This is a genomic window from Dermacoccus sp. SAI-028 (assembly GCF_004346775.1).
Lineage (GTDB): Bacteria > Actinomycetota > Actinomycetes > Actinomycetales > Dermatophilaceae > Dermacoccus > Dermacoccus nishinomiyaensis.
In genome coordinates this window covers 745,157-800,927 of record NZ_SMFS01000001.1, presented here as the reverse complement: position 1 = coordinate 800,927, position 55,771 = coordinate 745,157, and the positions used below count along the sequence as shown (strand labels likewise).

The following is a 55,771-nucleotide window of genomic DNA, read 5'->3' as shown; positions in this document are numbered from 1 at the left end:
GGCGCTGCTCGCCGGCACGGCCGGGGTGCTCGCCCTGGCGACCGACAAGACGAGCGCCATGGTGGGCGTCTTCATCTCCGTCACGACGGTGCCCGCCGCCGGAAACCTCGCCCTCGGCCTCGCCATCTTCGACGCGGCCGAGATCACCGGATCCGCCGCGCAGCTCGGGATGAACCTGGCCGGAATGATCATCGCGGGCGTGCTGACGCTCGTCGTGCAACGCCTCGTCTGGCGCCACCTCAGCGACGCCATGCGCCACCGTTCCTCCGAACGGTGGCTACGCGCGCAACTCGGGCCGAGCCCGACCTCACCCGCCGCGGTCGCCACACGGGAGCACTGACCCCGCCACCGCACGGTGGTGACAGGCACCGACCTGGCACCTCCACCGCACACGCAGCGCACCGACAAACCGCGCCGTTCCGGGGTTGTCGGCGGCAGATGCTTGAGTTTCACCCGTGCAGACAACAGCCATCTTCGTGACGTTCGTCGCCGGCCTCGCCCTCGGAGCCCTCGCCATGTGGGTCGCCCTGCGACGCACGGCCGTGACCCCGACGGACGACGTCGCACAGCTCGCCGCGGCGCAGGCCGAGCGCGACGTGCTGCGTGAACGCATCGTCGACCTCGAGGCGACGGTGAGCGACGACGCGCAGACGGCCGCCCTTCTGGGGCCCCTGCGTGACGCCCTGAGCCGCGTCGAGCGCCAGGTCGCGACGCTGGAACGCGACCGTGTCGAGCAGTTCAGCTCTGTCGACGTCGCCCTGCGCCGCGTCACTGCCACGACGGACGAGCTGCGGCGCGAGACCTCATCGCTGGCCGGTTCGCTCAACGCCTCGAGCGTGCGCGGGCAGTGGGGCGAATCGCAGTTGCGGCGCATCCTCGAGCTGTCGGGCATGCTGCGTCGCTGCGACTTCGACGAGCAGTGGCGCGGGCGCAACGACACCGGTGACGACGTGCGCCCCGACGTCGTCGTCCATCTGCCGGGCGAGCGTTCGCTCGTCATCGATGCCAAGGCGCCGCTGAGTGCGTTCCTCGCGGCGCAGGAGGCGGACCTCGACGAACGCGCCCGCAGCGCCGCGTTGGGGCGCCACGCCAAGCAGCTGCGCTCGCACGTCGACACGCTCGCCTCGAAGCGTTACTGGACGGCACTGCCGCAGGCGCCCGCGTTCGTCATCTGCTTCGTGCCGGGCGACGCCATTCTCGCGTCCGCGCTCAATGCCGACCCCGGTTTGCTCGAGGAGGCGATGGAGCGTCACGTCGTGCTCGCCTCGCCGAGCACCCTCATCGCGACGATGCGCAGCGTCAGCGCGATGTGGCAGCAGGCGACGCTCGAGGAGAACGCGCGTGAGCTGCTGACGCTCGGCCGCGAGCTCTACGACCGCATCGGAGTGCTCGCCAAGCACACCCACGATCTCGGCGGCTCGTTGCGACGCAGCGTCGAGGCGTACAACCTGTTCGTCGGCTCGCTCGAGAGCCGCGTGCTCGTCACCGCGCGCCGGATGCACGACCTCGACGTCTCCGCCACCCCGCCGCGTGGCGTCGCGCCCCTCGACGTGACGCCGCGCCCACTCACCCACGAGGCGCTGCTCGAGCCCGTGCTCGCCGAACCCGCGCCGGGCAACCCCTCGGACGAGCGGGGCTGACGGTGCGCGGCCGGGCATGCTGGATGGGATGTCGAAGGCCCCCGCTCCGACACGGAGCGAGGGCCCGGCGCCCGCACGCGTCAGCGTGGCGGCATGTCTCAGTGAAGCGAGTCGGCGCCCTGAACGACCTGCTCGCCGCCGCGCATCGAGTCGGACATGCCGCGCGCCTTGAGGTCACGGCGCAGTTCGTTGGGCAGCGCGAACAGCAGGCTCTCCTCGGCGGCGACGATCGGCTTGACGTCCTCATAGCCGCGGGCGGCGAGGTAGTCGAGCACGCCCCGCACGAGGATCTCCGGCACCGATGCCCCCGAGGTCACACCGACGGTCGTGACCCCGTCGAGCCATGCCTCGTCGAGCTCATCGGCGTAGTCCACGAGGTGCCCGGCGCGCGAACCGTGCTCCAGCGCCACCTCGACGAGACGGACCGAGTTCGACGAGTTGCGCGAGCCGACGACGATCATGAGGTCGCACTCGGGCGCCATCTGCTTGACGGCGAGCTGACGGTTCTGCGTCGCATAGCAGATGTCGTCGCTCGGCGGATCCTGCAGGTGCGGAAACTTCTCGCGCAACCGGCGCACCGTCTCCATCGTCTCGTCGACGCTCAGCGTCGTCTGCGACAACCACACGACGCGCTCCGGGTCGCGCACCTCGACGTTGACGACATCGTCGGGCCCGTCGACGAGCGTGATGTGCTCGGGCGCCTCACCCGCAGTGCCGACGACCTCCTCGTGCCCCTCGTGCCCGATGAGCAGGATGTCGTAGTCCTGGCTCGCGAAGCGCGTGGCCTCGCGGTGCACCTTCGTGACGAGCGGGCATGTGGCGTCGATCGTCTTGAGGCTCAACGCCTTCGCCTCCTCGTGAACGACGGGAGCGACCCCGTGCGCAGAGAAGATGACGGTCGCGCCCTCAGGCACCTGGTCGGTCTCGTCGACGAAGATCGCGCCGCGTTTCTCGAGCGTCGTCACGACATGCTTGTTGTGGACGATCTCCTTGCGCACGTACACCGGCGGGCCGTAGAGGTCGAGAGCCTTCTCGACGGTGATGACGGCCCGATCCACGCCCGCGCAGTATCCGCGCGGCGCGGCCAGGAGAACTCGCTTCGTCTGGGTATCCACGCCCACCATCGTAACGACCACGGCCTCCGAGGCCGAGCGAGTGGGAGCGGCATCACGCGTCGTGGGGTCGCGAACGCGAGCGCCGCAGACTGTTCGCTCCCGCAGAGCGCACCTCACCGCCGCATTCGTCCTTCGCACCCGAGCGTGGCGCCTCGCCCCCGTAGAGTTGCCCCGTGACGAGCACACCCCCAGGCACGGGCACGCCGGCGGGCCTTCCGGCCCTCGCGGGCGACACGACCGCCGAGCAGCCGTGGCCGGTGCGCGTGCTCAGCATGAAGATCGCGCAGTACGTCGATCGCATGTCGCCGCTGTGGGTCGAGGGGCAGATCGTGCAACTCAACATCCGCGCCCGCACGGCGTATTTGACGCTGCGGGACGCCGACGTCGACATGTCCCTCTCCCTCACCGTTCCGACGAACACGCTCAACGCGATGGGCCCCGCGGTTCGTGAAGGGGCGCGCGTCGTCGTGCACGCCAAACCGACGTTCTGGACGAAGCGCGGCAGCCTCATGATGGAGGGCCGCACGATGCGGCCCGTCGGCGAGGGCGAACTGCTCCTGCGCCTCGAACAGCTCAAGCGCACGCTCGCCGCAGAGGGCCTGTTCGCCCCCGACCGCAAACGGCCGCTGCCGTTCCTGCCCCGCGTCATCGGGCTCATCACCGGGCGTGAGGGCGCAGCCGAGAACGACGTCGTCGAGAACGCGCGACGCCGCTGGCCGGCCGCCCACTTCGAGATCCGCCACGTTCCCGTCCAGGGCCCCGACTGCGTCACCGCCGTCAGCGGCGCCCTGCGCGAACTCGACGGTCTCGACCACGTCGACGTCATCGTCATCGCGCGCGGCGGCGGCTCCTTCGAGGACCTGCTCGGGTTCAGCAACGAGACGCTCGTGCGGGCCGTCAGCGCCGCGCGCACTCCCGTCGTCAGCGCCATCGGGCACGACGTCGACACGCCGCTGCTCGATCACGTCGCCGACCGACGCGCCTCGACCCCGACGGACGCCGCCAAGCTCGTCGTACCGGATCTGGCCGCCGAACAGGCCGCCCTCGCGCAACACCGCACGCGGCTCAGCCAAGGCCTGCGCGGCCGCTTCGCCGCCGAACGGCGCCACCTCAACTCCCTCGTCGGGCGGCCCGTGCTGCGCGAACCGGGCACCCTCGTCACCCAGCAACGCGACGAGGTCGACCGCCTCACGAACCGCAGCGCCTACGCGATGCGGCAACGTCTCACCCGCGCGCGCGACCAGATCGCTCACGGGCGCGCCCAGGTGATCGCCCTGTCCCCGCAGAAGACCCTCGATCGCGGGTACGCCGTCGTCCAGCACGCCGATGGCTCCCTCGTCATGGCTCGCGACGACGTCAGCGTCGACGACATCCTCAAGGTGACCGTGTCGCAGGGCAACTTCGCCGTCACGCCCTACAGCGGCAAACCGCGGACGCGCCGAGCGGGGACGCCTGCGACAACGAAGGCGCGCACGGCTGCATCGTCTAAGAAAGCGACGCAGGGAAGCGCGTCCGATGCCCCGAAGGCCAAGAAGAAGAATGCACCGGCGACGGCTGACGATGCGACGCCCACCACCCGATCCGAGACCACCGAGGACGACGCATGAGCGACACGCACGAGGCACCCGCGAACGAGGCGTCCGAGGACGTCATGAACCACGACTCGACCGATGCCGCCCAGGCCGGCACCCCTGGCACCGTGCCCGCGAGCGCGACCGATGCCACAAACGCCGACATCGCGAGCATGGGTTACGAACAGGCTCGCGACGAGCTCGCCCAGATCGTCACGACGCTCGAAGGTGGTCGCGCGCCGCTCGAGGAGAGCATGCGGCTGTGGGAGCGCGGCGAGGCCCTCGCCGATCACTGCACGCGGTGGCTCGACGGGGCACAGTCGCGCATCGAAGAAGCCGTCGCGCGCCGAGAGAACGGCAGCGAACGAGCCTGACGCGCCGCGCGCCGGGCACTACGCGCGCCCGGCCTGAGCGCGTCCGAGTTCAGCGTTCCCGACGCTCGCGTTCGCTCACTTCGCGATCTGGCTGTACGGCTTGGCCGCCGTGGCGATCTGCTGCAACTGGGCCCACGAGCCCTTGCCGGTGACGACGGTGTCGAGCCCGGCGAGCGGCTGCGAGCGCACGAGCCCCTTCTGGCCCGACTGCATCTCGACCTTGCGCCAGCTCACGCCCCCGAGGTCGACGCTGCCGGCATCAGAGCCGGATGCAACGTCCTTGATCCACGCCGCGCCGCCGTCCTTGCGCTGCTGGATCGAGACGTAGTCCTCACCGTCACCCTGATAGCCCGCGCGCCAACGCTCCGCGTGATCCTTGTCGCCCGGCACGATCGCGACGTTGACGGCACGCCACGGCGAACCGAGCCCGTCGGCGACGGCGACGTCCCAGTGCTTCGTCGACGACACCTCGCGCGCGATCTGTGACGCCTGCACGGTGGGCAGTTTCGTGGCCCCCTGACGAGGAATGAGGGCCAAAATCACCAAACAGCCGGCGATACAAGCGATCATGGACAGGACCATGCTCTTGGCGTTTCCCTGCATCCCGCGCCGCTTCGGCGGAGGGGGCGGGGGCATGGCCGGCGCTGACGCAGGCTGTGTCGGCTCGGTGGTCGTGGCCTTCTCGTGCGGGGTACTCACTCCCCCATGTTCGCCGACGCACCCGCGTCAGCGGAAACCGGGGCGGTCCGCCGCCCCGGCCACGCCGCCTCGAGCACCGCGGGAGCCAGCCGCCACACCAGTGCGACATCGAGGAGACACCGACCGTGACATCGAAGCTGCCCACCTACCAGATCCCCGACCGCAACCTGGCGCTCGAACTCGTGCGCGTCACCGAGTCGGCCGCCATGGCCGCCGGCCCCTGGGTCGGTCGCGGTGAGAAGAACCTCGCGGACGGCGCCGCCGTCGAGGCGATGCGCACCCTCATCTCGACGGTGAGCATGAACGGCACCGTCGTCATCGGCGAGGGCGAGAAGGACGAGGCCCCGATGCTGTTCAACGGTGAGCAGGTGGGCGACGGCACGGGCCCTGACGTCGACGTCGCCGTCGACCCGATCGACGGCACGACGCTGACGGCGAAGGGCATGCCGAACGCCGTCTCCGTCCTCGCCGTCAGCGAGCGCGGCTCGATGTACGACCCGAGTGCCGTGTTCTACATGGACAAGCTCGTCACCGGCCCCGAGGCCGCGGACGTCGTCGACATCCGCCTGCCCGTCGCCGAGAACATCCGCCGCATCGCGAAGGCGAAGAACACGACGAACAACGGCGTCACGGTCGTGCTGCTCGATCGCCCGCGCCATGAGCCGCTCGCGCAGGAGATCCGCGACGCCGGCGCGCGCATCAAGTTCATCTCCGACGGCGACGTCGCCGGCGCCATCATGGCTGCCCGCCCCAACACGGGTGTCGACCTGTTGCTCGGCATCGGCGGCACGCCTGAGGGCATCATCACCGCGTGCGCGATCAAGTGCATCGGCGGCGTCATCCAGGGCCGTCTCGCGCCGAAGGACGACGAGGAGAAGCAGCGCGCCCTCGACGCGGGCCACGACGTCAATCGTGTGCTGACGACGAACGACCTCGTCCGCGGCGACAATTGCTTCTTCGTCGCGACGGGCATCACCGACGGTGAACTGCTCAAGGGTGTGCGCTACCGCGAGAACGGCTGCACGACGAGCTCGCTCGTCATGCGCAGCAAGAGCGGTACCGTACGAACCATCGAGGCCGAGCACCGCCTGAGCAAGGTGGCTGAATACGCTTCGGAGCAGTACCAGTAAGTCGGGGCAGCGCATGACGCCGGCCGCGGCGACGAGACGCCAGGAGCCGACGCATGACCCAGCCCAGTACCGCCACCACGCTCGTCATCGGTGAGGCCCTCATCGACGTCGTCCATCCTCGCGACGGCGAGAGCGCGGAACACGTCGGTGGCAGCCCGCTCAACGTCGCGGTCGGGCTGTCGCGCCTCGGCCACCCCGCCGTCCTCGCCACGCACCTCGGCGAGGACGAGCGGGGTCACCGCATCCAGCGCCTGCTCACCGACGAGGGCGTCGAGCTGACGGTCGCGAGCTTCGACCTCGACGCCACGTCGACAGCTCAGGCCCACCTCGATGACGACGGCGCCGCAACGTACGACTTCGCCATCGACTGGCCGGCGGTCACGGGCCTGCCGACGGATGTCGCGCACGTCCACACCGGCTCGATCGGCGCCTCGCTCACCCCGGGCTCCGCGTCGGTCTTCGAGGCTTTGAAGGCCGCTCACGCGTCCGCGACGACGTCGTTCGACCCGAACGTGCGCCCCTCCCTCATGGGCAGCCCCGACGACGAGCGCGAGCGCGTCGAGCAGTTCTGCGGGTACGTCGATGTCATCAAGTCCTCCGACGAGGACGCGCAGTGGCTCTACCCGGGCCGCAGCGTCGAGGAGGTCGCCGAGTTGTGGGCCGGCCTCGGGCCGCGACTCGTCATCATCACCCGCGGCGGTGACGGAGCGCACGTCCGCCTCGCCGAGAGCGGCACCTTCGAGGTGGCCGGGCGCTCCGTCGAGGTCGCCGACACCGTCGGCGCCGGCGACTCGTTCATGTCAGGGCTCATCTCGGGGCTGCTCGACCTCGGGCTGCTCGGCGGTGTCGAGGCCCGTCAGCGCCTCGCGCACGCCCGCGAGGACGACGTGCGCCCCGCCCTCGCGCGCGCCATCGCCACATCCTCGGCGACGGTGACGCGCGCCGGCTCGAACCCGCCCACGCGTGAAGAGATCGCCGGCCTCTGAGCTCGCACCAGGTCTCGACGCTTGCGCCAGTGCACCCGGCGCACAACCACGGCCCGACGGCGACACAGCACAGCCATGCCGAGCACCGTCCTTGCGAGGGCAGCGTCCTTGCAACGCAGCCCCACCGCGCAGTATTCGGATGCCGCACGAACACAGCACGAGGGCCCGCATCGTCACCGATGCGGGCCCTCGACCTCTACTGGAGCGTGACCTCAACCGATGCTCGGGGTGAACCCGAGCATGAGGCTCACATCAAACGCTCAGACGTCCGTTCCTCCGGAGATGGCGCCGCGGGCGTCACGCTCCTTGGCACGCTGCAGCGCGGCCTTGCGCTGCTTCTCCGAGTTCGCCGCGATCTGGGTGGCCTTCTCCTCGTTGCGCGTGTAGTTGTGGCCCGATTCCGGGTCGAACACGTGCATGTGTGCCGGGTCGAACGCGAACTCGACCTCGTCGCCCTCGAAGATCTGCGAGCGAGCGTCGAGGTTGACGACGAGCTGGCTGCGAGCGCCCTCACCGTCGAGGTCCTTCTCGAGCGCGTCGAGGTGCTGCTTCGCGGCCGGGTCCTGCTCGAACGGGATGTAGGCGTACTGCTCGTTGCCGAGCCACTCCGTCTGGTCGACGACGGCCTTGAACGTCGCGCCACCGGAGACCGGGTTGACCTCGGCGTCCTTGATGTACTCGGGGCGGATGCCGACGATGACGATGTCCTTGCCCGCGACGTCACGGGCGAGCTGCTCCGTCATCGGCACGGTCGCGAACGGCAGACGCAGCGTGGTGTCCTCGACCCGTGCGGGCACGAAGTTCATCGGCGGCGAGCCGATGAAGCCCGCGACGAAGAGGTTGGCGGGCTGTTCGTACAGCTCGCGCGGGCTCGCACACTGCTGCAGCACGCCCTTCTTCAGCACGGCGACGCGGTCACCGAGCGTCATGGCCTCGGTCTGGTCGTGCGTGACGTAGATCGTCGTGATGCCGAGGCGACGCTGCATGCGCGCGATCTCCGTCCGCATCTGCCCGCGCAGCTTGGCGTCGAGGTTCGACAGCGGCTCGTCGAACAGGAACGCGTCGGCGTCGCGGACGATCGCGCGGCCCATCGCGACACGCTGACGCTGACCACCGGAGAGGTTGCCGGGCTTGCGCTCGAGGTGCTCGTCGAGTTCGAGCATCTTGCTCGCCTCGCGCACCTTGCGCTGGATCTCGTCATCGCTCACCTTGCCCTTGTTGAGCCGCAGCGGGAACGCGATGTTCTCGAACACCGTCAGGTGCGGGTAGAGGGCGTAGTTCTGGAACACCATCGCGAGGTTGCGGTCGCGCGGTGCGAGGTCGTTGACGCGCTTGCCGTTGATCTCGAGGTCACCGGAGGTGATGTCCTCGAGGCCGACGACCATGCGCAGCAGCGTCGACTTACCGCAGCCGGACGGGCCGACGAGGATCATGAACTCGCCGTCGGCGATGTCGAGGCTGACGTCGTTGACGGCCGGGAATCCGTCGCCGTACTTCTTGACGATGTTCTTGAGCTGGATGCTGGACATGAGGTGTCTCTCCTAAAGAGGCGGGCGTCAGCCCTTGACGGCGCCGGAGGTGAGGCCGGAGACGATCCGACGCTGGAAGATCAGGACGAGGATGATGACGGGGATCGTCACGATGACGGCGGCCGCGGCGATGGCGCCCGTCGGCTGCGTGAACTGGCTGGCGCCGGTGAAGAAGCTCAGCGCGGCGGGCACCGTGCGGGCGTTGCCCGACGTCAGCGAGATGGCGAACACGAAGTCGTTCCACGCCGTGAAGAACGTGATGATGGCCGTCGTGAAGACACCCGGGCCGGCGAGCGGCGCGATGACCTTGCGGAACGCCTGCCACGACGTCGCACCGTCGACCTGGGCGGCCTGCTCCATCTCCCACGGGATCTGCTGGAAGAACGCGGACAGCGTCCAGATCGCCAGCGGCAGCGTCAGCGCGAGGTACGGGATGACGAGGCCGGGGATCGTGTCGAACAGCCCGATCTGACGCCACATGTTGAACAGCGGCGTCACCATCGCGATGACCGGGAAGAACGAGACGGCGAGCGCCATCGTCAGGATCATCTTCTTGCCCGGGAAGTCGAGGCGGGCGATCGCGTAGGCGCAGAACGTCGCGAGGATGACAGAGATCAGCGTGGCGAGCAGCGACACGACGATCGAGTGCCACAGCGCCGGCATGAACAGGTCGGACGCTCCCCCCTTGAGGATCAACTCGTAGTTGTCCCAGCTCGGGTGCGTCGGGAAGAAGTTGCCGAAGCTGTTCTCCTTGCCCGTCGTGTCCGTGAGGGCTGCGTCGCTCTTGAGCGACAGCGCGAAGATCCACACGAGCGGCAGCAGCGTCCAGATCATGACGGGGATGGCGAAACCGAACATCCCCCACTTGGCCTTGTTCGAGACGTTGGTTTCCATCAGTTGTTCCTCCCGGCAGCGAGGTCGACCTTGAAGCCCTTGACGAAGATCGCCGCGATGATGAGCACGCAGAGGAAGAGGATGACAGCGAGGGCAGAGCCCATGCCGATCTCCACGCGATCGATCGCTTCACGGGAGACGAGCATCGAAAGGCTCGTCGTGTCGTTGGCGCCGCCGGTCATGACGTACGGGTTGTCGAAGATGCGGAAGGCGTCGAGCGTGCGGAACAGCAGGGCGACCATGATGGCGGCCTTCATGTTCGGCAGGATCACCTTCGTGAGGCGCTGCCACCAGGTGGCGCCGTCGACCTTGGCGGCCTCCTCCATCGAGGAGTCGACCTGTGCGAGGCCCGTCAGCAGCAGCAGTGACATGAACGGCGTCGTCTTCCAGATCTCCGACAGGCAGATGACGAACAGCGAGCTGCCCCGCTGACCGAACCAGTCGTAGTCGAGCGGGAACGAGCCGAACGTCAGGGTGTGCAGCCAGTGGTTGACGAAGCCGGTGCTGACGTCGAAGCCGAACTTCCACGCGAACGCGGAGACGACCGTGATGATCGCGTACGGCAGCAGGACGACGGTGCGCAGCGTGCGTCGTGGCATGACGATCTTGTTCATGAGCATCGCGATGGCGAAGCCGAGGATCAGCTCGACGACGACCGTGACGATCGTGATGATGAGCGTCGTGCCCATGGCGTTCCAGAACAGCGAGTCCTTGAGCGCGGAGGCGTAGTTCTGGAACCACACGAACTTCTTGCCCGCCGGGTCGGTGAGGCGGTACTTGAAGAACGACAGGTACAGCGCGTTGAGGATCGGGTACAGCGTCACGAGACACATGACGACGAACGCCGGCCCCGCGAGCTTCCACCCGAGGTTGCGCTCGGCGCGTGCGCGATCGGAGAGCGGCGCCTTCTTGCGCTTCGCCCCCGTTGCGACACCGGTGGCCGCACTCTTCTCCATGGATGCAGCGGTACTCACAGCAGGGCCTTCCCCTTCAGGACGTCGAGGATGAACTTCTGGGCCTCGGCCGGAGTGTTCGGCGTCACCTTCGACGGCGGCGAGAACTGCTGCTGCAGAGCCCCGGAGATGTCACCCCAGTAGGGCGAGAGCGGACGCGGCACGGCCTTGTCCAGCGAGGTGCGGATCTGGGCGGCGATCCCGTTCGGGAAGGCCTTCTTGACGTCCGCCGAGTCGTACGAGGCCTTGCGGCTGCTCGGGTTGCCCGAGGCAACCATGTACGCCGTCGTGTTCTTCTCGTTCGTGATGCACTCCGCCGCCTGGTAGGCGAGGTCGGTGTGCTTCGAGTTCTTGCCGACGGCGAGCTGGATACCACCGAACGGAGGCGCGGCGTCGTGCGAGGCGTCGGTGCGCGGGTAGACCGCGGCCGCCACGTCCTCGGCCACCTTCGGCGCGGCCTTCTGGATGGCACCGTAGGAGTAGGGCCAGTTGACGAGGAAACCGCCGCTCGGCGACTGGAACAGCGTCAGCGACGCCGTCTCGTCGGACGAACCGATCGCGGGGCCGCCGACGCCCGACGTCGCGACCTTGTTGATGATCGACGCGGCCTTCTTGCCGGCGTCCGAGTCGAGGCCGAGCTTGATGTTCTCGTACGTCGCACTCGGGTCCTCGACGATCTTGCCGCCGCCGCCCGCGACGAGCGCGTTGATCCACACGGCGTAGCCCTCGTAGAGCTTGCCCTGGACGCCGACGTTCGTCTTCGTCTTCTTCGCGGCGTCGATGACCTGATCCCACGTCACCGGCTTGCTCATGTCGAGACCGGCCTTCTGCGCGACCGACTTCTTGTACCAGAGCAGCTGCGTGTTCGCCCAGAACGGCACGGACGTCAGCTTGCCCTTGTACATCGAGGCGTCGATGGAGCTCTGGACGCGGTCCTCCGTGAAGTTCTTCTGCATCGACTCCGGCACGGGCGCGAGGTAGCCCGCAGCAGCGAACTCGGTGACGAACGCCGGGTCGGTGCTCATGAGGTCCATCGAGCTGTCGCCCGCGGCGAGGCGACGCAGCAGCTGCGTGCGCTGGTCGGAGGCCGAGTTCGGCAGCAGCTCGACCTTGATCTTGTACTTGCCGCCGGAGGCCTTCGTGCAGTTCGCGGCGAGTGTGGCCTGGCCACCCTTGGAGGCGTCGGAGTTGCCGACGTCCGGGTTGATGTACCAGGTCAGCGTGGGCGTGCCGCCCCCGCTGTCGCCACCGCACCCGGCGAGCGCGGTCGTCGCGAGCATCGCCATCGATGCTGCGGCAGCCACTCGCCTGCGTGACTTGGATGTGTTCATGAACACCGCTCCATCCTTGTTAATCGACAACTCATCATCCACGCACGCTGTGATGGACGCCATACTTGCACCGCCAGGGAGACCAAACGGTTATTGAGCCGTTACACGATCGCGCGATCAGGGGTGCTACGTTCGCCCTCCCCGCCTGCGATCTGCGTCCACATCTGCGATTTTCGTCAGCATTCACACCCCACCCGCGCATGCCCTGACGGCGGCGCCGCCGGCTCGTCGGGCCGCAGCCGCGTCGCGCTCCGATAGTCTCCACGCATGGCTGATTTCGCGTACTCCGACCTGCTGCCCACCGGCGAGGACACGACCACCTACCGCAAGCTGACGAGCGACGGGGTGCGCACGCTCGAGGGCCCCGGCGGGCGCACCTTCCTCGAGGTCGACCCCTCGGCCCTGGAGACGTTGTCGGCCACCGCGATGCACGACATCGCGCACTACCTGCGTACGTCTCACCTCGCGCAGCTGCGCAAGATCCTCGACGATCCCGAGGCGAGCAACAACGACAAGTTCGTCGCGCTCGACCTGCTCAAGAACGCGAACATCGCGGCGGCGGGCGTCCTGCCGATGTGTCAGGACACGGGCACGGCGATCGTCATGGGCAAGAAGGGTTCGCAGGTGCTCGTCGCGCGTGACGAGCACGACCCCGCTCCCGACGAGGCGTCGCTCGCGGAGGGCGTCTACGACGCGTACACGAAACTCAATCTGCGCTACAGCCAGATGGCGCCGCTGACGATGTGGGACGAGAAGAACACCGGCTCGAACCTGCCCGCGCAGATCGAGATCTACGCCGACAGCCAGCCGGGCCACGAGACCACCTACAAGTTCCTCTTCATGGCCAAGGGCGGCGGCAGCGCCAACAAGTCGTTCCTGTACCAGGAGACGAAGGCTATCCTCAACCCCAAGCGCATGCTCGAGTTCCTCGACGAGAAGCTGCGCAGCCTCGGCACCGCCGCGTGCCCGCCGTACCACCTCGCCGTCGTCATCGGCGGCACGAGCGCCGAGTTCGCGCTCAAGACCGCGAAGTACGCGAGCGCGAAGTACCTCGACGAGCTGCCGACGTCCGGTGACGCCGCCACCGGCCACGGCTTCCGCGACCCGGAGCTCGAGGAGCAGATCCTCGAACTGACGCGCAACTTCGGCATCGGCGCGCAGTTCGGCGGCAAGTACTTCTGTCACGACGTGCGCGTCGTCCGCCTCCCGCGCCACGGCGCGTCGCTGCCCGTCGCGATCGCCGTCAGCTGCTCGGCCGACCGTCAGGTGCTCGGCAAGATCACGCGCGAGGGCGTGTTCATCGAGCAGCTCGAGACCGACCCGGCGCAGTTCCTGCCCGACGTCACCGAGGCGCACCTCATCGAGAGCGGCGACGAGGCGACCGGCGCGGGCTCGACCGGCAAGGGCGCCGCCGTCGACATCGACCTGAGCCGCCCGATGGACGAGATCCGCGCCGAGCTGAGCAAGCATCCCGTCAAGACTCGCCTTTCGCTGACGGGGACGCTCGTCGTCGCGCGCGACATCGCGCACGCGAAGATCAAGGAGCGCCTCGACGCCGGCGAGGAGATGCCGCAGTACCTCAAGGACCACCCGGTCTACTACGCAGGCCCCGCGAAGACGCCGGAGGGCATGGCGTCCGGTTCGTTCGGGCCGACGACGGCCGGGCGCATGGATTCGTACGTCAAGCAGTTCCAGGCCGCCGGCGGCTCGATGGTGATGCTCGCCAAGGGCAACCGCAGCGCCCAGGTGACGGAGGCCTGCCAGGAGTACGGCGGGTTCTACCTCGGCTCGATCGGCGGCCCGGCCGCGCGTCTCGCCCTCGACTGCATCAAGAAGGTCGAGGTGCTCGAATACCCTGAGCTCGGCATGGAGGCCGTGTGGAAGATCGAGGTCGAGAACTTCCCCGCGTTCATCGTCGTCGACGACAAGGGCAACGACTTCTTCGCCGCCACGGCGAAGCCCACCGCCATGACCATCACCACCCGCCCCGGCCTGAGCTGACGGCGCCGACGTCATCACCAAGGAGCCACCATGAGCAGCACCCTCACGCCGCAGCAGGCCTGGGACACCCTCGTCGAGGGCAACCGACGCTTCGTCTCCGGCACGACGCAGCGCCCGCACAGTGACGGCGAGCGCCGGCGCGAGCTCGTCGCCGGGCAGGCACCCCAGGCCGTCATCTTCGGGTGCGGCGACTCCCGCGTGCCGGCCGAGATGATCTTCGACCAGGGCCTCGGCGATCTGTTCGTCGTGCGCACCGCGGGCCACGTGCTTGACCCCAGCGTGCTCGGCTCGATCGAGTTCGGCACCGAGGTGCTGCGCGCACCGCTCGTCGTCGTGCTCGGGCACAAGAGCTGCGGCGCCATCAACGCGACGCTCGCCGCCGAGGAGACCGGCGACATGCCGCCGGGGTACCTCCACACGATCATCGAGCGCGTCATGCCGTCGATCCTGCACGGACGCAAGCACGGGCTGACGACCGGCGAGCAGTTCGAGGCCGAGCATGCCCGGGCGACGAGCGAGCTCCTCCCCCAGCGCAGTCAGCTGATCCGTGATCGCATCGACGCCGGCCGGCTCGCCGTCGTCGCCGTGCACTACGACATCGGTGAGGGCGAGGCGCACGTCGTCGGCACCCTGGGTGACATCACGGCCTGATCGTCCGCCGCTGTCGCCATGCCGCCACCCCCAGCGGGTGGCGGCACGCCTGATGTCGCGGCACGCACAGGCTGCTGTGCGCCCCTCCCGGGCCACTCGCACACTCCGGGGCCTCGGGAGGGCCCGCAGGGACGTTCGGCCCTGACGCGGCGGGCCGGCTCGGCCTACCGTCAGTGGTGACCCGACGTCTCGTCCGGGAACCCGCCGACGAAATGAGCCGTCATGCCCAAGCCCGCCGTTCGCGTTGCCGTCAGCGGAGCCGCTGGCGCCATCGGTTACAGCCTCCTCTTCCGCATCGCCGCGGGTGAACTGCTCGGCCCCGACCAGCCCGTAGAGCTGCGCCTGCTCGAGGTCGACGAAGCGCTCCGCAAGCTGGAGGGCACCGTCATGGAGCTGCAGGACTGCGCGTTCCCAATGCTCGCAGGCACGGAGACCGGCTCCGACGCGCGCCGCATGTTCGACGGCGTCAGTCACGCGCTGCTCGTCGGCGCGAAGCCGCGCGGGCCGGGCATGGAGCGCGGCGACCTGCTCGAGGTCAACGGCCACATCTTCGGCCCGCAGGGAGAGGCGCTCAACGACGCTGCCGCCGATGAAGTGCAGGTCACCGTCACCGGCAACCCGGCGAACACGAACTGCCTCATCGCGATGCATGCGGCACGTGACATCCCGAACGAACGCTTCAGCGCGCTGACGCGCCTCGACCAGAACCGCGCCGTCGCGCAGCTCGCCGCGAAGACGGGTGCGAGCGTCACCGACATCCACGACGTCATCATCTGGGGCAACCACAGCGCCACGCAGTACCCGGACGTCACGCACGCGACGATCCATGGCCGTGCCGCGCGCCTCGAGGTGGGCGATGACGCCTGGCTCAACGACGTCTTCATCCCGACGGTCGCGAAGCGCGGCGCCGCGATCATCGACGCCCGAGGCGCGTCGTCAGCGGCGAGCGCCGCGAGCGCGACGATCGATCACGCCCGCGACTGGGCTCTCGGCACCGACCGGATCGTCTCCATGGCCGTGCCGTCGGACGGCTCCTACGGCGTGCCCGAGGGGCTCGTGTCGAGCTTCCCCGTCACCGTCACCGAGCGCGCCTGGCGGATCGTTCCCGACCTCACGATCGACGAGTTCAGCCGCGCCCGCATCGACGCAAGCGTCGCCGAGCTCGAGAGCGAGCGCGACGCCGTCCGCGCACTCGGGCTCATCTGAGCCCAACGACTCGCGGCGGCGCGTCAGGAGACCAGGGGGTTCCTGACGCGCCGACGTGCATCCCACGAACAGTAGGGCCCGAGCGACCGGCGCCGTCTGACGTAGCCGGCACGACTGGTGCACCGCAGGACGTCACAGCGTCATGACGAGCTACCGACGAACCTCACCATCCGGTCGAACGCCTCGTCGAGCTCATCGCTCGCGACAGCGAGGCTCATCCGCATGAACCGGTGCCCGTCGACGGGGTCGAAGTCGATCCCGGGGGTGATGGCGACGCCCGTCGCGGCGAGCACGTCGGCGCACCAGCGCACGGAGTCGTCGGTGAGGTGCGCGACGTCGCACCAGGCGTAGAACGCGCCGTCCGGTGGCGCGTAGGTCGTCACCCCGATCTCGGGAAGGCGCCGCTGCACCAACTCACGATTGCGCCGGTACGTCTCGACGTGCCCCTCCAGCTCACCGCGTGCCGCCTCGCCGACGGCCGCGAGCGCCGCATGCTGTGACACGGCCGGCGGGCAGATCGTGAGATTCGAGGCGAGAATGGCGACGCGTCGGCGCAGGTGCGCGGGCACGAGCATCCACCCGACGCGCCAACCCGTCATGGAGAAGAACTTCGACACCGAACCGATGACGGCGCCCTGGCGCGACGTCTGCCACGCGCTCGACGTCGCGCGCCCGAACGAGATGCCGTGGTAGATCTCGTCGCTGACGAGCAGCACGCCGTGCGCGTCGCACCAGCGCGCGATGGCTGCGAGTTCGTCCGCGTCGATGATCGTGCCCGTCGGGTTGGCGGGGCTCGCGACGACGAGCCCCTTCGGCGCGGCGCCGCGCGCGACACGTTCCGCCTCGAGCATCGCGACGGTGGGTTGGTAGCGCACCTCGGCGCCGCACGCGAGCTCCACGACGGACATCCCCAGCGCCCGCAGCGTGTTGCGGTAGGCGGGGTAGCCCGGGCGGGTCATCCACACCTCGTCGCCGCCGTCGAACGCAGCGAGGAACAGCAGCGTGAACGCGCCCGACGACCCGGTCGTGACGATGACGTCGTCAGCACTCACGTCGTCGACGCCGAGGTCGCGGTGATACGCGGCGATCGCCTCACGCAGCGGCCGGATGCCGACCGTCTCGGTGTACCCGAGCGCATCGGCCTCGATCGCCGCGACGGCCGCCTCCCGGGCTGCGCGCGGCGCGCCCGTCGAGGGCTGGCCAGCGCACAGGCTGATGACGTCGCCGTGCGTACGCTGACGTTCCGCTGCCGCGGCGAGCACCTCCATGACGTGGAACGGCTCGACGTCGCTGCGTCCACTCGGCTGGGCGGCTGGCAGGCTCATGCCTGCCACTGTGACACACCCCGCACGCGTGACGGCCGTCGGCGCTGTCCGTCAGCTCCCGTCGACAGCTCGCCGGGCCACCACACGACTGGGAGGCACACGACTGCGCCCAGATGCACCCGGGTGCATCTGGGCGCAGGACGAAAGCGCGCAGCCGGCAGTTCAGTCGATCGACAGCTCGCGCTTGACGACGTCGGCGAGGTGCGTCGCGACGGCCTGCGCGCGTTCGGCGGTGTCGGCCTCGACCATGACGCGCACGACCGGTTCGGTGCCCGACTTGCGCAGCAGGACGCGCCCGGCGCCGGCGAGGTCGCTCTCGGCGGCGCGCACAGCGGCCTGCACGCCGTCGTGCGAATCGACGGCCGACTTGTCGACCCCCTTGACGTTGATGAGCTTCTGCGGCATCCGCTGCATGACGGCGCCGAGCTGGGCGAGCGAGCGCCCACTCGAGGCCACGCGGGCAGCAAGGAGCAGGCCCGTGAGCACGCCGTCACCGGTCGTGCCGTGGTCGAGTGCGATGACGTGCCCCGACTGCTCGCCCCCGAGCGAGTACGACCCGCGGCGCATCTCCTCGAGCACGTAGCGGTCGCCGACACCGGTCTGCTTGACGGCGATGCCCTCGCGCTCCATCGCCTTGATCATGCCGAGGTTGCTCATGACCGTCGCGACGAGCGTGTCCTCGGCGAGCACGCCGCGCTCCTTGAGGTCGAGCGCGAGGATCGCCATGATTTGGTCACCGTCGACCACCTCACCCGTTCCGTCGACGGCGAGGCAGCGGTCCGCGTCACCGTCGAAGGCCACACCGAAGTCGGCTCCATTCGCGACGACCGCTTCCTGCAGCTTCTCCAGGTGCGTCGAGCCGTAGCCGTCGTTGATGTTGAGCCCGTCCGGCGTCGCACCGATGACGACGACGTCCGCGCCCGCGCGGCGGAACACCTCGGGCCCGACGACGGAGGCCGCGCCGTGCGCGCAGTCGACGACGATCTTGAGGCCCTCGAGGCGGTGCGGAAGCGCGCCGAGCAGGTGACCGATGTACTTCTCACCGCCCTCGGCGTAGGGATGCACACGACCGACCGACGCACCCGTCGGACGCTCGTACTCCTCGTGCAGGTGCGCCTCGATCGCGTCCTCGAGCGCGTCGGGCAGCTTGTGGCCGCCGCGGCTGAAGAACTTGATGCCGTTGTCTGGCATAGCGTTGTGCGAGGCCGACAGCATCGCGCCGAGGTCGGCGTTCATCGTCGCCGTCAGGTAGGCGATGGCCGGCGTCGGCAGCACGCCCGCGTCGTAGACGTCGACGCCCGCGCTCGCGAGCCCGGCGACGGTGGCCGCACCGAGGAACTCCCCCGACGCGCGCGGGTCGCGTCCGACGACGGCGACAGGACGCTCGTGATCGGCCGAGACCTCCCCGGCCTCGACGAGTACCCGTGCTGCTGCGACGGACAGCCCGAGTGCGAGCTCTGCCGTGACGTCCTGGTTGGCGACGCCACGCACACCGTCAGTGCCGAACATGCGGCCCATGTGCCCCTCCTGAGGTCTTCGGAATCTCTCTCCACAATACGCGGCGGTACGCGAATCGCTCCGCACCCGGCGCATGGGCCGGATACGGAGCGATTCGAGCAATGCAGCGCGTGGATCAGCGCTTGCTGAACTGCGACGCCTTGCGGGCCTTCTTGAGGCCGGCCTTCTTGCGCTCCGGAACGCGTGCGTCACGCGTGAGGAAGCCGGCCTTCTTGAGGATCGGACGGTTCAGCTCTTCGTCGACGCCGTTCAGCGAACGGGCGACGCCGAGGCGAACGGCACCGGCCTGGCCCGAGGGGCCACCGCCGTGCACGCGCACGAGGACGTCGTACGCACCGTCCAGCTCGAGCACCGTGAGGGGCTCGTTGACGATCTGCTGGTGCACCTTGTTCGGGAAGTACTCCTCGAGGGTGCGGCCGTTGATCTTCCACTCGCCCGTACCGGGGACGATGCGGACGCGGGCGATGGCCTGCTTGCGGCGGCCGGTCGCGGCGCCGGGCGCGGAAGCGGACGGGCGACGAACCTCGCCGTTCTCGCCGACGGGGCCGGTCGACTCGCTCGTGTATTCGGTCAGCTGCGGCTCGTCCGTCTCGAGGACGTCGAGCTCAACGTTCTGGTCTGCCACGGTTCTCCTAAGAATTCAGCAGCGCGCGCGATTACTGCGCGACCTGGGTGATCTCGAACGGCTTGGGCTGCTGCGCGGCGTGCGGGTGCTCGGCACCGCGGTACACCTTGAGCTTGGCGATCTGGGCGCGGCCCAGCTTCGTCTTGGGCAGCATGCCTCGGACGGCCTTCTCGACGGCCTTCTCCGGGTCCTTCGCCATGAGCTCCGTGTAGGAGGTCGAGGTCAGACCGCCGGGGAAGCCCGAGTGACGGTAGGCCTTCTTCTTCTCGAGCTTGGCGCCGGTGAGGGCGACCTTGTCGGCGTTGATGATGATGACGAAGTCACCGGTGTCGATGTGCGGCGCAAACGTGGGCTTGTGCTTGCCACGCAGCAGCGATGCAGTCTGGGACGCGAGGCGACCCAGAACGACGTCGGTGGCGTCGATGACGTGCCAGGTGCGGTCAGCCTGAGCCGACTCCTGGTTGGGGGTGAACGTACGCACGGTCGTTCCCTTCGTTCTGTCGTTGACGATGGGCGGCCACTTCGTGCGCGGTCACCGCCCGGGCGACAGCCCGCATGCGACCAGCTGCGACGAAGCAACAGTCATCCAGTCTACGGCAGATGCACAACCGGTCGAAATCGTGCAGTCATGACGTATCCCCTTGCGCCGCAATGTCTTTCACGGATCGCCACACCCGTCGATCGACGCCCTCCGGGTCGATCGCACAACAATTGTGCAAAATGGGCGCCTCCGTCGTCGCGCCATCGACTCCGGTAGCCTCGGGCCATGAACACGGCCGCGGGCAGCGACCCCTACCGCGTCATCGCCCATCCGATGCGTTCGCGCATCCTCGCGCACCTGCGTCTGCACGGCGGTTCGACGTCTGCCGAACTGGCCCGAGCCCTCGGCACGCACACCGGGGCGACGAGCTACCACGTGCGCGTGCTCGAGAGCGCAGGCCTGGTCGAGGACACCGGGCTCGGCAACGCGAAGACGCGCGTCTGGGCTCTCGTCGACGAATCGGACGACACCGATGACGCGAATCCCAGCGATGCCCTCGAGTTCCTCGACGACGCCGACGCCGAAGACGCGCGCTGGCTTGAGCACGACTTCATCACGCACGTCAGTGAGCGCGCCCACGCCTGGGTCGACGAGCAGGACGCCTGGCCCTACGTGTGGCAGGACGAGTGCCGCGCGTTCGACTCCCCCGTCCTCGTGAGCGAGGAGCAGATGAGCGCTCTGCGCTCCGAGATGGAGGCGCTTCTTGCGCGGTATCGCCGAGCCGGCGCAGGCACCCCAGGTGCGCGACGGGTCGCCGTCACCGTCGTCCCGCTGCCGTTGCCGAACGTCACGTGAGCACCGGCCCAGGCGAGCTCCATGACCGGCCGATGAATTCGAGCGAACGGGCCGAATCCACGCGTCCTGACACTCGCGTCCGGCCACTCCGCTCGTATTCGCCGCGCTGACGTCGAGCCAGCGGTCGCGACGCGGTCAGGTTGCCCCATCGAGGTCAGCCGCCGAACGCATGACGCGCGACGCCGCATCGCGCGCCGCGAACTGATCGGGGCTCGGGTAGCTGACCTCCTCGAGGCACAGCCCGTGCGGCGGCATGACGACGACGCCCGGGTCGCGTCGCCCCGCAGTCAGTACCTGCGCGGGCCAGTCGATCGGGCGACGCCCCTCCCCCACCGGCACGACGCCGCCGATGAGGGCCCGCACCATCGAGTGGCAGAACGCGTCCGCCTCCAACCGCGCGGTGAGCACGCCGTCCGCCTCGCGCGTCCACGCGTAGTCGAGCAGCGTGCGGATCGTCGTCGCACCCTCGCGGGGCTTGCAGTAGGCCGCGAAGTCGTGCAACCCGACGAGCAGGGCCGACGCGGCGTTCATCGCGTCGACGTCCAGGTTTCGCTTGACGACGACGGTGTCGCGCCGGCGAAGCGGGTCGAGGCGCGCCGCATCGTCGAGCAGGCGATAGCTGTAGCGGCGCTTCAGCGCCGAGAAGCGAGCATCGAAACTCGCGGGCTGCTCACTGGCGGCCTTGACGACGACGTCCCCCGCCAGGACGCCGTTGAGGCGCGTGACGAGCGCCTGCGCGGGCGCACGCTCGCTTCGCCCCGGCAGCGCAGCCCACGCGTCGGCGCCGATGTCGCCGTGGCACACCCCACCGCGCGCGTGGACGCCGGCGTCGGTGCGCCCGGCCACCGTCAGCCGGACGTCGTCGCGGCGCAGGACGCGCGTGAGCGCACCCGTCAGTTCTCCCTCGACAGTGCGACGTCCGGGCTGGCGGGCCCACCCCGAGAAGTCGGTGCCGTCGTAGGCGAAGTCGATCCTGAAACGCATGCCGCCCAACCTATCCCGCGAACTCGACCACGGACGCGACGATGCCCGCCTCCCCTGAGGGGGAAGCGGGCATCGTGCGTGACAGGTCGATCAGGCGTCGCCGTCAGCCTTCGAGGCACCGCCGGACGTCTCCGTCGCGGCAGGGGTCTCGGGCGTGACGTCCGCTGCCGGAGCGGCCGCAGCGTCTTCCTTGACCGCGCGCTTCGTGGCGGCCTCGGCCTCCTTGACCGTCGACTGCTTCGCGGAGTAGGCCTCGCGAACCAGTTCGATGACGACCATGGGGGCGTTGTCGCCCTTGCGCGGCGCGATCTTGGTGATGCGCGTGTAGCCGCCGGGACGCTCGGCCATGTCGGGTGCGATCTCCGTGAAGAGACGGTGCACGGCCGACTTGTCCGAGATCTTGCGCATCACGCGTCGACGCGAGGCGAGGTCGCCGCGCTTGCCGAACGAGATGAGGCGCTCGGCGTACGGACGCAGGCGCTTGGCCTTCGCCTCCGTCGTCGTGACGCGGTCGTGGGTGAACAGCTGAGTGGCCATGTTGGCCATGATCAGCCGCTCGTGCGACGGGCTGCCGCCGACGCGGGCGCCCTTCGTGGGGGTAGGCATGTTTTCTCCTTGGTCTACCGGTCAGCTGCGAGAATGCTCAACTCAGCGAGCAGGCTCACCGCTGTACCGAAAAGCTGCTCAGTACTGCTCGTCCTCGGCGAGGTCCGCGCCGTCGGCGTCCTCGTCGTAGCGGTCGGCGATGACGCTGGCGTCGAACCCGGGCGGGCTGTCCTTCAGCTGAAGGCCCATGTCGCGCAGCTTGTCGGCGACCTCGTGGATCGACTTCGAACCGAAGTTGCGAATGTCGAGCAGGTCGGCCTCGCTGCGGGACACGAGTTCACCCACGGTGTGGATGCCCTCGCGCTTGAGGCAGTTGTAGGAGCGGACGGTGAGGTCGAGGTCCTCGATCGGCAGAGCGAGGTCCTCGGCGAGCGCTGCGTCGGTCGGGGACGGACCCATGTCGATGCCCTCGGCCTCGACGTTGAGCTCGCGCGCGAGACCGAACAGCTCGACGAGCGTGGAGCCGGCCGAAGCCATGGCGTCACGCGGGGCCATCGAGTTCTTCGTCTCGACGTCGACGATGAGCTTGTCGAAGTCGGTGCGCTGCTCGACACGCGTGGCCTCGACCTTGTAGGTCACGGCCAGCACCGGCGAGTAGATGGAGTCGACCGGGATGCGGCCGATCTCCTGCTCCGCCGACTTGTTCAGCGCCGCCGAGACGTAGCCGCGGCCGCGCTCGACCGTCAGCTCCATCTCGATGCTGCCCTTGTCGTTCAGCGTCGCGATCTCGAGGTCGGGGTTGTGCACCTCGACACCGGCCGGGGGCGCGATGTCAGCAGCGGTGACGACACCCGCGCCCTGCTTGCGCAGGTACATCACGACGGGCTCGTCGTGCTCCGAGGAGACGACCAGACCCTTGATGTTGAGGATGACCTCGGTGACGTCTTCCTTGACGCCGGGGATCGTCGAGAACTCGTGCTGGACGCCGTCGATGCGGATGCTGGTGACGGCGGCACCCGGGATGCTCGAGAGCAGGGTGCGGCGGAGCGAGTTGCCGAGCGTGTAGCCGAAACCCGGCTCCAGGGGCTCGATGACGAACCGCGAACGGCTCTCGGAAACCACGTCCTCGGAGAGCGTGGGGCGCTGTGCGATGAGCACTCTCGTTGTCCTTTCCTACGGCGACCACTATTTGACGCCGGGTGAACGAGCAGGAATCGAGTCCTGCGCCGGTGCGAGCTCTGTCTCTCGGACCGGCAGGTGGAAGGTGGCGCCTCACGCGGCGCGAAGCGCCACCTTCCGATGCGAAGCTCGGATCAGTTCTTCGAGTAGAGCTCGACGATGAGCTGCTCGGTGAGCTGGCTGTCGATCTGCTCGCGCGTCGGGAGCTGGTGGATCAGCACCTGCAGCGTGCCCGGGACGACGTGCAGCCACGCCGGAACGGGACGCTCGCCGAACGTCTCGCGAGCGAGCTGGATCGGGAACGCCTCGCGCGACTTCTCACGGACCGTGATGATGTCGTACTGCTCGACGCGGTAGGACGGGACGTCGACGCGCACGCCGTTGACCTCGAAGTGACCGTGCGTGACGAGCTGGCGGGCAGCGCGGCGCGTGCGGGCGAGGCCGGCGCGGTAGATGACGTTGTCCAGGCGGGACTCGAGGATGATGAGCAGGTTCTCACCGGTCTTGCCGGGGCGGCGCGCCGCCTCCTTGTAGTACCGGACGAACTGCTTCTCCATGACGCCGTAGGTGAAGCGGGCCTTCTGCTTCTCCTGCAGCTGGTGGAGGTACTCCTTCTCCTGGATTCGACCGCGGCCGTGCTGGCCGGGCGGGAAGGGGCGCATCTCGAAGTTCTTGTCACCACCGACGAGGTCGGTCTTGAGTCGACGCGACTTCTTGGTGATCGGGCCGGTGTAACGGGCCATGTGGGGTGTCTCCTAGTTCGTCTTCGTTCGCGGTGTCTGGGTGATCAGACGCGGCGACGCTTGGGCGGGCGGACGCCGTTGTGCGGCGTGGGCGTGACATCGCTGATCGCGCCGACCTCGAGGCCGGTCGCGGTGAGCGAGCGGATGGCGGTCTCACGACCGGAACCCGGGCCCTTGACGAAGACGTCGACCTTGCGCATGCCGTGGTCCATGGCACGACGCGCAGCGGCCTCGGCGGCCATCTGCGCTGCGTAGGGGGTCGACTTGCGGGAACCCTTGAAGCCGACCTGGCCGGCGGACGCCCACGAGATCACGGCACCGGTGGGGTCCGTGATGGAAACGATGGTGTTGTTGAACGTGCTCTTGATGTGGGCCTGGCCCGCAGCAACGTTCTTCTTCTCCTTGCGGCGCACCTTCTTGGCGCCCGCGGCCATACGGCTCTTGGGAGGCATAGTTCGAATCTCCTGTTTCGACGCTCAGTTGAGGAAGTAGTCGTGATCAGCCGAAGCTGCTCGACTCACTTGGCCTTCTTCTTGCCGGCCACGGTGCGCTTCGGGCCCTTGCGGGTACGAGCGTTCGTCTTGGTGCGCTGACCGTGCACGGGCAGGCCACGGCGGTGGCGCAGACCCTCGTAGCTTCCGATCTCCACCTTGCGGCGGATGTCGGCGGCGATCTCACGGCGCAGGTCACCTTCGAGGCGGAAGCTTGCCTCGAGGTGGTCACGCAGCTTGACGAGTTCTTCCTCGGTGAGGTCGCGGACGCGCGTGTCCGGGTTGACGCCGGTCGCGGCCAGCGTCTCCTGGGCACGGGTACGCCCGACGCCGAAGATGTAGGTGAGGCCGACCTCGACGCGCTTCTCGCGCGGCAGGTCGACACCGATGAGACGTGCCATGTGTTCTCCTGATCATGAGCGGAGGTCTGGGGCAGCACCGTTCCCGCTATGGCGTGAGCCTCGATGCTCGTGATGAGCGGTGGGACTCGCGGGTCCTCGGCCTCCGCGCCGAGGGTGACGTCCACTGGCGTGTCTCTGTATCAGATCGCTCTGAGAGATCTCGACGATTCATCCTGTCGGATCCTCGTCAGAGCCCAGTGGGGCCGGGTGCTGCAGTTTCATGTGTTGCGTCCTGGTGAAGACGCTGTGAGCTGGTGCTCGGTGGATCAGCCCTGGCGCTGCTTGTGGCGCAGGTTCTCGCAGATCACCATGACTCGGCCGTTGCGGCGAATCACCTTGCACTTGTCACAGATCTTCTTGACGCTCGGCTGAACCTTCATCTGCCTGCTGTCTTGTCGATCGCGCTCTCGACACACCGACACGCTGCGACCATGCGGACGCAGCGCGGGGAGCGAGAACTGGGTTGAATCAGCGGTAACGGAAGACGATACGGCCGCGGGTCAGGTCATAGGGCGAGAGCTCGACGACGACCCGGTCCTCGGGGAGGATCCGGATGTAGTGCTGACGCATCTTGCCCGAGATGTGAGCGAGAACCTTGTGACCGTTCGTGAGCTCGACCCGGAACATCGCGTTCGGGAGAGCCTCGACGATCGTGCCCTCGATCTCGATGACACCGTCCTTCTTGGCCATAGCCTCCGCATTTCGCTGCACGAAACCGTCCCGGATGGACGGAATCTGTTGGCCGGCCTGCCCGGTCGCGTCACGCTGAGCGCCACATACCACGACAGACCGTCCCTCAGTCTACGAGACGCGCTCGGCTTCCCCAAATCGCGTCGACCCGCCTCCGTTCCGATGAGAGGGGCTCGAGCGTTGGGGGACCCGGACGGCGTCGCGTCCGCGTGGGGCCTCAGTCGTCCAGGCCGCCGTACAACCCGAGCGGCTCGAGACGCGAACGTCCGCCGTCCTGCGCCGTCAGCACCCACAGGCCCTTCTCCGTCACCGCCACGGTGTGCTCGAAGTGCGCGGCGAGGGAGCCGTCGTCGGTCTTGACGGTCCAGCCATCGTCGAGCTCATGCGTCTCGTACGTGCCGAGCGTGACCATCGGCTCGACGGCGACGACGAGACCAGGCTTCACCTTGGGGAGCCGCTCGTTGACGTACTCGTTGTAGACCGTTGGATCTTGGTGCAACTCACGACCCACACCGTGGCCCGTGTAGCCGTCGACGATCTCGAAGCTGGGCATCTCCGGCGGCAACCCTGCGAGGCGCCCCGGAGCGTTGAACTCCTCGAGCAGGTCTTGTACGCCCTCACCGACGTCGTTGAGGCGCTCGCCCACCTGAAGCGCCTCGATGCCGGCCCACATCGACGCCTCGGTCGCGAGCACGAGAGCGCGCCGCGGGTCGCCCTGCGCCCACGCCACGACACCCTCTCGTCTGATCGCCGGCTCATCACCCGCGTGACGCGCCGCCACGCGCTGCGCCGAGCTCGCGTCGTCCCTCGCCGCCCCGACGACGAACGTCAACGCCGAGTCACCGTGCCACCCGTCGACGATCGCTCCGCAGTCGAGCGAGACGACGTCGCCGTCTTGCAGCACGCGCTCCCCCGGGATGCCATGGACCACCTCGTCGTTGACGGAGATGCACAGCGTCGCGGGAAAGCCGTTGTACCCGAGGAACGACGGCGTCGCACCGCGTTCGAGCATGTGGGCGTGGGCGATGGCGTCGACGTCCTTCGTCGTCATGCCCGCGCGCGTTCCGAGTGCCGACGCGCGAAGCGCCGAGCCGGTCACGAGACCGGCCCGGCGCATCGCGCGGATGTCGTCACTCGACTTGAGATCCAGTCGGGTGCGTCCGAACATCAGTTCTTCGCCGCGACCTCGTCGAGTGCCGCGCCGATCCGCGCCTCGACCTCGTCGATCGAGCCCATGCCGTCGACCTGGACGAGGAGGCCACGCTCGGTGTAGGCGGCGGCCAGCGGCGCCGTCTCGCGCACGTAGAGCTCCTGACGCTCGCGGATGACCTCTTCGGTGTCGTCCGCACGGCCCGACGTCTCGGCGCGCTTGAGCAGGCGCTGCACGAGCTCCTCGCCATCGACGGTGAGTTCCAGGGCCGCGTCGAGGGCCTGGCCCTTCGCCGCGAGCATCTCCTCGAGCGCGACGACCTGGCCCGCGGTGCGCGGGTATCCGTCGAGCAGGAAGCCGTTCGCGGCGTCCTTCTCGTCGAGGCGGTTCTTGACGATCTCGTTCGTGATCTCGTCCGTGACGTACCCACCGGAGGCCAGGATGTCCTTGACCTTGAGGCCGAGCTCGGTCTCGTTCTTGATGTTGGCGCGGAAGATATCGCCGGTCGAGATGTGCGGGATGCCCCGGCTTTCGGCCAGACGCTCCGCCTGCGTTCCCTTGCCTGCCCCGGGGGGTCCGAGAATGATGAGTCGCATTACCGCAAGAACCCTTCGTAGTTGTGCTGTTGCAGCTTGGAGTCGACCTGCTTGACGGTCTCCAGACCCACGCCGACGAGGATGAGGATGGACGCACCACCGAACGGAACGTTCTGGTTCGCGTCGAAGAGCGCCAGCGCGATCAGGGGTAGCAGCGCGAGGAACGCGATGTAGATCGCGCCGACGGTGGTGATGCGCGTCAGGACGTAGTTGAGGTACTTGGCCGTCGCGGAGCCGGCGCGAACGCCCGGAATGAAGCTGCCGGCCTGCTTGAGGTTGTCCGCCACCTCGTCGGGCTGGTAGGTGATCGACACGTAGAAGAACGTGAAGAACAGGATCAGGACCGTGTAGATCGCCATGTAGACGGGGTGGTCGCCGCGCGCCAGGTAGGTGTTGATCCACTGCGCCCACCCGGGCGGATTCGTCTTGTTCGCCGCGAACTGCGAAACCATGACGGGCAGGGAGAGCAAGGACGTCGCGAAGATGATCGGGATGACGTTCGCCATGTTGACCTTCAGCGGGATGTACGTCGTCGTCCCGCCGTAGGAGCGACGTCCGACCATGCGCTTCGCGTATTGGACGGGGATGCGTCGCTGGCTGTTCTCCACGAAAACGACGGCGGTCGTCACGGCCAAGCACATGATGACCACGGCGATGAAACGCCCCCAGCCCTGGTTGTGGATCGCCCACAGACTCTGGGGCACGCGAGCGGCAACGGCGGTCAGGATGAGCAGCGACATACCGTTGCCGATACCCCGTTCCGTCACCTGCTCACCGAGCCACATGATGAGGCCGGTGCCGGCCGTCAGGGTCAGAATCATGAGCAGGACGGTCGGGATCGAGTCGTCCGTCATGATCGTCGAACACGTGGTCGGGCTACCACCGAGAATCGTCCACGGGCTGCGAGCGGCGGTGATGAGCGTCGAACTCTGCAGGAGCGCTAGCGCGATCGCGAGATAGCGGGTGTACTGCGTCATCTTCGCCTGCCCGCTCTGGCCCTCCTTCTTGAGGGTCTCGAAACGCGGGATGACGACCGTCAACAACTGAATGATGATCGACGCGGTGATGTAGGGCATGATGCCGAGCGCGAAGATCGACAGCTGGAGCAGCGCGCCACCTGAGAACAGGTTCGCGAGCCCGAGGAGGCTGTTCGAACCACCGGCCGCGGCCTGACACTTGGCCACGAGATCGAAGCTGATCCCCGGCGTCGGAATGTGCGAACCGAGCCGGAACAACGCCATGATGGCCAGCGTGAACAGGATCTTGTTGCGCAGTTCGGGCGTCCGGAAGGCGCGTCCAAAACTGGTCAGCACAAAAACCTCCTGAGCCGTGACGCGTCACGGCTGAATACGTAAAGGGCTTGCCGGGTGGCCCCGACGACGGCGTCGCACCCGACGCGGGCGACCACCGTCAACGAATAGACGATACCCTCCCCCGCGTCCCGACGACGAAAGAACCCCGCCGGGAGCACCACATCGTGGCACCCCGGCGGGGTCCTGTCTCAGACGCGTCACTCAGCGGTGACGGAACCGCCTGCGGCCTCGATCTTGTCCTTGGCCGTGGCCGAGAACTTCTGCGCCGTGACGTTCACCTTGACGGTGATGTCGCCAGTGCCGAGCACCTTGACGGGCTGGCCCTTGCGGACGGCACCCTTCTCCACGAGCGCCGCGACGTCGACGTCGCCGCCCTCGGGGAACAAGGTGGAGATCTTGTCCAGGTTCACGACCTGGTACTCGACCTTGAACGGGTTCTTGAAGCCGCGGAGCTTGGGCAGACGCATGTGCAGCGGCGTCTGACCACCCTCGAAGCGAGCGGGAACCTGGTAGCGAGCCTTCGTACCCTTGGTACCACGACCCGCGGTCTTGCCCTTGGAGCCCTCACCGCGACCCACACGGGTCTTCGCGGTCTTGGCACCCGGGGCGGGACGCAGGTTGTGGATCTTCAGGGCCGACCCGTTGGCCTTGGTGTCAGGCATTTTCAGTCAACCTCCTCGACGGTCACGAGGTGCGCGACCGCGCGGACCATGCCCCGAAACTCGGGGCGGTCCTCCTTGACGACCGTGTGGCCGATGCGCTTGAGGCCCAGCGAACGCAGGGTCTCACGGTGCTGCGGCTTGCCACCGATCTCGGAACGGATCTGGGTCACCTTGAGTTGAGCCATCACGCACCTGCCTTCTCGGCCATCGCGTGCTGCATCGCAGCGGGGACGACGTCGTCGATCGGCAGGCCACGGCGAGCGGCCACGGCCTCCGGACGCTCGAGACCCTGGAGGGCCGCGACCGTCGCGTGGACGATGTTGATCGAGTTGTCGGAGCCCAGAGACTTCGACAGCACGTCGTGGATGCCCGCGCACTCGAGGACGGCGCGCACCGGACCACCGGCGATGACACCGGTACCGGGCGATGCCGGCTTCAGCAGGACGACGCCCGCCGCAGCCTCACCCTGAACGGGGTGCGGGATCGTGCCCTGGATGCGGGGGACGCGGAAGAAGTTCTTCTTCGCCTCCTCGACACCCTTGGCGATGGCCGCGGGAACTTCCTTGGCCTTGCCGTAGCCGACACCGACGGTGCCGTCACCGTCACCGACGACGACGAGGGCGGTGAAGCTGAAGCGACGACCACCCTTGACGACCTTGGCGACACGGTTGATGGTGACGACGTTCTCGACGTACTGGTTGCGCTCTTCCTCGCGACCGCGGCCGCGGCCGCCGTCACGACGACCGCCATCGCGGCGGTTGTCACGCTGGTTGTTGTCGCGCTCGCCGCCCGTCTGGGCGGTACCGGCGCCTCGACGCTGGGGTCCAGCCATCAGACATTCCTCTTCTCGGCGTTGTTCTGGTTGGTCATCACAGGCTCAGGCCACCTTCGCGGGCGCCGTCGGCGATCGCGGCGACGCGGCCGGCGTAGCGGTTGCCGCCACGGTCGAACACGACTGCCTCGATGCCCTGGGCCTTCGCACGCTCGGCCACGAGTTCGCCGACCTTGCGGGCCTTGGCGGACTTGTCACCCTCGAACGTGCGCAGGTCGGCTTCCATGGTGGACGCGGACGCGACGGTCTTGCCGACCGTGTCGTCGACGACCTGGACGAAGACGTGACGGCTGGAACGCGAGACGACCAGGCGCGGGCGAACCGCGGTCCCCGTGACCTTCTTGCGCAGGCGCAGGTGACGACGGCCGCGAGCTGCGGACTTGCTCGTCGAACGCTTGACGATCTTTGCCATGGCTTACTTACCAGCCTTTCCGACCTTGCGGCGGATGTGCTCGCCTTCGTAGCGGACACCCTTCGCCTTGTACGGGTCGGGCTTGCGCAGCTTGCGGATGTTGGCCGAGACCTCACCGACGAGCTGCTTGTCGATACCGGAGACCGAGAAGCGGGTCGGGTTCTCGACCACGAACGTGATGCCCTCGGGGGCCTTCACGAGGATCGGGTGCGAGTAGCCGAGCGCGAACTCGAGGTCGCTGCCCTTCGCCGTCACGCGGTAACCCGTGCCGTGGATCTCGAGCTTCTTGGTGTAGCCGTCGGTGACACCGACGACCATGTTGTTGATCAGGCTCCGCGTCAGTCCGTGACGGGCGCGCGCGTCGCGCTCGTCGTTGGGTCGCGTCACCTCGACGGATCCGTCCTCGCCCTTGGCGACGGTGATCGGCGCGGGAACCGTCAGGTCAAGGCTGCCCTTGGGGCCCTTAACCGTGACGTCCTGGCCGTCGATGGTCACCTCGACACCGGACGGGACAGGAACCGGGAGACGTCCAATACGTGACATCTGTTTCTCCTCCTAATTCCTGATTACCAGACGTAGGCGAGGACTTCCCCGCCAACACCCTTGGCCGCCGCCTGCTTGTCGGTGAGCAGACCGGAGGACGTGGAAAGAATGGCAATGCCGAGGCCACCGAGAACCTTGGGGAGGTTGGTGGACTTGGCGTAGACGCGAAGGCCGGGCTTCGAGACGCGGCGCACTCCGGCGATGGAGCGCTCACGGTTCGGGCCGTACTTCAGGTTGATCGTGAGCGTCTGGCCGACGCGGGCTTCTTCGACGGTCCAGCCGGCGATGTAACCCTCGCGTTCAAGAATCTCAGCGATGTGGGACTTCAGCTTCGAGAACGGCATGGACGTCGAGTCGTGGTGCGCCGAGTTGGCGTTCCGGACTCGCGTCAACATGTCCGCGATCGGGTCGGTCATGGTCATTGGGCTTCTCCGCCCTTCCTCACCGGGGTTTCAACCCGCGTGTGTTGGGTCGACCTACGGTGTAGAACGAACTAATGAAAGTGGTGGGTTCTTACCAGCTGGACTTGGTCACGCCCGGCAGTTCGCCGGCGTGTGCCATCTCGCGCAAGCAGATGCGGCACAGGCCGAACTTGCGGTAGACCGAGTGCGGGCGGCCGCAGCGCTGGCAGCGCGTGTAGCCACGAACCTTGAACTTCGGCTTGGCGTTCGCCTTGTTGATCAGTGCGGTCTTCGCCATCGTCACTTCTCCTTGAACGGGAATCCGAGGGCGCGCAGCAGGGCGCGGCCTTCGTCGTCGTTCGCGGCGGTCGTCACGACGGTGATGTCCATGCCGCGGACGCGGTCGATCTTGTCCTGGTCGATCTCGTGGAACATCGACTGCTCGTTCAGACCGAACGTGTAGTTGCCGTTGCCGTCGAACTGCTTCGGCGACAGGCCGCGGAAGTCGCGGATACGCGGCAGCGCAACCGAAACGAGGCGGTCGAGGAACTCCCACATGCGGTCGCCGCGCAGCGTGACGTGCGCGCCGATCGGCATGCCCTCACGCAGCTTGAACTGGGCGATCGACTTGCGTGCCTTGGTGACAGCCGGCTTCTGGCCGGTGATGGCCTCGAGGTCGCGGATGGCGCCCTCGATCAGCTTGCTGTCCTTCGCGGCGTCGCCGACACCCATGTTGACGACGACCTTGACGACACCCGGAACCTGCATCGCGTTGGCGAAGTTGAACTCGCCCTGCAGCTGGCCCTTGATCTCGTCCTGGTAGCGCGTCTTCAGACGCGGGGTGGTCTTCGTGGTCTCAGACATCACAGGTCCTTACCGGAACGCACGGACACGCGGGTACGCACGGTCTTGGTCTTGCCGTCGCGCTCGACCTGCTCGACGCGGGTGCGCACACGGGTGGGCTTGTTCGTCTCCGGGTCGACGAGGGCCACGTTCGAGACGTGGATCGGCGCCTCGACGACCGTGAGGCCGCCGGTGCCCGCACCGGGCTGACCGGCCTTGACGTGCTTCGTGACGCGGTTGATGCCCTCGACGAGGACACGCTGCGTCTCCGGGAACACGGCGATGACCTTGCCCTGCTTGCCCTTGTCGCCGCCATTCTTCTCGGAACGGCCGCTGATGACCTGGACGAGGTCGTTCTTCTTGATCTTCATCTTGGCCACCATGGTTCAGAGCACCTCCGGGGCAAGCGAAATGATCTTCATGAACTTCTTGTCGCGCAGTTCACGGCCGACGGGGCCGAAGATGCGCGTACCACGCGGGTCGCCGTCACCCTTGAGGATGACTGCCGCGTTCTCGTCGAAGCGGATGTAGGAGCCGTCTGCACGACGGCGCTCCTTCTTGGTGCGAACGATGACGGCCTTGACGACGTCACCCTTCTTGACATTGCCACCGGGGATGGCGTCCTTGACGGTGGCCACGATGGTGTCACCGATGCCGGCGTACCGGCGGCCAGAACCGCCGAGCACGCGGATGCACAGGATCTCCTTGGCACCGGTGTTGTCGGCGACACGAAGTCGCGACTCCTGCTGAATCACAGTTTCTACTCCTGTCGTCTCACTGGTTCTCGCCCGATCTGAGCGAGCCTTGCGGAACGTTTAATGGTCTCACACCGATCGGCGCACGCGAAAACCGGGAGAGTCCCCCGCGCCGGTGGGGCGACGACGAGATCGCCGCCCCACCGATGACGGGCGTGGACTTCCCGGCTACGCGCGTGCCTCGCGGCTTACTTGGCGCGCTCGAGGATCTCGACGACGCGCCAACGCTTCGTTGCCGAGAGCGGGCGGGTCTCCATGATGAGAACGCGGTCGCCGATGCCGGCGCTGTTGTTCTCGTCGTGGGCCTTCACCTTGCTGCTGCGGCGCATGACCTTGCCGTACAGGGCGTGCTTGACGCGGTCCTCGACCTCGACGACGACGGTCTTGTCCATCTTGTCGCTGACGACGTAACCCTGACGCGTCTTGCGGTAGTTGCGCTCTGCCTGCTCGGTCACAGCGGTCTCCTGCTTGTCAGTCATGGTCAGCCAACCTTCTCATCACGGCCGATGTTGAGCTCGCGCTCACGCATCTCCGTGTAGATGCGCGCGATGTCCGTGCGAACGGAACGCAGACGGGCCGAGCTCTCGAGCTGGCCGGTGGCCGACTGGAAGCGCAGGTTGAAGAGTTCCTTCTTCGCCTCTGCGAGCTTCTGCGTCAGCACCTCGTCCGTCATCTCGCGCAGTGCCTTCGGCTGCAGGTCTTCCGAACCCTTGGCCATCAGATGTCACCACCTTCACGCGCGACGAAGCGGCACTTCATCGGCAGCTTGTGCATCGCGAGACGCATGGCCTCGCGCGCAACCTCTTCGGACACACCGTTGACCTCGAACATGACGCGGCCCGGCTTGACGTTGGCGACCCACCACTCCGGCGAACCCTTACCGGAACCCATGCGGGTCTCGGCGGGCTTCTTCGTCAGCGGACGGTCCGGGTAGATGTTGATCCACACCTTTCCGCCACGCTTCATGTAGCGGGTCATCGCGATACGAGCGGACTCGATCTGACGGTTCGTGACGTAAGCCGGCTCGAGAGCCTGGATGCCGTAGTCACCGAACGTGACCTGCGTGCCGCCCTTGGCGGTGCCGCTGCGCTTCGGGTGGTGCTGCTTGCGGTGCTTCACTCGACGGGGAATGAGCATCAGGCTTCGCCTCCCTCAGTCTTGGCGGGCTCGGTGACCTCGGTCGTCGTCTCGCTGGTGACAGCGGTCTGCTCGGCGCGCTGGCCACGACCGCGCCCGCGCTCACCACGGTCGCCGCGCGGGCCGTCGTTGCGGCGGCCACGGGCCGGACGCTGCGGGGCGGCGGCCTGCTCACGAGCGAGCTCCTTGGCCGTCAGGTCGCCCTTGTAGATCCAGACCTTGACACCGATGCGGCCGAACGTCGTACGCGCCTCGTAGAAGCCGTAGTCGATGTTGGCGCGCAGCGTGTGCAGCGGCACACGACCTTCGCGGTAGAACTCCGAGCGCGACATCTCGGCGCCGCCGAGACGACCGGAGCACTGGACACGGATGCCCTTGGCGCCGGCGCGCTGCGCGGACATGATGCCCTTGCGCATCGCACGACGGAAGGACACGCGCGCCGAGAGCTGCTCGGCGATGCCCTGCGCGACGAGCTGAGCGTCGGCCTCGGGGTTCTTGACCTCGAGGATGTTCAGCTGAACCTGCTTGCCCGTGAGCTTCTCAAGGCGCGAGCGGAGGCGGTCGGCCTCGGCGCCGCGGCGGCCGATGACGATGCCCGGACGCGCCGTGTGGATGTCGACGCGAACACGGTCACGCGTGCGCTCGATGTCGACGCGTGCGATACCGGCGCGCTCCATGCCCTCGGACAGGAGCTTGCGGATCGCGACGTCTTCCTTGACGTAGTCGCTGTAGCGCTGGCCCGGCTTCGTCGAGTCGGCGAACCAGCGGCTCTTGTGCTCGGTCGTGATGCCGAGGCGGAAACCGTTCGGGTTGATCTTCTGACCCATCAGCGGTTACCTCCCTTCGAGTCGCGCTCGCCCACAACGATGGTGATGTGGCTCGTGCGCTTGAGGATGCGGCTCGCGCGGCCCTGGGCACGCGGGCGGAATCGCTTCATGGTCGGACCTTCGTCGACGAACGCGGTCGTGACGACCAGTGCGTTCTCGTCGAAGGGTGCGGAGTTCTTGTCCGCCGTGAAACGCGCGTTCGCAATGGCGCTGTTGAGCGTCTTGAGAACGGGCTCGCTGGCAGTCTGCGGAGCAAACTGCAGCAGAGCGATCGCGTCAGCGGCCTGCTTGCCACGGATCATGTCCACGACGCGGCGGGCCTTCATCGGCGTCACGCGGACGTGCCGCGCCTGCGCCTTGGCTTCCATCGCTGTCCCTTTACTTTCGTTCGTCATGTTGGGTTACCCCGCCGCGTCAGCGACGGCGACCCTTCTTGTCGTCCTTCTCGTGACCCTTGAAGGTACGAGTGGGAGCGAACTCACCCAACTTGTGGCCGACCATGCTCTCGGTCACGAAGACCGGAACGTGCTTGCGACCGTCGTGGACGGCCAGGGTGTGGCCGAGCATGTCCGGGGTGATCATCGAGCGGCGCGACCACGTCTTGATGACGCTCTGCGTGCCGGCTTCGTTCTGGGCATCGACCTTCTTCGCGAGGTGCTCGTCGACGAAGGGGCCCTTCTTGAGGCTACGAGGCATTTCGAAAGGCTCCTATCAGCGCTTCTTGCCAGTACGACGGCGACGCACGATGAGCTTGTCGCTGTCCTTGTTCGGGCGGCGGGTGCGGCCTTCCTTCTGGCCCCACGGGCTCACCGGGTTACGACCACCGGAGGTCTTGCCCTCACCACCACCGTGCGGGTGGTCCACCGGGTTCATCGCGACACCACGGACGGTCGGGCGCTTGCCCTTCCAGCGCATGCGGCCGGCCTTGCCCCAGTTGATGTTGCTCTGCTCGGCGTTGCCCACCTCACCGATCGTCGCGCGGCAGCGGACGTCGACGTTGCGGATCTCACCGGAGGGCATGCGCAGCTGGGCGTAGGGGCCGTCCTTCGCGACGAGCTGGACGCGAACACCCGCGGAACGGGCGATCTTCGCGCCGCCACCGGGGCGCAGCTCGACACAGTGGATGACGGTACCGACGGGGATGTTACGCATCGGCAGGTTGTTGCCGGGCTTGATGTCGGCCTCGGGACCGTTCTCGATGCGGTCGCCCTGCTTCAGCTTGTTCGGCGCGATGATGTAGCGCTTCTCGCCGTCGGCGTAGTGCAGCAGCGCGATGCGGGCGGTGCGGTTGGGGTCGTACTCGATGTGAGCGACCTTGGCCGGGATGCCGTCCTTGTCCGCGCGGCGGAAGTCGATCACACGGTAGGCGCGCTTGTGGCCACCACCGATGTGACGGGTCGTGATACGTCCGGAGGCGTTGCGGCCACCGGTCTTGGTCAGGGGGCGCACCAGCGACTTCTCGGGCGTGGAGCGAGTGATCTCGACGAAGTCGGCCACACTCGAGCCACGACGACCGGGGGTCGTGGGCTTGTACTTGCGAATAGCCATGGGTCTAAGTCGTCCTCAGTCTTGGATTGATTCGGCGATCGTCATCGAGGGTCAGGAGGCCTGACCGAAGATGTCGATGTTGCCTTCCGTGAGCGAGACGATGGCGCGCTTGGTGTCCTTGCGCTTGCCCATGCCGAAACGTGTACGGCGCGTCTTGCCCTTGCGGTTCAGCGTGTGCACCGATGCGACCTTGACGTCGAAGATCTGCTCGATGGCGATCTTGATCTCCGTCTTGTTCGCACGCGGGTCCACGATGAACGTGTACTTGCCCTCGTCGAGGAGTGCGTAGGACTTCTCCGAGACGACGGGCTGGATGATGACGTCGCGGGGGTCCTTGTTCAGGGTGCTCACTTGGTGTCCTCCGACTTCTGGCCGCCGGCGACGAATGCGTCGAACGCAGCCTTCGTGAACGCGATGTCGTCGGCGCACAGCACGTCGTACGTGTTGAGCTGGTCGCTCCAGAGCACGTGGACGTTCGGCAGGTTGCGAACGCTGAGCTCGGAGACCGAGTCCATGCGGTCGATGACGACGAGGAGGTTCTTGCGGTCCGAGAGCGTGCCGAGGAACTTCGCGGCAGCCTTCGTCGACGGCGCCTCACCGGCGACGACGGACTCGAGAACGTGGATGCGCTCGAAACGGGCGCGGTCCGAGAGGGCTCCGCGCAGGGCGGCGGCCTTCATCTTCTTGGGCGTGCGCTGGCTGTAGTCGCGCGGCTGCGGGCCGTGGACGGTGCCACCGCCGGCGAACTGCGGCGCGCGGGTCGAACCCTGACGGGCGCGACCGGTGCCCTTCTGGCGGTACGGCTTGCGCCCACCACCACGGACCTCGCCGCGGGTCTTGGTCTTGTGCGTGCCCTGACGAGCTGCGGCCAGCTGCGCCACCACGACCTGGTGGATCAGCGGGACGTTGGTGGCGACATCGAAGATGTCGGCCGGCAGTTCGACAGAACCGGACGTCTTGCCCTCGGGGCTCAGGATGTCAACGGTAGTCATGCTCAGGCTCCCTTGATGGCCGTGCGCACGAGAACGACAGCGCCCGCGGGGCCGGGAACGGCACCCTTGATGAGCAGCAGGCCCTTCTCAGCGTCCACGGCGTGGATCTGGAGGTTCTGGGTCGTCTGGCGAACGCCACCCATGCGACCGGCCATGCGCATGCCCTTGAAGACTCGACCCGGGGTGGCGCAGCCACCGATCGAACCCGGCTTGCGGTGGTTGCGGTGCGCACCGTGCGAGGCCGAGACACCGGCGAAGCCGTGACGCTTCATGACACCGGCGAAACCCTTGCCCTTGGTGCGGCCGACGACGTCGACCTTCTGGCCGGCCTCGAAAGCCTCTGCCGTCAGCTCCTGGCCGAGCGAGTACTCGCCGGCGTCGGAGGTGCGCAGTTCGGCCAGGTGGCGGCGCGGCGTGACGCCGGCCTTCTCGAAGTGGCCGGTCAGCGGCTTCGTGACCTTGCGCGGGTCGATCTGGCCGTAGCCGATCTGAACCGCGTTGTAGCCGTCGACGCCTTCGCTGCGCAGCTGCGTGACGACGCACGGGCCGACGGCGACGACGGTGACGGGGATGAGGCGGTTGTCGGCGTCCCAGACCTGGGTCATGCCGAGCTTCTCGCCGAGGAGGCCCTTCACGGGGCGCTCAGTGGTTGCAGTCATGAGTCAAACCCTCGCTTACAGCTTGATCTCGATGTTGACGTCGGCCGGGAGGTCGAGTCGCATGAGCGAGTCCACCGCCTTCGGCGTCGGGTCAACGATGTCGATGAGGCGCTTGTGCGTACGCATCTCGAAGTGCTCGCGGCTGTCCTTGTACTTGTGCGGCGACCGGATGACGCAGAAGACGTTCTTCTCCGTCGGCAGCGGCACCGGTCCAACGACCGTTGCGCCTGCACGGGTCACCGTGTCGACAATCTTGCGCGCCGAGCTGTCGATGACCTCGTGGTCATACGACTTCAGTCGGATGCGGATCTTCTGTCCCGCCATTCGCGTGAGTCTCTCTTCTCGCCGATCATGTTCGTGTCCGGCTCCCCCACCCACGCGCTCGGGCGTGTCGCGCGCCCTCCGGGCGCGATCTTCCGGCAGGAAGATCTGGAGGCTTTTCAGCCGGTGCTTGCGCTTCCCTGGACGCACGCCGTTCCATGAGAACGTGTGCACTTCGTGAGGGAAGTGCGAACAAGTGCGTTTCAGAGGCGGCAGTGCAGGTACGGACCTTCACCACGCGTCAAGCAACTTGTCCATAGTGCCAGATCGCCCCCGCCGCCTCCAAATCGGGGCGTCGGGGGCGCTGATGGCGAGGGCATAGTGCGGCGGTCGCGGCGTCTCAATCCCGCGCGTGCTCGAGCGCCGCGATGAGGACGCACAGGGCCACGCCCGCCATGGCCTCCTCGACCTCGGCCAGGGGCGGCAGGCTGGGCGCGAGCCGGATGTTCTCGTCCAACGGGTCCTTGCCGTACGGGAACGAGGCGCCTGCCGGTGTCAGGGCGATGCCCGCCTCCTTGGCGAGTTCGACGACGCGGCTCGCGGTGCCGGGCACGACGTCGAGGTTGACGAAGTAGCCGCCCTCCGGCTTGTTCCAGCGTGCGACCCCGTACTCACCCAGCCGCTCGCTGAGGGCTGCGTCGACGGCAGCGAACTTGGGCGCCATGATGGCGGCGTGCTTGCGCATGTGCTCGCGCACCCCCTCTGCGTCGCCGAAGAACTGCGCGTGGGCCAACTGGTTCACCTTGTCCGGGCCGATGGAGCCGTGCCCGAGGTTCGCCAAGTACCAGCCGACCGTCTCGCGCGAGCCGGCCAGGAACGCGACGCCGGCACCGGCGAAGGTGATCTTCGACGTGGAGGCGAACATGATCGGGCGATCGGGATGGCCCGACGCCTGGGCCAGGCTCACGATGTCGGCCGACTTCGCCTCGTTCATGCTGAGATGGTGCACGGCGTACGCGTTGTCCCAAAAAATGCGGAAATCAGGCGCGGCGGCCGGCATCGCCGCCAGCTTCGCCGCGACCTCCTGCGAGCAGATCGCGCCGGTGGGGTTGGCGTATGTCGGCACGATCCACATGCCCTTGATGCTCGGGTCGTGCGCGACGAGGTGGGCGCACTCGTCCGCGTCGGGCCCGTCCTCACGCATCGGCACGTTGATCATCTCGATGCCGAGGCTCTCGAGCAGCCCGAAGTGGCGGTCGTACCCGGGCACGGGTGCGAGGAACTTGACGCTTCCCTCCTGTGACCACGGGCGCGGCGAGCCGAGGCCGCCTCGCAGCAGGTGATAGACGAGAACGTCGTGCATCATCGTCAGGCTCGAGTTGTTGCCCGCAACGATCTGATCGACGTCGACCCCGAGCAGGTCGGCGAAGATGCTTCGGATCTCCACGAGACCGGGCAACCCCCCGTAGTTGCGGACGTCGACCCCTGACTCGTCCTTCGTCCCCTCGGGCAACGACAGTAGCGCGTTCGACAGGTCGAGCTGCGCTGACGACGGCTTGCCGCGCGTGAGATCGAGACTCAGCCCGCGCGCACGTAACTGTTCGTAGTCGGCCTGGACGCGCTTCAACAGCTCATCACGCTCGGCGCGGGTGAGGTCGGCGAGTGACACGATGTCTCCTAGGTGCTGCGGTCGGTCTTGTCACCATCCTTTCACGGCGGGCGCGTCCCCCACGGGGCCGGCGCGCTCTGGTGGTCCACATCGCGGGCTTCGTCGAACGGCCCGCTCATGAGGGCCACGGAACCGCTCGGTCGCCGGTGCCGTCACAGCCATGAACGCGTTCGAGACCACGAACGGACCCGAGGCAGAGGAGAGCACGATGAAGACCCCCCGCATGGCAGCAGCGGCCCTGACGTTCGCCGCCGCGCTGTCCCTCACGGCATGTCAGGACGAGCAGGCCGCGACCACCAAGGGCTCGGCCTCGTCCCCGACGTCGTCTGCGTCCACGGCAACGGAGTCCTCCCCCACATCGTCGTCGTCGAGTGCCGCCGAGACTTCACCCTCTTCGGCACCGCCGTCCGCCTCCGCCGGCAGTGACGCTGCGGCCGCCGGCCCCACCGGCGCCCGTCCCAAGGCACCCGAGAAGGTGACGCCGCCCGCGGGCTCCGTGATGACGAACGCGAGCGTCGTCATGGCGGGCGGATACAAATCCGAACCGAGTTCCCAGTACGCGAAGCTGTACAGCGTCTGGAAGATCGATGGCACCGGCCCCGGCGTCGCCACGATCCAGTACGAGATGCTGGACGGCGACAACAAGGTGCTCGCGACGGCTGAGAGCTCCATCAACGTGGGCAAGGGCCGCCAGATGACCAAGGTCGACAACGGCCTGAGCAAGGCGCCCGCCGGCAGCGTCAAGGTGCGCATGCGCATCACCAAGGTGGAGCCCAACCCGCACGCAGACGACATCGCGGTTTCCGATGTCAAGGTCATTCCGGACGGGTACGAAGGTTTTCGACCCCGCATCACCGGCAAATATGCGGCCGGCCCCGAGTCGCAGGTCTATGGCTTCAGCGCGGTGTGCTACGAGCGCGCGAGCGGACGTGTCGTCGTCGGCAACGGCATGGCCGACGACGGTGGCGCGAAGAGCGGTACCTTCACCCTCGATCTCGGCGCCGCCCCAAGCCACTGGCACCCCACGCAGTGCTTCGTCGGCCAGAGCGGCAGTGGTGCTTGACACCCGTCGCAGCGCACCATCGGGAACGCAGGAGGGCCCGAGCACCTCACGGTGCTCGGGCCCTTCTTCGATGATGTCACTCCCTCACGGGAGCGAGATCACTTGATGATCTTGGTGACGCGACCGGCGCCGACCGTACGACCACCCTCACGGATGGCGAACTTGAGGCCTTCCTCCATGGCGATGGGCTGGATGAGCTCCACCGTCATGTCGGTGTTGTCGCCGGGCATGACCATCTCGGTGCCCTCGGGCAGGTGCACGACACCCGTGACGTCCGTCGTACGGAAGTAGAACTGCGGACGGTAGTTGTCGTAGAACGGCGTGTGACGGCCACCTTCGTCCTTCGACAGGATGTAGACCTGAGCCTCGAAGTCCGTGTGCGGGGTGATCGAACCCGGCTTCACGACGACCTGGCCACGCTCGACGTCCTCGCGCTTGATGCCGCGAAGGAGCAGACCGACGTTCTCACCCGCGCGACCCTCGTCGAGCAGCTTGCGGAACATCTCGATGCCCGTGACGGTCGTCTTGGCAGCCGGACCCTCGTGGATACCGACGATCTCGACGTCCTCGTTGACGTTCAGGACACCGCGCTCGATGCGACCGGTGACGACGGTGCCACGACCGGTGATCGTGAAGACGTCCTCGACGGGCATGAGGAAAGGCTTGTCGATGTCGCGCTCCGGCTCCGGGATCGACTCGTCGACAGCGTTCATGAGGTTCATGAGCTTGTCGCCCCACTCGGCGTCGCCCTCGAGCGCCTTGAGCGCCGAGACCTGGACGACGGGCAGGTCGTCACCCGGGAAGTCGTAGGAGGACAGCAGTTCGCGGACCTCCATCTCGACGAGCTCCATGATCTCTTCGTCGTCGACCATGTCAGCCTTGTTCAGCGCGACGACGATGTAGGGAACGCCGACCTGGCGAGCCAGGAGGACGTGCTCCTTCGTCTGCGGCATCGGACCGTCGGTCGCGGCGACGACGAGGATGGCGCCGTCCATCTGCGCCGCACCCGTGATCATGTTCTTCACGTAGTCAGCGTGACCGGGGCAGTCGACGTGAGCGTAGTGACGCTGCTCCGTCTGGTACTCGATGTGCGCGATCGAGATGGTGATGCCGCGCTGCTTCTCCTCGGGCGCCTTGTCGATCTCGTCGAACGGCGTGAAGGGGTTGAGCTCGGGGTACTTGTCGTGCAGAACCTTGGAGATTGCTGCCGTCAGCGTCGTCTTGCCGTGGTCGATGTGACCAATGGTGCCGATGTTGACGTGCGGCTTGTTCCGCTCGAACTTTGCCTTCGCCACTTGGGTCCTCCTCAGGACTTGTGTTGGTCAAACGCTGTGTCGCCTTCGGGTGAAGGCGCCGGGACGCGTCTGTTGGTTACAGGTGGTGTACGGGTCAATCGACGGGGATGAACCCGTTCACTCGCCCCGGATCTTCTTGATGATCTCGTCCGCGACGCTCCGGGGAACCTCGCTGTACGAGTCGAACTGCATCGTGTAGTTGGCACGACCCTGCGTCTTGGAACGGAGGTCGCCAACGTACCCGAACATCTCCGACAACGGAACCAGGCCGCGAACGACCTTGGCGCCACTGACGTCCTCCATGGCCTGGATCTGGCCACGGCGGGAGTTGATGTCACCGATCACGTCACCCATGTACTCCTCGGGCGTACGGACCTCGACAGCCATCATCGGCTCGAGGAGCACGGGGTCGGCCTTGCGGACGGCCTCCTTGAGCGCCATGGAACCGGCAATCTTGAACGCCATCTCCGAGGAGTCGACGTCGTGGTAGGCACCGTCGACGAGGATCGCCTTGATGCCGACCAGCGGGTAGCCCGCGAGGACACCCTGCTGCATCGCATCCTGGATGCCGTTGTCGACTGACGGGATGTACTCGCGCGGCACGCGACCACCGACGACGGCGTTCTCGAACTCGTAGAGCTCGCCCTCGGCCGTGTCCAGGGGCTCGAAGGTGATCTGGACCTTCGCGAACTGGCCCGAACCACCGGTCTGCTTCTTGTGCGTGTAGTCGTACTTCGGGACGGCCTTGCGGATCGTCTCGCGGTAGGCGACCTGCGGCGCACCGACGTTTGCCTCGACCTTGAACTCGCGCTTCATGCGGTCGACCAGGATGTCGAGGTGGAGCTCGCCCATGCCTCGGATGATGGTCTGACCGGTCTCCTCGTCGAGCTCGACCTGGAAGGTCGGGTCTTCCTGAGCCAGCTTCTGGATGGCCGTGGAGAGCTTCTCCTGGTCACCCTTCGTCTTGGGCTCGATGGCCACGGAGATGACGGGCTCCGGGAACGTCATCGACTCGAGAACGATCTGCTCGTTCACGTCGGACAGCGTGTCACCGGTGGTGGTCTCCTTGAGACCGATCGCCGCGTAGATGTGACCGGCCTGTGCTTCCTCGACCGGGTTCTCCTTGTTGGCGTGCATCTGGAAGAGCTTGCCGACGCGCTCCTTCTTGCCCTTCGTCGAGTTGACGACGGCCGAGCCGGCGGAGATCTTGCCCGAGTAGACGCGGATGAAGGTCAGCGAACCGAAGAACGGGTGCGCGGCGACCTTGAACGCCAGAGCCGAGAACGGCTCGTCGAGAGCCGGCTTGCGCGTGATCTCGGTCTCCTCGTCGCCCGGCTTGTGGCCGATCATCGGGGGGACGTCGAGCGGGCTCGGCAGGTAGTCGACGACGGCGTCGAGCATCGGCTGGACACCGCGGTTCTTGAAGGCCGAACCACACATGACCGGGTACAGCTCGGAGTTGACCGTGAGCTTGCGGATGCCGGCCTTGAGCTCAGCCGTCGTGAGCTCCTCGCCACCGAGGTACTTCTCCATGAGGTCGTCGTCCGACTCGGCGACGCGCTCGACGAGCGCGTTGCGGTACTCATCGGCCTTGGCCTGCAGGTCGGCCGGGATCTCCTGGATCTCGTACTTGGCGCCCATGGTGACGTCACCCTTGGCGTCACCGGGCCACACGAGCGCCCGCATCTCGACGAGGTCGACGACACCGATGAAGTCGTTCTCCGCACCGATGGGGAGCTGGAGGACGAGGGGCTCGGCGCCCAGACGGTCCTTGATGGTCTGCACGGTGAAGTAGAAGTCCGCGCCCATCTTGTCCATCTTGTTGACGAAGCACATGCGCGGAACGTCGTACTTGTCCGCCTGACGCCAGACCGTCTCGGACTGGGGCTCGACGCCCTCCTTGCCGTCGAAGACGGCGACGGCGCCGTCGAGCACGCGCAGGGAACGCTCGACCTCGACGGTGAAGTCGACGTGGCCCGGCGTGTCGATGATGTTGATCTGGGTGCCGTTCCAGAACGACGTCACAGCAGCGGACGTGATCGTGATGCCACGCTCCTTCTCCTGCTCCATCCAGTCGGTCGTCGACGCACCGTCGTGCGTCTCACCGATCTTGTGGTTGACGCCGGTGTAGAACAGGATCCGCTCGGTCACCGTCGTCTTGCCGGCGTCGATGTGCGCCATGATGCCGATGTTGCGGACCTTCTTGAGGTCAGTCAGCACGTCCTGTGCCACGGTGTCTCTTCTCGTTCGAAGTTCAGTGTGAGTAGCTGGAGCGAGCCGGGACGGCGGCCCGAACCCATCCTACGGAGAGGACGGGCCGCCGACCCAACCGCGATCACCAGCGGTAGTGCGCGAAGGCCTTGTTCGACTCGGCCATCTTGTGCGTATCCTCGCGGCGCTTGACCGCGGCACCCAGACCGTTGCTGGCGTCCAGGATCTCGTTCATCAGACGCTCGGTCATCGTCTTCTCGCGACGCTGACGCGAGTAGCCGACGAGCCAGCGCAGCGACAGCGTCGTCGCGCGGCCCGGCTTGACCTCGATCGGCACCTGGTAGGTCGCACCACCGACGCGGCGGGACTTGACCTCGAGGGCCGGCTTGATGTTGTCGAGAGCGCGCTTCAGCGTCACGACCGGGTCGGTACCCGTCTTCTCACGGCAACCTTCGAGGGCGTCGTACACGATGCGCTCGGCGATGGACTTCTTGCCGTCGAGCAGGATCTTGTTGACGAGCTGCGTGACGAGCGGCGAACCGTAGACCGGGTCGACGACGAGGGGGCGCTTAGGAGCAGGACCCTTACGAGGCATTACTTCTTCTCCTTCTTGGCGCCGTAGCGGCTACGAGCCTGGTTGCGGCCCTTGACACCCTGGGTGTCGAGCGCGCCGCGGATGATCTTGTAGCGCACACCGGGAAGGTCCTTCACACGGCCACCACGCACGAGCACGATCGAGTGCTCCTGCAGGTTGTGGCCGACGCCCGGGATGTAAGCCGTGACCTCGATGCCAGAGGTGAGCTTCACACGGGCGACCTTGCGCAGAGCCGAGTTCGGCTTCTTCGGGGTCGTGGTGTAGACGCGGGTGCACACACCGCGTCGCTGGGGGCTGCCCTTGAGAGCCGGAGTCGAGGCCTTCGTGGCCTTGTCCTGGCGACCCTTGCGGACGAGCTGGTTGATCGTAGGCAACCTAGTTCTCCGAACGTGTCGTATCTGTTCTGCCTGCAGGATGAATCGCAGGCTCCTTGGTCTCGTCGCGGATCGTGCGCCGAAGGGCGCAACAGGCGCGACCCCTCCCCTGCACTTTCGTCGCGGGGCGCATGCACGACGTTCGAGACGCCGTGCCCGACCCATCGCGGCGACTGCCCGGCGAGGGTGTGATCATGAGTGGAGTCCGGACAGACTCCTGCCATGCACCCGAGTAGTTTACCGACTCTCCCGGGCCCCGGCCAAATCGCGGGAGCATGCACGTTCCGACCGCAACGCGACACGCCGACGAACCTGAGGAGACCGCGAGGGGCACCCCCTGCCTGTGCAGGAGATGCCCCTCGCGGCGTGGATCTGCGTCGATCAGCTGTCGAAGCCGAGCGTCGCGTCGTCCAGTCGGACGGCCTCGCCCGAGCCCGGGCCAAAGACCGGGTAGTCGTACGGCTGGTAGTCCGGCAGCGCGTACATCGCGGCCTTCGCCTCCTCCGTCGGCTCCACCTTGACGTTGCGGTAACGGCTGAGGCCGGTACCCGCCGGGATGAGCTTTCCGAGGATGACGTTCTCCTTGAGGCCGAGCAGCGGGTCGCTCTTCACGTTCATGGCGGCCTCGGTGAGGACGCGCGTCGTTTCCTGGAACGATGCCGCCGACAGCCACGACTCGGTGGCTAGCGAAGCCTTCGTGATGCCCATGAGCTCGCTACGACCCGACGCCGGACGTCCGCCCTCGGCGATCGCCTTGCGCGAGGCGTCCTCGAAGCGCGCGCGGTCGGCCAGCTCACCCGGGAGCAGGTCGGTGTCACCCGCCTCGATGATCGTCACGCGGCGCAGCATCTGACGCACGATGACCTCGATGTGCTTGTCGTGGATCGACACACCCTGCTGGCGGTACACGCCCTGGACCTCGTCGACGAGGTGCTTCTGCACCTCACGCGGGCCGAGGATGCGCAGCACCTGCTTCGGGTCGATCGCACCCTGCACGAGCAGCGTGCCGACCTCGACGCGCTGGCCGTCCTCGACGAGCAGGCGCGCACGCTTGCTCACCGGGTAGGCGTGCGGCTCCGAGCCGTCGTCCGGGATGAGGTTGATGCGACGAGCCTTGTCGGTCTCCTCGATCTCGATCTTTCCGGATGCCTCCGCGATCGGGGCGACACCCTTCGGCGTGCGAGCCTCGAAGAGCTCGACGACTCGGGGCAGACCCTGCGTGATGTCGTCACCCGCGGCACCGCCGGTGTGGAAGGTACGCATCGTCAGCTGCGTGCCCGGCTCACCGATCGACTGCGCCGCGATGATGCCGACAGCCTCGCCGATGTCGACGAGCTTGCCGGTCGCGAGCGAACGGCCGTAGCACTTCGCACACGTCCCGACGCGCGACTCACAGGTGAGGACCGAGCGGACCTTGACCTCTTCGATGCCGGCGTCGATCAGCTTGCTGAGCGCGACGTCACCGAGGTCGTCGCCGGCCTGCAGGAACGTCTCGCCGTCGATCTCGACCGTCTGCGCCACGTTGCGGGCGTAGACCGAGCTCTCGACGTCCTCGTGCTCGACCAGCTGGCCGTCAGAGTTGCGCTGCGCGATCGGCAGGACGAGACCGCGCTTCGTGCCGCAGTCCTCCTCGCGGATGATGACGTCCTGCGAGACGTCGACGAGACGACGCGTCAGGTAACCCGAGTCGGCCGTACGCAGAGCGGTGTCGGCCAGACCCTTTCGTGCACCGTGGGTCGAGATGAAGAACTCCAGCACCGACAGGCCCTCACGGAAGTTGGCCTTGATCGGACGCGGGATGATCTCGCCCTTCGGGTTGGCCATGAGGCCTCGCATACCCGCGAGCTGGCGCAGCTGGAACCAGTTACCACGGGCACCCGAGTTGACCATGCGGTAGATCGGGTTGTCCTTCGGGAAGTTGTTCTCCATCTGCTTGGAGACCTCGTTCGCCGCCTGCGTCCAGATCTCGATGAGCTCCTGACGGCGCTCGTCGTCCGTGATCAGACCACGGTCGAACTGCAGCTGCACCTTCGCGGCCTTGGCGTCGTAGCTCTCGAGGATCTCGTCCTTGTTCGAGGGCATGACGACGTCCGAGATGGCGACGGTCGTGCCCGAGCGCGTGGCCCAGTGGAAACCGGTCTCCTTCAGCGCATCGAGCGACGCCGCGACCTGGACCTTCGAGTAACGCTCCGCAAGGTCGTTGACGATGGCCGAGAGGACCTTCTTGTCGACGGGCTTGTTGATGTACTCGTAGTCCTCCGGCAGCGTGCCGTTGAAGATCGCGCGACCCAGGGTCGTACGGATCCGCAGCTCGGAGACGAAGCCGTTCTCGTCCGCCTCGACGCCGTCGGGCAGCACCGTGCCGGCCGTCGGGACGAAGTCGCGAAGACGCACCGAGATCGGCGTGCCGATCTTGATCTCGCCCGCGTCGAAGGCCATGCGGGCCTCGGCGACGGTCGAGAACGCGCGGATGTCCTCGTCCTTCATCTCGTCGGCGTCGAGCACCTCGGAGGTGAGGTGGAACAGACCGATGATCATGTCCTGCGTCGGCATCGTCACGGGACGACCGTCGGCGGGCTTGAGGATGTTGTTGCTCGAGAGCATGAGGATGCGGGCCTCGGCCTGCGCCTCGGAGCTGAGCGGCACGTGGACGGCCATCTGGTCACCGTCGAAGTCGGCGTTGAACGCCGAGCAGACAAGCGGGTGGATCTGGACGGCCTTGCCCTCGACGAGCTGCGGCTCGAACGCCTGGATGCCCAGACGGTGCAGCGTCGGCGCGCGGTTGAGCAGCACGGGGTGCTCACGGATGACCTCTTCGAGGACGTCCCACACGACCGGGCGGGCACGCTCGACCATGCGCTTCGCCGACTTGATGTTCTGCGCGTGCTCGAGGTCGACGAGGCGCTTCATGACGAACGGCTTGAACAGCTCGAGCGCCATCTGCTTGGGCAGACCGCACTGGTGCAGCTTGAGCGTCGGACCGACGACGATGACCGAACGACCCGAGTAGTCGACTCGCTTGCCGAGCAGGTTCTGACGGAAACGACCCTGCTTGCCCTTGAGCATGTCGGACAGCGACTTGAGCGGCCGGTTGCCCGGACCGGTCACCGGTCGGCCACGACGGCCGTTGTCGAACAGCGCGTCGACGGCCTCCTGAAGCATGCGCTTCTCGTTGTTGACGATGATCTCCGGCGCACCGAGGTCGAGCAGACGCTTGAGTCGGTTGTTGCGGTTGATCACACGGCGGTACAGGTCGTTGAGGTCGGACGTCGCGAAACGGCCACCGTCGAGCTGCACCATCGGGCGCAGGTCCGGCGGGATGACCGGGACGCAGTCGAGAACCATGCCGGCCGGCTTGTTCTCGGTCTGCTGGAAGGCCGTGACGACGCGCAGACGCTTGAGCGCACGCGTCTTCTTCTGGCCCTTGCCCGTCGCGATGATCTCGCGCAGCAGCTCCGCCTCGGCGTCGAGGTCGAAGTTCTCGAGACGCTTCTGCAGCGCCGCAGCGCCCATGCCGCCCTCGAAGTACAGACCGAAACGGTCACGCATCTCGCGGTAGAGGATCTCGTCGCCCTCGAGGTCCTGGACCTTGAGGTTCTTGAAACGATCCCAGACCTGCTCGAGGCGCTCGATCTGCTGATCCGCGCGCTTGCGGATCTGCGTCATCTCGCGCTCGGCCGACTCGCGGACCTTGCGGCGGGCGTCAGCCTTGGCGCCCTCCTTCTCGAGCTCGGCGAGGTCGGCCTCGAGCTTCGTCGAACGCGTGTTGATGTCCGCGTCGCGACGGTTCTCGAGTTCCTTCTTCTCGACCTCGATCTGGTTCTCGAGCGACGGCAGGTCGGCGTGACGCTGCTCCTCGTCGACCGAGGTGATCATGTAGGCCGCGAAGTAGATGACCTTCTCGAGGTCCTTCGGCGCGAGGTCCAGCAGGTAGCCCAGACGGCTCGGGACACCCTTGAAGTACCAGATGTGCGTGACCGGCGCGGCGAGCTCGATGTGGCCCATGCGCTCGCGACGAACCGCGGAACGCGTGACCTCGACGCCGCAGCGCTCACAGATGATGCCCTTGAAACGGACGCGCTTGTACTTGCCGCAGTAGCACTCCCAGTCGCGCGTCGGGCCGAAGATCTTCTCGCAGAAGAGTCCGTCCTTCTCGGGCTTGAGGGTGCGGTAGTTGATGGTTTCGGGCTTCTTGACCTCGCCGTGCGACCACTCGCGGATGTCGTCCGCGGTCGCGAGGCCGATGCGAAGCTCGTCGAAGAAGTTGACGTCCAGCACGTTGCTGATTCCTTCTCTCGCCTAAATCTGAAAAGTCTGATCGTTGCTGTTGTGGTTGTCCGGTCGGCTCGTTCGAGCCGCGGACCTACGTCTGCGCCGGCTGATCCGACACGCGGTGGGCCGGGCGATCATCTCGATCGACCCACCGCGTGTCGGGCGCCGTGATCAGACTTCCTCGACGCTGCTCGGCTCGCGGCGCGACAGGTCGATGCCCAGCTCCTCCGCGGCCCGGAACACTTCCTGCTCCGAGTCGCGCAGGTCGATGGCGGTGCCGTCACTGCTCAGGACCTCGACGTTGAGGCAGAGCGACTGCATCTCCTTGATGAGGACCTTGAACGACTCCGGGATGCCCGGCTCGGGGATGTTCTCGCCCTTGACGATGGCCTCGTACACCTTGACGCGGCCCGTCACGTCGTCCGACTTGATCGTCAGCAACTCCTGCAGGGCGTATGCGGCGCCGTAGGCCTCGAGGGCCCACACCTCCATCTCACCGAAGCGCTGACCACCGAACTGCGCCTTACCACCGAGCGGCTGCTGCGTGATCATCGAGTACGGACCCGTCGAACGCGCGTGGATCTTCTCGTCGACGAGGTGGTGCAGCTTCAGGATGTACATGTACCCGACGGAGACCGGCTCCGGGAACGGCTCACCCGAGCGGCCGTCGAACAGCTGCGCCTTGCCGGAGTCGCCGATGAGGCGCACGCCGTCGCGCGTCGTGTTCGTCGACTCGAGCAGGCCACGGATCTCCGTCTCGCGCGCACCGTCGAACACGGGCGTCGCAATACGGGTGTTCGGGCCCGTCTCACGTGCATCGGCCGGGATCTTGGCCGCCCACTCCGGGTCACCCTCGATCTTCCAACCACGCGAGGCGGCCCAGCCCATGTGCAGCTCGAGCACCTGACCGGGGTTCATTCGCGAGGGAACACCGAGCGGGTTGAGCACGACGTCGACCGGCGTGCCGTCCTCGAGGAACGGCATGTCCTCGACCGGCAGGATCTTCGAGATGACGCCCTTGTTGCCGTGACGGCCGGCGAGCTTGTCACCGTCGGTGATCTTGCGCTTGTTCGCCACGTAGACACGCACGAGCTGGTTGACGCCCGGGGGCAACTCGTCGCCCTCGTCACGGTCGAAGACCTTGACGCCGATGACCGTGCCGGTCTCACCGTGCGGAACCTTCATCGACGTGTCGCGAACCTCACGGGCCTTCTCACCGAAGATGGCGCGCAGCAGGCGCTCCTCCGGCGTCAGCTCGGTCTCACCCTTGGGCGTGACCTTGCCGACGAGCAGGTCGCCGTCACGAACCTCGGCGCCGACGCGGATGATGCCGCGCTCGTCGAGGTCGGCCAGCACCTCGTCGGAGACGTTCGGGATGTCCCGCGTGATCTCCTCCGGGCCCAGCTTCGTGTCGCGGGCGTCGATCTCGTGCTCCTCGATGTGGATCGAGGAGAGCGTGTCGTCCTGCACGAGGCGCTGCGACAGGATGATCGCGTCCTCGTAGTTGTAGCCCTCCCACGGCATGAACGCCACGAGCAGGTTCTTGCCGAGCGACATCTCGCCGCCGTCGGTAGCGGGGCCGTCAGCGATGACGGCGCCCTCATCGAGGCGCTCACCCTCGTTGACCACGACACGTTGGTTGTAGCAGGTGCCCTGGTTCGAGCGCGTGAACTTCGCGATGCGGTACGTCGAGTACGTCGCGTCGTCGTTGGCGACCGTGACGAGGTCGGCGGAGACCTCCTGCACGACACCCGCCTTGGTGGCTCGCACGACGTCACCCGAGTCGAGTGCCGCACGGTACTCGATGCCGGTACCGACGAGCGGAGCCTCCGAACGAACGAGCGGCACCGCCTGACGCTGCATGTTGGCACCCATGAGGGCGCGGTTGGCGTCGTCGTGCTCGAGGAACGGGATGAGTGCGGTCGCGGCCGACACCATCTGACGCGCCGAGACGTCCATGTAGTCGACGTCCTCGATCGCGACGTCGCTCGCCTCTCCGCCCTTGGTGCGCGCCATGACGCGGTCCTCGGCGAAGTGGTTGTCCGGCGTCAGCGGCGCGTTGGCCTGCGCGATGACGAACGTGTCCTCCTCGTCCGCCGACAAGTAGTCGACGTCGTCGGTGACCTGGCCGTCGACGACCTTGCGGTACGGCGTCTCGACGAAACCGAACGGGTTGATGCGACCGAACGACGCGAGCGAACCGATGAGACCGATGTTCGGGCCTTCCGGCGTCTCGATCGGGCACATGCGGCCGTAGTGCGACGGGTGGACGTCACGGACCTCCATGCCTGCGCGGTCCCGCGACAGACCACCGGGGCCCAGCGCTGACAGACGACGCTTGTGCGTCAGACCGGCGAGCGGGTTGTTCTGGTCCATGAACTGCGACAGCTGCGACGTTCCGAAGAACTCCTTGATCGACGCCACCACGGGGCGGATGTTGATCAGGGTCTGCGGCGTGATGGCCTCGACGTCCTGCGTCGTCATGCGCTCACGAACCACGCGCTCCATGCGGGACAGGCCCGTGCGAACCTGGTTCTGGATGAGCTCACCGACGTTGCGCAGGCGGCGGTTGCCGAAGTGGTCGATGTCGTCGATCTCGACGCGGACGTCGATCTCTTCGCCGTGACGCGTGCCCTTCATCGTCTCCTCGCCGGCGTGCAGCGCGACGATGTACTTGATGGTGGCGACGATGTCGTCGATGCCGAGCGTCGAGTCTTCGAGCCCGCCGTCGACGCCCAGCTTCTTGTTGACCTTGTAGCGGCCGACCTTCGCGAGATCGTAGCGCTTGCCATTGAAGTACAGGTTGTCGAGCAGCTGCTGGGCAGCCTCACGCGTCGGCGGTTCGCCCGGGCGCAGCTTGCGGTAGATCTCGAGCAGCGCGGCGTCCTGGTCGGCCGTGTGGTCCTTCTCCAGGGTGGCGCGCATCGACTCGTACTGGCCGAACTCCTCGAGGATCTGAGCCTCGGTCCAGCCCAGCGCCTTGAGCAGCACCGTCACGGACTGCTTGCGCTTGCGGTCGACGCGGACACCGACCATGTCGCGCTTGTCGATCTCGAACTCGAGCCACGCACCACGGCTGGGGATGACCTTCGCCGTGTAGATCTCCTTGTCAGAGGTCTTGTCGATGGAGCGCTCGAAGTAGACGCCCGGCGAACGGACGAGCTGCGAGACGACGACGCGCTCGGTGCCGTTGATGACGAACGTGCCGCGGTCCGTCATGAGCGGGAAGTCGCCCATGAAGACCGTCTGGCTCTTGATCTCGCCCGTCTCGGCGTTCATGAACTCAGCCGTGACGAACAGCGGAGCCGCGTACGTCATGTCGCGCTCCTTGCACTCCTCGATGGAGTACTTGACGTCCTCGAATCGGTGGTCGCGGAAGCTCAGCGACATCGAGCCGGAGAAGTCTTCGATCGGCGAGATCTCCTCGAAGATCTCCTCCAGACCGGAGCGCTCGGGCACGTCGACACGGCCCTCCGACTTGGCGGCGGCCACGCGGGCCTGCCACTTCTCGTTGCCGAGAAGCCAGTCGAAGCTCTCGGTCTGCAGCGCGAGCAGATCCGGGATTTCGAGGGGCTCACGAATTTTGGCGAAGGTGAGACGGCCGGAGGCAGTCTTCGCCGAGGACAGAGTCTGGGTCGCGGTGCGCGAGGCAGCCAAGGAGGGTCCCTTCCAGAGGCCTTATAGATCGGCAGTGCGCGCCACCTGCCGTACGGGTCCTCCCCCCTCGACGCTCCTCGGACGGCCGGCGTCATGATGTCGCGACCAAGCAGAGCGGGCAGCTCTTCGTGGTGGCGTCTTGACGCGGAATCCGGATCGGGTGTCGGGGGCAGGCGCAGACAGGGCAGCGCAAAATAGCAGGATAGTACCCAGAGAAGAAGGATGCAAGCCGACGAACTCGGAACCCGAGTCTGTCGCACCGCGCGCCCATCCTGACGAGCCCGGGTGGACCGCATCGACCGCTATGATCCGGCGCCTCCCCCGGCGCCGTCTTGACCCCACGAGAATGACGCAGGGCGGGCGCACAGTCAAGCAGCGACGCGCCGGTCGCCCGTCACCCCGCCAGGTGCGACCAGCGCGTCTCGAGCTCACGCCACGGGCCGGCGTCCGCAACCCTGCCCGCCTCCAGGACGACGACGCGGTCGGCCCGGGCGAGAGCCGAACGCTTCGACGTCGCCCCGACGACGGCGCTGCCACGCGCACGCAACGCGTCCCACAGCTCGAGCTCGGTGCGCGCGTCGAGCGCGCTCGAGACGTCGTCGGCCAGGAGCAGTTCGGCCTCCGTCGACAGGGCTCGCGCGAGCGCCAGCCGCTGAACCTGCCCACCGGACAGGCGCACCCCGCGGTGGCCGACGAGACTGTCCCGGCCGCCCGCGTTGTCGATGTCGGGGGTGAGACGCGCAGCGTCGACGGAAGTGTCGAACTCGCGCTCGTGACCGAGGAGCACGTTCTCGGCGAAGGAGCCGGAGAGCACTCGGGGCGTCTGGGCGACGTAGGCGACCTGGCCGGGGCGGAGGAAGAGCTCTGGCTCGCTCACCTCTCGTCCGTTCCACGTGAGCGAGCCGGTGTGGTGCACGAGCCCCGCGAGTGCCGCCAGCAGGCTCGACTTGCCGGAGCCCACGGCGCCCAGGAGCAGCACGAGCTCGCCCTGCCCGACGGTGAGATCCACGCCTTCGACGCCGACCGTCCCGTCATCGTGCAGGGCGGCGAGGTCGCGCAACGCCAGTTCGCGCAAGGGCTCCCTCGGCGTCTCAGGTACCTGAGGTGCCGCACCGGAGGGCAGGTCGAGGCCAGCCGGGAGGTCGACGAGATCGGCCCCGCCGGCGAGTTCGCTCGTCGCCCTGAGCCAGGCCCGCGTTCCGGGCGCCTCGGTGACGACCGACCCGGCGACCCGGCCGAACCAGTCGAAGTTGGACGCCGCGTTGACGACGAGCAGCGCCGTCGCAAGGCCCCAGGTGCCGTACAGCGCCCCCGCCCAGGCTGCCACGATGCCTGCCTGCACCATGAGCGTCGGGACGCCGTCGAGCACGGCGGCGACTCGGTGCTCGCGCACCGCGGCCTCGACGCGCGTGCGGTCGACGGCGGCGAGGTGTTCGCGGATGCGCCCGGTGCGACCCGCGAGCTTGATGGTGCGCGCTGCTTCGAGCGAGGAGACGAGGGCGCGACCGAACTGGGCACGGGACGCCGACGCCCGCGCGGCGGAGCGGCCCGCCACGCGCCGTCCGAGGGCGGAGGCCAGCGCCGAGCCGACCATGATGACGAGCAGGACGAGACCCGCGAGCCAGGTGCCACCGAGCACAGCGGTGAGAACGACGATGACGAAACCGTTGGTGAAGTCGATCCACCGGTCGGCATAGCGGACGAAGCGATCCGAATCCATCGCGCGCGCGACGACCTCGCCGGGAGGCGTGCGCGGCAGCCGGTGCTGCCCCGTCTGTCCGATGAG

61 protein-coding genes (2 of these 61 cut by a window edge) are annotated in these 55,771 nt (G+C 67.3%); 11 read left to right on the top strand and 50 right to left on the bottom strand.

Annotated features, from left to right (window positions below; translation table 11 throughout):
• Both EDC82_RS03730 and EDC82_RS03725 read left to right on the top strand, forming a co-directional pair.
• Positions 1-340, top strand: the final stretch of a protein-coding gene (locus EDC82_RS03730) for a DUF389 domain-containing protein (protein WP_062258639.1). Its footprint begins 677 nt before the window's first position; 340 of the gene's 1,017 nt are visible here — the last part of the coding sequence; its start codon lies beyond the left edge, outside the window; the stop codon is at positions 338-340.
• A gap of 115 nt (positions 341-455) precedes the next feature.
• Positions 456-1,640: a DNA recombination protein RmuC gene (locus EDC82_RS03725; protein ID WP_038567159.1), complete on the top strand. Its 1,185-nt coding sequence runs from the start codon at positions 456-458 to the stop codon at positions 1,638-1,640.
• Between the two features lie 98 nt (positions 1,641-1,738).
• Here EDC82_RS03725 and EDC82_RS03720 read toward each other — a convergent pair whose 3' ends face one another.
• Entirely contained in the window at positions 1,739-2,764 is a 1,026-nt protein-coding gene (locus EDC82_RS03720; protein WP_115296505.1) for a 4-hydroxy-3-methylbut-2-enyl diphosphate reductase, read from the bottom strand.
• A 164-nt stretch (positions 2,765-2,928) separates the two neighbouring features.
• On the opposite strand from EDC82_RS03720, the gene xseA reads away from it, so the two are divergent.
• Together xseA and EDC82_RS14860 are read left to right on the top strand one after the other, a co-directional pair.
• Complete coding sequence (gene xseA, locus EDC82_RS03715) at positions 2,929-4,362, top strand: exodeoxyribonuclease VII large subunit (RefSeq protein WP_131940645.1); 1,434 nt, start codon at positions 2,929-2,931, stop codon at positions 4,360-4,362.
• Positions 4,359-4,700, top strand: a complete 342-nt coding sequence (locus EDC82_RS14860; protein ID WP_131940643.1) for an exodeoxyribonuclease VII small subunit — start codon at positions 4,359-4,361, stop codon at positions 4,698-4,700. The genes xseA and EDC82_RS14860 overlap by 4 nt, the downstream gene beginning before the upstream one ends.
• Before the next feature lie 75 nt (positions 4,701-4,775).
• On the opposite strand, the gene EDC82_RS03705 is transcribed toward EDC82_RS14860, so the two are convergent.
• On the bottom strand, positions 4,776-5,282 hold the full coding sequence (locus EDC82_RS03705) for a DUF4245 family protein (RefSeq protein ID WP_255569623.1): 507 nt from the start codon (positions 5,280-5,282) through the stop codon (positions 4,776-4,778).
• 242 nt (positions 5,283-5,524) lie between these two features.
• Here EDC82_RS03705 and glpX point away from each other — a divergent pair, with 242 nt between their 5' ends.
• On the top strand, positions 5,525-6,529 hold the full coding sequence (glpX, locus tag EDC82_RS03700) for a class II fructose-bisphosphatase (RefSeq protein WP_006946101.1): 1,005 nt from the start codon (positions 5,525-5,527) through the stop codon (positions 6,527-6,529).
• Between the two features lie 53 nt (positions 6,530-6,582).
• Positions 6,583-7,515 (top strand): carbohydrate kinase, encoded by a 933-nt coding sequence (locus EDC82_RS03695; RefSeq protein WP_006946224.1) that lies wholly within the window; start codon positions 6,583-6,585, stop codon positions 7,513-7,515.
• A 260-nt stretch (positions 7,516-7,775) separates the two neighbouring features.
• Here the strand turns inward: EDC82_RS03695 and EDC82_RS03690 are convergent, their stop codons facing one another.
• The 4 genes from EDC82_RS03690 to EDC82_RS03675 are packed head-to-tail and all read right to left on the bottom strand — an operon-like array spanning position 7,776 to position 12,222.
• Positions 7,776-9,044 carry an ABC transporter ATP-binding protein gene (locus EDC82_RS03690; protein WP_006946297.1) on the bottom strand — a complete coding sequence of 423 codons (1,269 nt, stop codon included), beginning with the start codon at positions 9,042-9,044 and terminating at the stop codon, positions 7,776-7,778.
• A 27-nt stretch (positions 9,045-9,071) separates the two neighbouring features.
• Positions 9,072-9,938, bottom strand: a complete 867-nt coding sequence (locus tag EDC82_RS03685) for a carbohydrate ABC transporter permease (RefSeq protein WP_006946055.1) — start codon at positions 9,936-9,938, stop codon at positions 9,072-9,074.
• Entirely contained in the window at positions 9,938-10,894 is a 957-nt protein-coding gene (locus EDC82_RS03680; RefSeq protein ID WP_006946255.1) for a carbohydrate ABC transporter permease, read from the bottom strand. The genes EDC82_RS03685 and EDC82_RS03680 overlap by 1 nt, the downstream gene beginning before the upstream one ends.
• 14 nt (positions 10,895-10,908) lie before the next feature.
• On the bottom strand, positions 10,909-12,222 hold the full coding sequence (locus EDC82_RS03675) for an extracellular solute-binding protein (RefSeq protein WP_040014836.1): 1,314 nt from the start codon (positions 12,220-12,222) through the stop codon (positions 10,909-10,911).
• A gap of 267 nt (positions 12,223-12,489) precedes the next feature.
• Between EDC82_RS03675 and EDC82_RS03670 the strand changes: the two genes are divergently transcribed.
• The 3 genes from EDC82_RS03670 (at position 12,490) to EDC82_RS03660 (ending at position 16,080) form a co-directional block, all read left to right on the top strand.
• The gene (locus EDC82_RS03670; protein ID WP_131940641.1) at positions 12,490-14,223 is read left to right on the top strand and encodes a fumarate hydratase; all 1,734 of its coding nucleotides are present in this window, start codon (positions 12,490-12,492) and stop codon (positions 14,221-14,223) included.
• Between the two features lie 30 nt (positions 14,224-14,253).
• Complete coding sequence (locus EDC82_RS03665) at positions 14,254-14,874, top strand: carbonic anhydrase (protein ID WP_131940639.1); 621 nt, start codon at positions 14,254-14,256, stop codon at positions 14,872-14,874.
• Between the two features lie 222 nt (positions 14,875-15,096).
• Positions 15,097-16,080 carry a malate dehydrogenase gene (locus tag EDC82_RS03660; protein WP_131940637.1) on the top strand — a complete coding sequence of 328 codons (984 nt, stop codon included), beginning with the start codon at positions 15,097-15,099 and terminating at the stop codon, positions 16,078-16,080.
• A gap of 140 nt (positions 16,081-16,220) precedes the next feature.
• Here EDC82_RS03660 and EDC82_RS03655 read toward each other — a convergent pair whose 3' ends face one another.
• From EDC82_RS03655 to rplM, 4 genes are all read right to left on the bottom strand, one after another.
• On the bottom strand, positions 16,221-17,405 hold the full coding sequence (locus EDC82_RS03655; protein WP_131940635.1) for an aminotransferase class I/II-fold pyridoxal phosphate-dependent enzyme: 1,185 nt from the start codon (positions 17,403-17,405) through the stop codon (positions 16,221-16,223).
• A 162-nt stretch (positions 17,406-17,567) separates the two neighbouring features.
• Positions 17,568-18,923, bottom strand: coding sequence for a phosphoglucosamine mutase (gene glmM / locus EDC82_RS03650; protein WP_038567134.1), 1,356 nt, complete (start codon positions 18,921-18,923; stop codon positions 17,568-17,570).
• Between the two features lie 115 nt (positions 18,924-19,038).
• A complete protein-coding gene (gene rpsI, locus EDC82_RS03645; protein ID WP_006946115.1) occupies positions 19,039-19,548 on the bottom strand; it encodes a 30S ribosomal protein S9 in 510 nt (169 codons plus the stop codon).
• 31 nt (positions 19,549-19,579) lie between these two features.
• The gene (gene rplM, locus EDC82_RS03640) at positions 19,580-20,029 is read right to left on the bottom strand and encodes a 50S ribosomal protein L13 (protein WP_006946227.1); all 450 of its coding nucleotides are present in this window, start codon (positions 20,027-20,029) and stop codon (positions 19,580-19,582) included.
• A gap of 285 nt (positions 20,030-20,314) precedes the next feature.
• On the opposite strand from rplM, the gene EDC82_RS03635 reads away from it, so the two are divergent.
• Positions 20,315-20,884, top strand: a complete 570-nt coding sequence (locus EDC82_RS03635; protein WP_074045773.1) for a helix-turn-helix domain-containing protein — start codon at positions 20,315-20,317, stop codon at positions 20,882-20,884.
• Positions 20,885-21,019: 135 nt separating this feature from the next.
• Here EDC82_RS03635 and truA read toward each other — a convergent pair whose 3' ends face one another.
• The 33 genes from truA to EDC82_RS03470 all read right to left on the bottom strand — a co-directional run bounded on the left by truA (position 21,020) and on the right by EDC82_RS03470 (position 40,518).
• Entirely contained in the window at positions 21,020-21,868 is an 849-nt protein-coding gene (truA, locus tag EDC82_RS03630) for a tRNA pseudouridine(38-40) synthase TruA (RefSeq protein WP_131940633.1), read from the bottom strand.
• 90 nt (positions 21,869-21,958) lie between these two features.
• Positions 21,959-22,474, bottom strand: a complete 516-nt coding sequence (rplQ, locus tag EDC82_RS03625; protein ID WP_038567125.1) for a 50S ribosomal protein L17 — start codon at positions 22,472-22,474, stop codon at positions 21,959-21,961.
• Positions 22,475-22,552: 78 nt separating this feature from the next.
• Positions 22,553-23,572, bottom strand: a complete 1,020-nt coding sequence (locus tag EDC82_RS03620; protein ID WP_006946192.1) for a DNA-directed RNA polymerase subunit alpha — start codon at positions 23,570-23,572, stop codon at positions 22,553-22,555.
• A gap of 155 nt (positions 23,573-23,727) precedes the next feature.
• Positions 23,728-24,336, bottom strand: a complete 609-nt coding sequence (rpsD, locus tag EDC82_RS03615; RefSeq protein WP_006946058.1) for a 30S ribosomal protein S4 — start codon at positions 24,334-24,336, stop codon at positions 23,728-23,730.
• 44 nt (positions 24,337-24,380) lie between these two features.
• On the bottom strand, positions 24,381-24,788 hold the full coding sequence (rpsK, locus tag EDC82_RS03610; protein WP_006946182.1) for a 30S ribosomal protein S11: 408 nt from the start codon (positions 24,786-24,788) through the stop codon (positions 24,381-24,383).
• A 65-nt stretch (positions 24,789-24,853) separates the two neighbouring features.
• Positions 24,854-25,228, bottom strand: a complete 375-nt coding sequence (gene rpsM / locus EDC82_RS03605) for a 30S ribosomal protein S13 (protein ID WP_006946278.1) — start codon at positions 25,226-25,228, stop codon at positions 24,854-24,856.
• Positions 25,229-25,494: 266 nt separating this feature from the next.
• On the bottom strand, positions 25,495-25,608 hold the full coding sequence (rpmJ, locus tag EDC82_RS03600; RefSeq protein WP_006592630.1) for a 50S ribosomal protein L36: 114 nt from the start codon (positions 25,606-25,608) through the stop codon (positions 25,495-25,497).
• 88 nt (positions 25,609-25,696) lie between these two features.
• Complete coding sequence (infA, locus tag EDC82_RS03595; RefSeq protein ID WP_006946284.1) at positions 25,697-25,918, bottom strand: translation initiation factor IF-1; 222 nt, start codon at positions 25,916-25,918, stop codon at positions 25,697-25,699.
• Positions 25,919-26,135: 217 nt separating this feature from the next.
• Entirely contained in the window at positions 26,136-27,086 is a 951-nt protein-coding gene (locus tag EDC82_RS03590) for a M24 family metallopeptidase (protein ID WP_131940631.1), read from the bottom strand.
• On the bottom strand, positions 27,086-27,664 hold the full coding sequence (locus EDC82_RS03585; protein ID WP_074045775.1) for an adenylate kinase: 579 nt from the start codon (positions 27,662-27,664) through the stop codon (positions 27,086-27,088). The genes EDC82_RS03590 and EDC82_RS03585 overlap by 1 nt, the downstream gene beginning before the upstream one ends.
• Positions 27,664-28,977 carry a preprotein translocase subunit SecY gene (gene secY / locus EDC82_RS03580; RefSeq protein WP_006946158.1) on the bottom strand — a complete coding sequence of 438 codons (1,314 nt, stop codon included), beginning with the start codon at positions 28,975-28,977 and terminating at the stop codon, positions 27,664-27,666. Before secY ends, EDC82_RS03585 begins: the two co-directional genes overlap by 1 nt.
• Positions 28,978-29,174: 197 nt before the next feature.
• Positions 29,175-29,639 (bottom strand): 50S ribosomal protein L15, encoded by a 465-nt coding sequence (gene rplO / locus EDC82_RS03575; protein ID WP_006946289.1) that lies wholly within the window; start codon positions 29,637-29,639, stop codon positions 29,175-29,177.
• A gap of 2 nt (positions 29,640-29,641) precedes the next feature.
• Positions 29,642-29,824 (bottom strand): 50S ribosomal protein L30, encoded by a 183-nt coding sequence (gene rpmD / locus EDC82_RS03570; protein ID WP_038567114.1) that lies wholly within the window; start codon positions 29,822-29,824, stop codon positions 29,642-29,644.
• The gene (gene rpsE / locus EDC82_RS03565) at positions 29,824-30,471 is read right to left on the bottom strand and encodes a 30S ribosomal protein S5 (RefSeq protein ID WP_062258619.1); all 648 of its coding nucleotides are present in this window, start codon (positions 30,469-30,471) and stop codon (positions 29,824-29,826) included. The genes rpmD and rpsE overlap by 1 nt, the downstream gene beginning before the upstream one ends.
• 37 nt (positions 30,472-30,508) lie before the next feature.
• On the bottom strand, positions 30,509-30,883 hold the full coding sequence (gene rplR / locus EDC82_RS03560) for a 50S ribosomal protein L18 (protein ID WP_006946162.1): 375 nt from the start codon (positions 30,881-30,883) through the stop codon (positions 30,509-30,511).
• A gap of 3 nt (positions 30,884-30,886) precedes the next feature.
• Positions 30,887-31,426, bottom strand: a complete 540-nt coding sequence (rplF, locus tag EDC82_RS03555; RefSeq protein ID WP_006946061.1) for a 50S ribosomal protein L6 — start codon at positions 31,424-31,426, stop codon at positions 30,887-30,889.
• A 23-nt stretch (positions 31,427-31,449) separates the two neighbouring features.
• A complete protein-coding gene (rpsH, locus tag EDC82_RS03550) occupies positions 31,450-31,848 on the bottom strand; it encodes a 30S ribosomal protein S8 (RefSeq protein ID WP_006946236.1) in 399 nt (132 codons plus the stop codon).
• A gap of 91 nt (positions 31,849-31,939) precedes the next feature.
• Entirely contained in the window at positions 31,940-32,125 is a 186-nt protein-coding gene (locus tag EDC82_RS03545) for a type Z 30S ribosomal protein S14 (RefSeq protein ID WP_006946078.1), read from the bottom strand.
• Positions 32,126-32,127: 2 nt separating this feature from the next.
• Positions 32,128-32,691, bottom strand: a complete 564-nt coding sequence (gene rplE / locus EDC82_RS03540; RefSeq protein ID WP_006946222.1) for a 50S ribosomal protein L5 — start codon at positions 32,689-32,691, stop codon at positions 32,128-32,130.
• Positions 32,691-33,053 (bottom strand): 50S ribosomal protein L24, encoded by a 363-nt coding sequence (rplX, locus tag EDC82_RS03535; RefSeq protein WP_006946282.1) that lies wholly within the window; start codon positions 33,051-33,053, stop codon positions 32,691-32,693. The genes rplE and rplX overlap by 1 nt, the downstream gene beginning before the upstream one ends.
• A 3-nt stretch (positions 33,054-33,056) precedes the next feature.
• Positions 33,057-33,425 carry a 50S ribosomal protein L14 gene (rplN, locus tag EDC82_RS03530; RefSeq protein WP_006946197.1) on the bottom strand — a complete coding sequence of 123 codons (369 nt, stop codon included), beginning with the start codon at positions 33,423-33,425 and terminating at the stop codon, positions 33,057-33,059.
• 188 nt (positions 33,426-33,613) lie between these two features.
• Positions 33,614-33,904, bottom strand: a complete 291-nt coding sequence (rpsQ, locus tag EDC82_RS03525) for a 30S ribosomal protein S17 (protein ID WP_038567110.1) — start codon at positions 33,902-33,904, stop codon at positions 33,614-33,616.
• Between the two features lie 2 nt (positions 33,905-33,906).
• The gene (rpmC, locus tag EDC82_RS03520; RefSeq protein WP_006946167.1) at positions 33,907-34,143 is read right to left on the bottom strand and encodes a 50S ribosomal protein L29; all 237 of its coding nucleotides are present in this window, start codon (positions 34,141-34,143) and stop codon (positions 33,907-33,909) included.
• Positions 34,143-34,562, bottom strand: coding sequence for a 50S ribosomal protein L16 (gene rplP, locus EDC82_RS03515; protein ID WP_006946267.1), 420 nt, complete (start codon positions 34,560-34,562; stop codon positions 34,143-34,145). The genes rpmC and rplP overlap by 1 nt, the downstream gene beginning before the upstream one ends.
• The gene (gene rpsC, locus EDC82_RS03510) at positions 34,562-35,389 is read right to left on the bottom strand and encodes a 30S ribosomal protein S3 (RefSeq protein ID WP_006946142.1); all 828 of its coding nucleotides are present in this window, start codon (positions 35,387-35,389) and stop codon (positions 34,562-34,564) included. The genes rplP and rpsC overlap by 1 nt, the downstream gene beginning before the upstream one ends.
• Positions 35,389-35,757, bottom strand: coding sequence for a 50S ribosomal protein L22 (gene rplV / locus EDC82_RS03505; RefSeq protein ID WP_006946292.1), 369 nt, complete (start codon positions 35,755-35,757; stop codon positions 35,389-35,391). The genes rpsC and rplV overlap by 1 nt, the downstream gene beginning before the upstream one ends.
• Before the next feature lie 46 nt (positions 35,758-35,803).
• Complete coding sequence (rpsS, locus tag EDC82_RS03500; RefSeq protein WP_006946113.1) at positions 35,804-36,085, bottom strand: 30S ribosomal protein S19; 282 nt, start codon at positions 36,083-36,085, stop codon at positions 35,804-35,806.
• Positions 36,086-36,100: 15 nt separating this feature from the next.
• A complete protein-coding gene (rplB, locus tag EDC82_RS03495) occupies positions 36,101-36,937 on the bottom strand; it encodes a 50S ribosomal protein L2 (RefSeq protein ID WP_006946059.1) in 837 nt (278 codons plus the stop codon).
• 51 nt (positions 36,938-36,988) lie between these two features.
• Complete coding sequence (rplW, locus tag EDC82_RS03490) at positions 36,989-37,288, bottom strand: 50S ribosomal protein L23 (RefSeq protein WP_006946188.1); 300 nt, start codon at positions 37,286-37,288, stop codon at positions 36,989-36,991.
• The gene (rplD, locus tag EDC82_RS03485; RefSeq protein ID WP_006946139.1) at positions 37,285-37,929 is read right to left on the bottom strand and encodes a 50S ribosomal protein L4; all 645 of its coding nucleotides are present in this window, start codon (positions 37,927-37,929) and stop codon (positions 37,285-37,287) included. The genes rplW and rplD overlap by 4 nt, the downstream gene beginning before the upstream one ends.
• Positions 37,930-37,931: 2 nt before the next feature.
• Positions 37,932-38,588, bottom strand: a complete 657-nt coding sequence (gene rplC, locus EDC82_RS03480) for a 50S ribosomal protein L3 (RefSeq protein WP_038567101.1) — start codon at positions 38,586-38,588, stop codon at positions 37,932-37,934.
• A gap of 15 nt (positions 38,589-38,603) precedes the next feature.
• The gene (rpsJ, locus tag EDC82_RS03475) at positions 38,604-38,912 is read right to left on the bottom strand and encodes a 30S ribosomal protein S10 (RefSeq protein ID WP_006946210.1); all 309 of its coding nucleotides are present in this window, start codon (positions 38,910-38,912) and stop codon (positions 38,604-38,606) included.
• Between the two features lie 337 nt (positions 38,913-39,249).
• A complete protein-coding gene (locus EDC82_RS03470) occupies positions 39,250-40,518 on the bottom strand; it encodes an aminotransferase (RefSeq protein ID WP_062258617.1) in 1,269 nt (422 codons plus the stop codon).
• Positions 40,519-40,726: 208 nt separating this feature from the next.
• Here EDC82_RS03470 and EDC82_RS03465 point away from each other — a divergent pair, with 208 nt between their 5' ends.
• A complete protein-coding gene (locus tag EDC82_RS03465; protein WP_131940629.1) occupies positions 40,727-41,581 on the top strand; it encodes a hypothetical protein in 855 nt (284 codons plus the stop codon).
• A gap of 98 nt (positions 41,582-41,679) precedes the next feature.
• On the opposite strand, the gene tuf is transcribed toward EDC82_RS03465, so the two are convergent.
• The 7 genes from tuf to EDC82_RS03430 all read right to left on the bottom strand — a co-directional run.
• Positions 41,680-42,876, bottom strand: coding sequence for an elongation factor Tu (gene tuf / locus EDC82_RS03460; RefSeq protein WP_006946303.1), 1,197 nt, complete (start codon positions 42,874-42,876; stop codon positions 41,680-41,682).
• A gap of 117 nt (positions 42,877-42,993) precedes the next feature.
• Positions 42,994-45,108: an elongation factor G gene (fusA, locus tag EDC82_RS03455; protein WP_006946174.1), complete on the bottom strand. Its 2,115-nt coding sequence runs from the start codon at positions 45,106-45,108 to the stop codon at positions 42,994-42,996.
• A 103-nt stretch (positions 45,109-45,211) separates the two neighbouring features.
• Entirely contained in the window at positions 45,212-45,682 is a 471-nt protein-coding gene (gene rpsG, locus EDC82_RS03450) for a 30S ribosomal protein S7 (protein ID WP_006946238.1), read from the bottom strand.
• Positions 45,682-46,056: a 30S ribosomal protein S12 gene (gene rpsL / locus EDC82_RS03445; RefSeq protein WP_006946105.1), complete on the bottom strand. Its 375-nt coding sequence runs from the start codon at positions 46,054-46,056 to the stop codon at positions 45,682-45,684. The genes rpsG and rpsL overlap by 1 nt, the downstream gene beginning before the upstream one ends.
• 381 nt (positions 46,057-46,437) lie before the next feature.
• Positions 46,438-50,334: a DNA-directed RNA polymerase subunit beta' gene (locus EDC82_RS03440; RefSeq protein ID WP_062258613.1), complete on the bottom strand. Its 3,897-nt coding sequence runs from the start codon at positions 50,332-50,334 to the stop codon at positions 46,438-46,440.
• A 165-nt stretch (positions 50,335-50,499) separates the two neighbouring features.
• Positions 50,500-53,985: a DNA-directed RNA polymerase subunit beta gene (gene rpoB, locus EDC82_RS03435; RefSeq protein ID WP_062258611.1), complete on the bottom strand. Its 3,486-nt coding sequence runs from the start codon at positions 53,983-53,985 to the stop codon at positions 50,500-50,502.
• A gap of 394 nt (positions 53,986-54,379) precedes the next feature.
• On the bottom strand, positions 54,380-55,771 hold the 3' portion of the coding sequence (locus EDC82_RS03430; RefSeq protein WP_131940627.1) for an ABC transporter ATP-binding protein. The gene runs 2,079 nt beyond the window's last position; 1,392 of the gene's 3,471 nt are visible here — the last part of the coding sequence; its start codon lies off the right edge, out of view; its stop codon occupies positions 54,380-54,382.

Excerpts from the sequence above, each read along its gene's own strand:
- EDC82_RS03720 (WP_115296505.1), bottom strand. The coding sequence starts at position 2,764 with ATGGTGGGCGTGGATACCCAGACGAAGCGAGTTCTCCTGGCCGCGCCG.
- EDC82_RS14860 (WP_131940643.1), top strand. The coding sequence starts at position 4,359 with ATGAGCGACACGCACGAGGCACCCGCGAACGAGGCGTCCGAGGACGTC.
- EDC82_RS03705 (WP_255569623.1), bottom strand. The coding sequence starts at position 5,282 with ATGGTCCTGTCCATGATCGCTTGTATCGCCGGCTGTTTGGTGATTTTG.
- EDC82_RS03695 (WP_006946224.1), top strand. The coding sequence starts at position 6,583 with ATGACCCAGCCCAGTACCGCCACCACGCTCGTCATCGGTGAGGCCCTC.
- EDC82_RS03690 (WP_006946297.1), bottom strand. The coding sequence starts at position 9,044 with ATGTCCAGCATCCAGCTCAAGAACATCGTCAAGAAGTACGGCGACGGA.
- EDC82_RS03685 (WP_006946055.1), bottom strand. The coding sequence starts at position 9,938 with ATGGAAACCAACGTCTCGAACAAGGCCAAGTGGGGGATGTTCGGTTTC.
- EDC82_RS03680 (WP_006946255.1), bottom strand. The coding sequence starts at position 10,894 with ATGGAGAAGAGTGCGGCCACCGGTGTCGCAACGGGGGCGAAGCGCAAG.
- EDC82_RS03675 (WP_040014836.1), bottom strand. The coding sequence starts at position 12,222 with ATGAACACATCCAAGTCACGCAGGCGAGTGGCTGCCGCAGCATCGATG.
- EDC82_RS03670 (WP_131940641.1), top strand. The coding sequence starts at position 12,490 with ATGGCTGATTTCGCGTACTCCGACCTGCTGCCCACCGGCGAGGACACG.
- EDC82_RS03665 (WP_131940639.1), top strand. The coding sequence starts at position 14,254 with ATGAGCAGCACCCTCACGCCGCAGCAGGCCTGGGACACCCTCGTCGAG.
- EDC82_RS03660 (WP_131940637.1), top strand. The coding sequence starts at position 15,097 with ATGCCCAAGCCCGCCGTTCGCGTTGCCGTCAGCGGAGCCGCTGGCGCC.
- EDC82_RS03655 (WP_131940635.1), bottom strand. The coding sequence starts at position 17,405 with ATGAGCCTGCCAGCCGCCCAGCCGAGTGGACGCAGCGACGTCGAGCCG.
- glmM (WP_038567134.1), bottom strand. The coding sequence starts at position 18,923 with ATGGGCCGCATGTTCGGCACTGACGGTGTGCGTGGCGTCGCCAACCAG.
- EDC82_RS03635 (WP_074045773.1), top strand. The coding sequence starts at position 20,315 with ATGAACACGGCCGCGGGCAGCGACCCCTACCGCGTCATCGCCCATCCG.
- truA (WP_131940633.1), bottom strand. The coding sequence starts at position 21,868 with ATGCGTTTCAGGATCGACTTCGCCTACGACGGCACCGACTTCTCGGGG.
- rplQ (WP_038567125.1), bottom strand. The coding sequence starts at position 22,474 with ATGCCTACCCCCACGAAGGGCGCCCGCGTCGGCGGCAGCCCGTCGCAC.
- rpsD (WP_006946058.1), bottom strand. The coding sequence starts at position 24,336 with ATGGCCCGTTACACCGGCCCGATCACCAAGAAGTCGCGTCGACTCAAG.
- rpsK (WP_006946182.1), bottom strand. The coding sequence starts at position 24,788 with ATGCCTCCCAAGAGCCGTATGGCCGCGGGCGCCAAGAAGGTGCGCCGC.
- rpsM (WP_006946278.1), bottom strand. The coding sequence starts at position 25,228 with ATGGCACGTCTCATCGGTGTCGACCTGCCGCGCGAGAAGCGCGTCGAG.
- rpmJ (WP_006592630.1), bottom strand. The coding sequence starts at position 25,608 with ATGAAGGTTCAGCCGAGCGTCAAGAAGATCTGTGACAAGTGCAAGGTG.
- infA (WP_006946284.1), bottom strand. The coding sequence starts at position 25,918 with ATGGCCAAGAAGGACGGTGTCATCGAGATCGAGGGCACGATCGTCGAG.
- EDC82_RS03590 (WP_131940631.1), bottom strand. The coding sequence starts at position 27,086 with ATGTTCGGACGCACCCGACTGGATCTCAAGTCGAGTGACGACATCCGC.
- EDC82_RS03585 (WP_074045775.1), bottom strand. The coding sequence starts at position 27,664 with ATGCGACTCATCATTCTCGGACCCCCCGGGGCAGGCAAGGGAACGCAG.
- rplO (WP_006946289.1), bottom strand. The coding sequence starts at position 29,639 with ATGCCTGACACCAAGGCCAACGGGTCGGCCCTGAAGATCCACAACCTG.
- rpmD (WP_038567114.1), bottom strand. The coding sequence starts at position 29,824 with ATGGCTCAACTCAAGGTGACCCAGATCCGTTCCGAGATCGGTGGCAAG.
- rpsE (WP_062258619.1), bottom strand. The coding sequence starts at position 30,471 with ATGGCTGGACCCCAGCGTCGAGGCGCCGGTACCGCCCAGACGGGCGGC.
- rplR (WP_006946162.1), bottom strand. The coding sequence starts at position 30,883 with ATGGCAAAGATCGTCAAGCGTTCGACGAGCAAGTCCGCAGCTCGCGGC.
- rplF (WP_006946061.1), bottom strand. The coding sequence starts at position 31,426 with ATGTCACGTATTGGACGTCTCCCGGTTCCTGTCCCGTCCGGTGTCGAG.
- rpsH (WP_006946236.1), bottom strand. The coding sequence starts at position 31,848 with ATGACCATGACCGACCCGATCGCGGACATGTTGACGCGAGTCCGGAAC.
- EDC82_RS03545 (WP_006946078.1), bottom strand. The coding sequence starts at position 32,125 with ATGGCGAAGACCGCACTGATCAACAAGGCGAACGCCAAGCCGAAGTTC.
- rplE (WP_006946222.1), bottom strand. The coding sequence starts at position 32,691 with ATGTCTGAGACCACGAAGACCACCCCGCGTCTGAAGACGCGCTACCAG.
- rplX (WP_006946282.1), bottom strand. The coding sequence starts at position 33,053 with ATGGTGGCCAAGATGAAGATCAAGAAGAACGACCTCGTCCAGGTCATC.
- rpsQ (WP_038567110.1), bottom strand. The coding sequence starts at position 33,904 with ATGACTGACAAGCAGGAGACCGCTGTGACCGAGCAGGCAGAGCGCAAC.
- rpmC (WP_006946167.1), bottom strand. The coding sequence starts at position 34,143 with ATGGCCAAGGGTTCGGAAGACCTGCAGCCGAAGGCACTGCGCGAGATG.
- rplP (WP_006946267.1), bottom strand. The coding sequence starts at position 34,562 with ATGCTCATTCCCCGTCGAGTGAAGCACCGCAAGCAGCACCACCCGAAG.
- rpsC (WP_006946142.1), bottom strand. The coding sequence starts at position 35,389 with ATGGGTCAGAAGATCAACCCGAACGGTTTCCGCCTCGGCATCACGACC.
- rplV (WP_006946292.1), bottom strand. The coding sequence starts at position 35,757 with ATGGAAGCCAAGGCGCAGGCGCGGCACGTCCGCGTGACGCCGATGAAG.
- rpsS (WP_006946113.1), bottom strand. The coding sequence starts at position 36,085 with ATGCCTCGTAGCCTCAAGAAGGGCCCCTTCGTCGACGAGCACCTCGCG.
- rplB (WP_006946059.1), bottom strand. The coding sequence starts at position 36,937 with ATGGCTATTCGCAAGTACAAGCCCACGACCCCCGGTCGTCGTGGCTCG.
- rplD (WP_006946139.1), bottom strand. The coding sequence starts at position 37,929 with ATGACTACCGTTGACATCCTGAGCCCCGAGGGCAAGACGTCCGGTTCT.
- rplC (WP_038567101.1), bottom strand. The coding sequence starts at position 38,588 with ATGACTGCAACCACTGAGCGCCCCGTGAAGGGCCTCCTCGGCGAGAAG.
- rpsJ (WP_006946210.1), bottom strand. The coding sequence starts at position 38,912 with ATGGCGGGACAGAAGATCCGCATCCGACTGAAGTCGTATGACCACGAG.
- EDC82_RS03465 (WP_131940629.1), top strand. The coding sequence starts at position 40,727 with ATGAAGACCCCCCGCATGGCAGCAGCGGCCCTGACGTTCGCCGCCGCG.
- rpsG (WP_006946238.1), bottom strand. The coding sequence starts at position 45,682 with ATGCCTCGTAAGGGTCCTGCTCCTAAGCGCCCCCTCGTCGTCGACCCG.